Origin of the sequence: Pollutibacter soli (genome assembly GCA_029269725.1) — a bacterium.
GTDB classification, from domain to species: Bacteria; Bacteroidota; Bacteroidia; order Chitinophagales; family Chitinophagaceae; genus Pollutibacter; species Pollutibacter soli.
Map to the genome: position 1 here is coordinate 1 of JARJHS010000007.1, position 57,671 is coordinate 57,671.

Genomic DNA, 57,671 nt, shown 5'->3' on the forward strand with positions numbered 1-57,671 from the left:
TTCCTAACCTCCTTTTTATACAGCTCAATTGTGTATAAACCTATATCCAAAACTGAAAATAAAAAAAGCTGCCTCATTTTACTTTTGAGACAGCCTCATATCAAAAAACCAACTATCAGAACTAACAACGATACCAGATCAAAAGCCGCATTCGTTCTGACAACCTGCCTCACGCCTGCCTTTCCGTTAGGCAGGGCAGGCGGGTTGAGAACACACCTGCCCTGCCACCAACCATACGCTTGCTTTTCCCCATCACCTAAATCTCCTGCCTCCCATCTCCTCACTCCTGCCTGCTCATTCTACTAACCACATTAGGGTATTGTCAAAGACTTGACAATTGTCAATCTTTACAACACTGAAATCTTATATCACTAAGATGCCTCTGAAAAAAACATCAAAGAAAGCGTCGACCAGGACAAAGAAGAAGGCTGTGAAAAAATCGGCCAGGAGTGTTTCTGTAAGCACCGGTGCAAGATCGATACAGGTGAGACAGACTGTGGTTGATGATTTTGTGGTTATTCCCAAAACAAACGATGATATTTCTTTGACTGTAATCATCGGAGACATCGATCAGACCGGCTCTTCGCGCATAGAAGTAGCCGACGTTTTTCCTCCGGAACACAGGGATGGTTCTTTTTATAATTTGTCCATCGGGAAATGTAAACAACTCGATGGACAAACTCTTTTATTGATCACCAGTGTTACAGATACCAATAACAATACAAATAATAACAGGACTGAAGCGACAGTGAAACTGCATGTGGCAGAAAATGTGATTTATGTGCGCAAGATGCAATCCGACGTTGCTTCAGAAGGAGATACAGAGACGTATATTTTCAATATAAAACTGTATGCGTTTTAATCTTGCATGTACAGGATTGTTGCTCGCATGTACCATTTGTTCGTACATCGCAAAAGCGCAGAATGCAAGTGCAGATACATCGGTTAAAATCGATTTGCTCCGGGGATCCCCATCGCCTTCTTCAGTGTTGTTGAATATGTCGCCATCGGATATTGAGAAGCCTACCGATATCACCGCATTTATGTTTTCGGTAAGAACGGCCACGAATACTTTTACTGCAATCCCGAGCAACTATGCAATTGAACTCGCTCCATTCCAGTTGCTGAATAAAACAAGGCCACTGGATTCCAGGACGCTGGTAGAGAACAGGGAAAATTTCAGAAGGACGTTTGCGGTTTCCCTGGGGATTAAGCAGGTGAGCAGTAATGACAGTATTCCTAATTCAGTAGGAAAGACTCAGTTTGGATTCGGGATTGGTTTTGCAATAAAGCGTGGTGAGATTGACGCGGAATCAAAACAGGCGTTCAATAATATCTGGCAGATGCAACAGGCGCTGAATAATAATTATGCAGATATTAAGAAAGTAATTGTTGATCGTGATCCCGAATATATGGCGCTGACGCTCGCAATGACTGAGGTGGAGAAACGGAAATCAGGTTTAAGTGTATCTGAATTTGGTGAACTGATGCGACCACTTTTCCTGAAACGCCAGGAGAGAATGCAACAGATTATAAACGCTGTGAATTCCGGACAGATAGATACAGCCAGCGCGAAATCTGCCTATCTCATCATGGCCGTGGATTCGATAAAGAAAGGGATTGCTGCCGAGGTAAAAAAGATCCGGATGGAGAGAACGGGATTCAATCTTGATTTTAATGCAGGAGGCGTAGTTGATTTTTTGGATAGCCGGTTTAACAACTCGTATTTTTTTAAATCTGGTGCATGGTTAACTGGTGGTTATCATATGCCGGAGAAAAACCTTGCTGCATTATTTATCGTACGTTATTTATATACGCCGAAAACATCGCCATATAACCCCGAACATAGCCTAACGGAAATGCATAACCTGGATTTTGGTGGTCGGTTTGTTGTGACAGCGATGCAGAGGAAACTGATGGTGAGCGGCGAAGGAATATATCGTGCTGTATTAAATGAATCGGGAGCAGGTTCATGGCGTCTGATGGTCAATGCAGCATACGATATTGGAATCAATCAGAAGCTGACATTTTCCTTCGGAAGAAATTTTGATGGGACGACTTATAAGGGAGGGAATGTGATCGGCGCCATCAACCTGATTTTTGGTTTGGGCAACCAATTGATCGGTGGTGGTCGATCTGCAAAGAGCTAAATGGTTCCGGACCAATCTGTTATCGGAGGATACTCGTCCGGACTTTGAAAACAGGAATGTGTTATTTCGCTTATTTCGACAAATGGTCGTTTTCCTTCGACGAGTGAGTTGCAGGATCGTAAAAACCCGGTTAGTTTTACATCATCAAACGGAAAAATACGAGGGGCGGTTACGAGAAAGTTTGATACACGAAACACAGAAGTCTAACAGACAAACATATTAACACGGATGGTTTTAGGATAAATTCCGGCAGGCAACTGCCGGTTTTTTCATTTATAGACGATTGATAATCCGGCGGTTTGGCGTAACAAACGAAATCCAACAGATTATCTTCCAGGACGACCAGTTGGCTGATTTGAGCATGAAGGGTTGTTGGTCGGATACAGCAGTGGTGATCGTAATTTTCCCATAGCGCATTTCATTGTTTTCTATAAGGTCAACTTCGATTTTGAAGAGCCTGTCGCTGAAATCAAAAGTGCAGTTCCGCAGAAAGCCAGGGCATCGAAAGAACTGGCAAATTCATTTCCACGTTGGCCGAGCGGATCGTCAATGGCACGGGGAAGATGCAGAATCACAAACCAGATAAAAAGCATCAGGCTTAAAAGGCTTGCAACTTCCCTCACCTTTATTTTTAAAATAATAGCCATCCCTGAACCTATTAATGCAACAGCGGCGAAATAGGTCCAGAACAAGGGAGCGGGTATCCATTCGGGCACGAGTTTCATAACAAATTCTCCGTAGAGAAGATGTGTAATACCAAAGGTGATCATGGTGATGCTGAAAAATATCCTGCCAGCAGGAATGATCTTTTCGCCCCAGCTTGCTGTAGCGGAAGAGTATTTCATTTCCGTGGCCAGGAACGATCCTGCGACAACAAATGCACCTCCTGCAATCGCCAGATCTTTAAATGCACTCGTCCACATCGCCAGGTGTTTACTGTCTGGATCGGCGATTAGTTCAAATGGAATATGAATAAAGAAGAACAATACCAGCAATAACACGCCAAACATAGCAGAGATTGTTCGTGCATACTTTTCTGTTAGTATCAGGATTGCAGTCACGATCATCAGTAGCCCGAATATATAGGCCCAAATAGAAAGACCAGGAAGGTGATTTTGCCAGGCTGGAACAAATACGGGTCTGAAATCTCCAAAAACAAATTGCTGAACGCCATAAATAATGAGGGCAATAGCATAAAAAGTTCGACCGGTTGATGTTCTGAAATGCATGGCGGGCAGTGTGTTTAAATTTATGGTGACCAATCACGCTGAATTGTAAAGACTTCGTCGATGGCGTTTTTACAATTTATATAATTATTTGTTGGTGTTTCCCGGAAAACCGATGACTTTTTAATTAGTATATACAAAGGGAGAGCACGGACAAGACATTGTGGTCTGCCATAGTTGTTGGTGTTCCCTTAAGTAACTTAAATTTTGATATTCCTGGGAACTTCGGAAAACACCAGCAACGGATGATTCACACGCCTTTCCTTTAATGGTGTTTCGCCGGCAATGAAATATTCTCAACATTTGCAGAGATTGGTGAGCACCAGTAAAGCTTCGTAATCAACAAAAGATGTTGGTGTTCCGTCGAGTCGTTTACATTTTAGTGGCCTTGAGAATTCCGGAAACACCAACAACGGATGAGCATACACAAAGGCGGGCATGTATAAAACATGGTGGTCTGCAACAGTCGTTGGTGTTCCCTTAAGTAGCTTAAATTTTTATATTCCTGGGAACTTCGGAAAACACCAACAACGGATGAGTCACACGCCTTTCCTTTAATGGTGTTTCGCCGGCAATGAAATATTCTCAACATTTGCAGAGATTGGTAGTCATCAATAAAGCTTCGTAATCAACAAAAGATGTTGGTGTTCCGTCGAGTCGTTTACATTTTAGTGGCCTTGAAAATTCCGGGAAACACCAACAACGGATGGGCATACACAAAGGCGGGCATGTATAAAACATGGTGATCTGCAACAGTCGTTGATGTTCCCTTAAGTAGCTTAAATTTTGGTATTCCTGGGAACTTCGGAAAACACCAACAACGGATGAGTCACCCGCCTTTCCTTTAATGGTGTTTCGCCGGCAATGAAATATTCTCAACATTTGCAGAGATTGGTGAGCACCAGTAAAGCTTCGTAACCAACAAACGATGTTGGTGTTCCGTCGAGTCGTTTACATTTTAGTGGCCTTGAGAATTCCGGGAAACACCAACAACGGACTACAATTTTATTTCTGCGAGTTCCAACCCGACTGCCGGAAGGCAAGATCATTCACACGGCTTGATATCTCTGGCGAGAAAAGTATTCTTATCGAGTACACCAGTCGCTGTTACTTCTTTGCCCTTGAATTCATGCAGCAAATCATCATGAAACGGATTTGCATTGATTCTCCGGAGCACATATTCATGTTCGCGCGTCTGGATATACAATGCTTCATGTTGTGATTTTGTTCCGCGGGCGTAGGTTTTTTCGATTACTATTCCGCGAATGGTTTGTACGGCTGCAGGTTTATTTTTTTTCTTATCTGCTGACATAAATTTTCCAACCCAAAAGGTCTGCATCTGTTTCTTTAATGATCAGGATGCGGATGCGTTTTATTTTATCACCGGGACCGGAAGCCTCCTTGATAAATGTACGGAATTTCGCCCCGGTTTGCACGAGTGCTTTGCCTGAGCGGGAAGCTGCTTTAGCCTTGTATTGCTTTTCCTCCACTTTGTACAAACCTTTTCTATCAGGCTTTGTAAAGTCTGTCGACCGAAGCAGGAGCCTGATCTTATTTGCATTTTTTGAAGGCGTAACTCTTTGCATTTTTACAGATGACGCAATCGTATCCTCCAGCTTGATGCCTTTGTTGAAAAGATTGATACGATTATTCTGAATGGTGTTTTGTTTGATTGCTGCGCGTTTGATTTCCGGCTTAAAAACAGGAAGAACTGACGGATCTCCCATTAGATTGAACTGTGCCAGTGTCTTCAATTCATATGGATCAAGCGAAGGGCCGCTTTCAGAAAGAAACTGCTGCCGGGCCTGCAGCATCGCTCTGCCCGTCGAGGCGCCGTTTAGAATTTCCTTGACAAAATACTGCGTGACCAGGTCTGCTAACCCCTGTGAATCGACCGGACCATAAGCAATGGTACTGCTTCCCATAAATGCCAGTGCTCCCTGCAAGAGGTATTGGTTGGCGATGGCAATCTGATCTTTAATGCCCAGCCAGAGATTGTTTACCAGTTCGGCACCGTAACAACATTCCGCAGCGACGATGGTTCCAAAGCTGATTTTTCCCGGAAGCTGGTTCGTATGCAGCGCCTGTGGGTAACTGTTACCTTTCTGACCGTAAAAAGAAAAATCGTTTGAAGCACCATGACAATTATAAAAATGAGTCATCGTTTTCAGCTGAGCAGGCTTGTATGATTTTCCAGCTGGCGGAGATACTACAAGCTTATCATCATTGCCAAAAATATTGGTGACGGTTTGTTTTGTTGACTCTTTCCAGCTATCGCAGGTCACAGCAAAATAATTGCTGTATTTTTTCGCATCAACCGGTTTTGACCTGATCACATTATCAATCAGTTTGATGATATACTGCGGATCACTATCGCCCGCAATATCAGGCAGTCTTCCCACTACCCTGGATGGCCCTGTAAAGTCCTTTATGTTGGTGCTATACGGCTTATGACATGCATAGGGCAGATCTGAAGGAACTGTTACATCTTCATCGTCTGCCGGATTTTTTATTTCTATAAACGGAATAATATCCTGTGCACCGAGGATCACGATATACGCAGGAACCAGTTTACTGTACAACAGATCGATACTTTCCTTGCAGGTTTTTGCAGTAATGGTTTTTATGGGTTTGATGCCTGCTTTTTTGCAGGATGCAGCATCATCGATATAAACCAGCATCGTGTCGATTTCCAGCTTTTTATCAGCTTTGATCAATGCGGAAATTTTCTGTTCGATTTTCGTCAGGGCTTTTGCGTATTTACTGACGAGATTTTGTTTGCTGGAGATGATCAGCTTGCGGGATTTCATAATGATGGTTTTAGCAGTAATTAATATATGCTACTTTCCGCAAAGCCCTGGGTGAATTCAACGCCTCGTTGATTCTCAATTGAAGTTACGATTGTTCAAATATTTTCACCCAAACATAGTCATCACCAACAATTCCATTTTTCACGATCGCATTTTTTCTGATGGATTCAAGTGTGAAGCCATTTTTTTCCAGCGTACGCATCGACGCCTTATTTGAAGCAAATACTTCTGCATAAATGCGGATAATTTCCGGATGGCTCTGCCTGCAGATTTCCAGTATCAGTTCAATTGCCTTAGTGGTTATTCCTTTTCCCCAGAACGGTTCGCCCAGCCAGTATCCGATTTCGGCAGTATACCGGTAAATATCTTCCTTCGGTAAAATACTTATCGCGCCGGCAAACATTCCGTCGACTTCAATCACATAATGAAGATCGTCGTTATCGCTGAGGCGGGCTTTGACCCAGTTGTTTGCATCTGATTTAGTATATGGATGCGGAAAAAAATCGCGAACGGAATTCCAGATATTGATATTGTTCGCCAGCAATACCAAAGGCTTTACGTCTGATTTTGACCATTTACGCAATATTACTTCCGGCATCATCTATTTGGGTTTAACGTAAAACGTATAACGTGTAACGCAGGCTTTCGCGGATGTGATAACCTACGTAGGTGCCAGATTAAAGTAGGTTAGCTCTACATTCATAGGACGCGTTTAACGTTTAACGTAAAACGTATAACGTATAACGCAAGCTTTCGCGGAAGTGATAACCTGAATGTGTGCCAGCTTATCCAGATGTTAGTTGAACTCTCTTAGGCTTACGTTCAACGTTTAACGTTCAGCGTTAAACCTCAATATCGCCAGCTTTTCAAATCCGCTCCTTTCGGTGCCCGTTTCTGAATCTCGCTAGTCCACTTTTTAATGAACATGGAATGATAACGCAATCTTGAAATATAGTTGGGATTATCATGATCTCCGTTCCAGCAATGTTCTGCACGATCACCATAATCCACCTTGCCATCAAAAGAAGGATTTTTTAATTTTTTCAGACGCTCCTCTGTAAAATATACTGCGTTGTTGAGATAGAAATTATCCATGTCGCCACAGTAAATATGAATTTTTCCGCTGAGCTTTTTGCCAAGTGTTGACCAGTCACGCTCGAGTATGTACGACAGATCATAATGTTCTTTCCAGTATTGAGCGACAGTAGAATCGATTGCGCCGGTGAGTTTGTCGAAAATCGGTTTGGGGTAACCGTCAGTACCAACAGGAGAGTACACGGCCTGCCAGATATCCCATTGTTCGCCACTTCTCCCATTGGATCCCAGGGCCAGTTCACGATAATTCATATCCTGCACCGTAGCACTGACTTTGCCCAGGTAATCGCGCATTCCGGGACGATAAGTTTTCCGGAAATCGCTCTCCAGAAAATAAGCATTTTTATCCTTATAAAGATTGATCTGGCAATAGGCACGGAAGTCAATTGGATCGGGACAAGCGGCATAACTACCGTTGTATTCGTCAGGATAGAACACCTGAACGGCGAGGGCCTCCCATCCACCCGTGCTGCCACCATACACAAACCTCGCCCATCCCTTTCCGATGCCGCGAAACCTCTTTTCGATTTCAGGAATGAGTTCATAAGTAATTGCATCGCCGTACGGGCCATTGTTTGCTGAATTCACAGCATAGCTGTCATCGTAATACGGAGTCGGATGCTGAATTTCGATGGCAATCACTCTCGGAAAATCCGGGCCTGTCCATTGCTTGTAAAAAGCATAATTCTCTTGTTGTATAATGCTGTTATAACCGGAGATGCCAAATCTTTCACTGTAATCGGGTTTCAGACTTGTATCTGGCGGGGTCGTTCTCCAATCACCAAAATCCGACGGAAAATGTCCATGAAATATCGCGAGTGGATATTTCACATTGGGGTGTGTATCCCAGCCTTCAGGCAACAAAACGTGCGCGCCAAGGTATATCGGTCTTCCCCAGAATTCTGTCAATTTTTTACTCAATACCTTGATATGCTTGACATATTTCGAATCCTCAGGTTCTTTGATGGCAGGAATAGAATCATTGAGGTCGATAGAGATAATATTATTTCCCGATTTGCTGAAACTGATCTTTACCGGTTTTGAAAGCAGGTTACCAGGTGCCATGTTCCAGTGCTGACCTTCGCCTCTGTCCATAGGCAATTTAACGGTATGACCATCACTTCGTTTGAATGTTTCATAACGATGAAAAACTGCCTGAACAAAATAGTCACCTTCCGGCACCCCGCTCAATGACTGCAGCGGATAACCGAAATCCTTGTCATCAAAATATATTGCAAGGCCATCCGTCCATGCTGAAACATCTTTACCAAATACCAGCTGTGTTTTCGGGCCATCCTGTATCTGAAACCTGGGTTCTGGTTGATCGGTTAAGGAAAGAAGTAACAATAGTCGGCCGTCAGGATGATGTAACCCCATTGACTTATTCATACTCACTGAAAATCTTGTTTGCGCGAAAGAGGCGTAACAAATAAAACAAAACAGGAAAATCAATAAGGTTCTGTTCATGTCGAAGAATTAAATCTGTGAGTGGAAATGGCTAAGATCAAATGGTCCTTTTGATATAATTCGAATAGTCAGGGATTGCGCAGGCGTATTCATGGTACATCAATGGGGACGTCAGCAGGAAATCTGCTGTGGCCCGGTCACAAGCGAAGGGTATATTCCATGTGACAGCCAAACGCAAAAGAGCTTTTACATCAGGATCGTGCGGTTGTGCTTCCATGGGGTCCCAGAAGAAAATGAGTACGTCGATTTTTCCTTCGGCAATCAGCGCTCCTATCTGCTGATCACCACCCAATGGGCCACTCAGGAATTTTCGCACCGGCTGGCCCAGTGCATCTTCAACAAGTGTTCCTGTCGTTCCCGTTGCCAGCAGATCATGCTGGGCAAGTGCGGCTTTGTTGTATTCCGCCCAATCGATCAGGTCGCGTTTTTTATGATCGTGCGCAACAAGTGCAATGTTCTTTCGGCTGCTGATGTTTCTTACACTATCCATAAACGTGAGTATTTTGTCCGTTTCGGAAAAGGTAATAAAAAAACCGTATCCTACGGAGACACGGTTTTTTATCAAACAAAACCAACTATTTTAGGCAGAAGCCATCTCTTTAATTTTCTCGCGGATCTTTACTTCGATTTCATTTGCCAGCTCAGGATTGTCGATCAGCAATTGCTTCACCGTATCCCTTCCCTGGCCGAGCTTATCGCTGTTATAACTGAACCATGAACCGCTTTTCTGCACAATACCCAACTCAACCCCGAGATCAAGAATCTCACCTGTTTTGGAAATGCCTTCGCCGAAGATGATGTCGAATTCGGCAGAGCGGAAAGGAGGAGCTACCTTGTTTTTCACCACTTTCACTTTTACACGGTTTCCAATGGCCTCTTCTCCGTCTTTAATCTGTGCCTGGCGACGAATATCCAATCTTACAGATGAATAGAACTTCAGGGCATTACCACCCGTGGTGGTTTCCGGGTTTCCAAACATCACCCCGATTTTTTCACGAAGCTGGTTGATGAAAATACAAACGGTGTTTGTCTTGCTGATGGTCGCCGTAAGCTTACGAAGCGCCTGGCTCATCAATCTTGCCTGGAGACCCATCTTGCTGTCTCCCATTTCACCTTCCAGTTCCGCTTTTGGAACAAGAGCGGCCACAGAGTCGATGACTACTACATCCAACGCGCCCGAAAGGATCAGGCGATCGGCAATTTCCAAAGCCTGCTCACCATAATCCGGCTGAGATATTAAAAGATTATCGACATCAACACCCAGTTTCCTGGCGTAGCTGCTGTCAAAAGCATGTTCTGCATCTATAATGGCGCAGATTCCACCTTTTTTCTGAGCTTCTGCAATCACATGAGTTGCGATCGTCGTTTTACCGGAGCTTTCAGGCCCGTATATTTCAACCACACGTCCCTTAGGCAAACCGCCTATGCCTAAAGCAATGTCCAGACCAATGGAACCAGTGGAGACTACCTCTTGCTGGGTCTCACCTTTTTCGTTCATCATCATCACACTTCCCTTGCCATAGTCCTTATCGATTTTATCTAATGTAAGCTTGAGTGCCTTTAATTTTTCACTGTTGGACATGTGTATTTTTTTAGATTTTCAAAGTTATTTATTCAATAAAGGTAGGGGAATTTAATTATGCACACTAATAATTTTAGCAGTTTTTACACTAAAAATATTAGTGTTTTTCACCAAAAAAAAACCCTGTTATTGGAAAATAACAGGGTTGACATGAGAAAAACTTAAAAAATACATTCGGCTGCAACCGAAAAAAACATGCACGTAAAGTAAACACATTCTATCCAATTAAACAATAGTTTATGTATTGTATATTAAAATGGCAATTCCGTTGAGATTTTTTAAATTTGCACAAACAATATGATCATGAAACACCTGTTTATATTAGCTATATGTTTTTTGACGGGTTTGGCTATTTACGCACAGGAACCCGTACCTGCCGCAAAAGGAATTACTTATGGTGCAACGATAACGCCGGACAGTGCGATTTCGGTTAATGATATCAGTTCGAAACTGGAGAATAATGCATATACCGGGAAAGTGCAGGGAAAGGTTGTTGAAGTATGCCAGGAGAAGGGTTGCTGGATGAAAGTGGAAAAAGCGGATGGTGAAAAAATGATGGTGAAGTTTAAGGACTATGCCTATTTTATGCCGAAGAATATTGTTGGTCAGGAGGTAGTCCTTGACGGGGAAGCGAAAATCAAAGAGACTTCCGTTAAACAACTAAAACACTATGCAAAAGACGCGGGCAAGAGTGATGAAGAAATTGCAAAAATCAAAGAACCAAAGAAGGAATTGATTTTTGTTGCGAAAGGAGTGGTGGTACTTTAAGATATTTTATCAACTACAACGCCCGTGAAGGAGTGATCTTTCGCGGGTTTTTTATTTAGGGTCTGCTGATTGTTTATGTCCGTGCATGGTTTAACGTAGAACGTAGAACGTAAAACAGCCAGCCTCTGCGATATAAAGGGCCCGGGAAAACGAAATTTGTTATGACAATTTTGAAATTTTAATATTCTGGTCCAGGGATTTATCCATCATATTCGTGATAAGCATACAGGCGTCAGACCCAACATTCTTTTGTAATTCAATACAGGGATGAATTTTCATAAAAATAAGCAGGTCTTGTTTATTATCCGGAATGAAGCTCGGTTTCTTCGGATTCGATTTCGTGTACAATTTCGCGGAGCTTAGCGATGTGTCGGCCATACAATTTTCTAACATACCACTTGTTCAGAATGCCCAATACGAAAGTGCCGATTACAATCAGTATACCCCATATTAAAACTACTTTCCACCAGGGATTTTCAGGTGAGGGAAACAGGATATTTCCAGGATTGATGTATCGTGCATTCCAATAAAAGATCCATCCAAAGAATACCATGCTTATGGGAACGAGTATGGTCCCTGCAAGAAGATAGAAACCTACAAATTTTTCAAGTGTATGAATCTGGTTCCGGAGATTCTGCAAAACTTGTCCTTCGGGTGAAACCATTCTATTGAGCAAACGGTTTTTTCTATAATAATAAATTACAAAGACCAGCGCGATGACGAGCATAAACCATCCTACCTCACTCATGCGGCCTTTCCATGCGGTGAAATAAAACAGGATAGAGGCGCCATAAGTAAAGACGACCAGCCAAAGCTCGATCAGCAGGTTGCGTTTCATGATTGCTACCGGGCTTTTTGATTTGGCCGACAGCATGTTTTTCAACTGCTGCTCATCCGACAGTTCCTTTTTATGATCCTGTTGCCAGAGATCTTTCCACTCCTCAAGTTCCATATGTGGACTGTTTTAATAGTTTACGTAGTTTCTCTCTGATGCGGTTCATTTTTACCCGTAGGTTGTTCTGATTGATGCCGAGGATGTCCTCGATCTCTTCATAGTTTTTATCTTCCAGATAAAGCATAATGATTGCTCTTTCCAATTCTGATAACTGCCTGATCGCGGCATACAATTGTTGTAATCTTTCTTCTTTTTCAGAAGCATCTGACTCATCTTTTATCTCTGCAGGAAGTTCATCCGGTCCCATGTAAATCATGTGGTTTTTCTTTCTTCTTAAACCGGAGATAGCAGTATTGATGGCGATGCGATACATCCAGGTGCTGAACTTCGATTCACCACGGAAACCGGGCCAGGCTTTCCATAGCTGAATGACAATCTCCTGAAACAGATCTTCTTTGTCGCGGTTATTCAGGCAGTAGACATTACACACTTTATGGATGAGTCCTTTATGACTCTCCAGGAGCTGAAGAAATTCGGATTGTGTGTCTGATGAGCTCAAGTGTGCGAATGACCCTTTAGTCGCAGGATGAACTAAATTATTACAGAGTTACTAATTTTTAAGGTGGAACGTAAAACGTATAACGTTTAACGTAAAACTTTCAACCTTTAACTTTACACCTTAAACTGGAAATTACCTGATGAAGAAAATTTACTGGTTGCCCTATTGTACCACAAGTATTGCGATTGTAAAAGAATATGCCCTCGATCAAAAGGATTTCGTTTTCCAGGATATCAAAACCGAAAAGATAACAGAAGAGCAGATCGATGAAATGAAAGAACTCGCGGGCAGCTATGAAAAATTATTCAGCAGGCGCGCACTGAAGTTCAGGGGCTGGGGTTTACATGAAAAAGAACTTTCAGAAGAACACTACCGGCGTTATATACTCGAAGAATATACCTTTCTGAGAAGGCCGGTAATTATCTATAACGACCAGGTATATATTGGAATGGATAAGAGACTGAAAAAAGTAAAATGGTGAACTGCCAGGCAATAGACTCTAGTGATTTGAACCACATAGATAACATAGATTGCATAGGCACATAGAAATTAAACTATGTGCCTATGTTCCTAATGTGGTCTATGTGGTTCAAAAAATATTGAAAGTAACGGGAAGGAAGAACAGCATCTGATGATTGAACCACATAGGTAACATAGATTGCATAGGCATATAGAAATTAAACTATGTGCCTATGTTCCTAATGTGGTCTATGTGGTTCAAAAAATAGCGAACGTACAACATCTACTGTCTGCTGTCTACTGTCTATTGCTTGGCTACACTATCCTCAGCTTCGCATAATTCAACATGATCTTCTTCTCTCCATTCAGATCAAACCTGATGGTAGCGATCGGATTATGTGCAGCGCCTTCGAGTTTTAGTATTTCTCCAAACCCGAATTTCTGATGTTCGATGCGCTGACCTTCCTGCAGATCGCCAGTTGCACTTGCAGTAAAATTGGCTGATGGAGTATGCTCGACAGGTTTAGGATTGGGTTTCAATCCAAGTCCGGATACGCTTTTTCCTGAACTGCCGGCATTTCCCTTTTTCCAATTGTTTTCACTATAGGAATTGCCAAAACCATCAGAGCCATTGCCCCATCCTCTCATTCTTTCTGCAGCTGAACTGGCGCCGAAACCCTGGTTTTTTACACCACCTCCGGCAAAGCTCCGGTCAAGGTATTCTGAAGGCAACTCTTCAATAAAACGACTGGGTTCATTCTGCACCACCTGCCCGAATTTATAGCGTGTATTAGCATAGGTTATCCATAAACGCTTACGTGCCCTTGTAATAACGACATAGAATAACCGACGTTCTTCTTCCAGTTCTTCCCTGGTATTTATGCTTAGTGCACTGGGGAAAAGCATTTCTTCCAGACCAGCAGCAAATACGCAGGAGAATTCCAGGCCTTTGGCTGCGTGAATGGTCATCAGTTTTACCGTGTCTGCATTCGCATCTTTTTCATCTGCATCGGTCAGCAACGTGATCTGTTGCAGATAAGCAGCGAGCGTTGTAGTGGATGATACTGCGGGATTTGCCGGCACATCAGGGGTACCTTGCTGAAACTGGATTTCACCAGCATTGGTTACAGGAACAAGGTTGATCTCAGGTGTATCCAGCAACACACCATCTTCATCGATCTGTGCACGGTTCTGCTGATCATCCACCCACATTTTGATTGAGTTCAACAGCTCCTGGATATTCTCATATCGCTGAACACCTTCGGTACTCTTATCATTAAATAATTCCTTAACAAGACCAGTTTGCTTTCCCACATGAAATGCAACATCATATGCATTTTTTGTTTTCAGCATACTTGCGAAACTTTTGATCATCGTTACAAAAGCCTCGAGTGCTTCAGCAGTGGACGATTTAAATCCGTTATTTCTCGCGTTCACCATCACTTCCCACATGCTGATATCCTGCTCATTGGCATGCAGAATGATTTTATCAATCGTGGTTTTTCCAATACCTCTTACAGGATAATTGATGATGCGTTTTAAAGCTTCTTCATCTTTTGGATTGACAAGTATGCGCAGGTATGCAACAAGGTCTTTTATTTCTTTTCGCTGGTAGAAGCTGATGCCGCCATACATCGTGTATGGGATATTCATTCTTCTTAACGCTTCCTCAAAAGCACGGCTCTGTGCATTGGTGCGATATAAAATTGCGAAGTCTCTGTTGAAATAATGATTCCTGAGCTTTTGTTCCTGGATGGTATCCGCAACAAATTTTCCCTCATCATTATCCGTCATCGTACGTACCAGCCGGATGTTTTCACCGGAACCATTTTCCGTCCAGAGTGATTTTGGTATCTGGTTTTTATTATTGCTGATTACCTTATTCGCGACCTGCAGGATCTGTTCGGTACTGCGGTAATTCTGTTCCAGCTTTACCACTTTCACTTCTTCATAATCCTTTTGAAACTGGAGAATATTTTCAATGGTGGCACCTCTGAAGGAATAGATTGACTGTGCATCATCTCCCACCACACAAACATTTTCGTGAGCGGCGCCGAGTAATTTGATGATCTCATACTGGGCGGGATTCGTATCCTGGTACTCATCAATCAGAATGTATCTGAATTTGTGCTGGTACTTATGAAGACTGTCGGGAAAGTTTTTCAGCAATTCATAGAATTTCAGGAGCAGGTCATCAAAATCCATTGCGCCATTTTTAAAACAGCGCTTCACATAGGCCTCATAAATTTTTGCAATGGCTGGTCTGTTTGATCGTTGATCTTCCTGCTGCAGGTAGGTATCTGCTGCATATTCCTGCGGTCCGATCAATGCATTTTTTGCAGAAGAAATTCTATTGTATACTGTCGCCGGTTTGTAATGTTTATCATCCAAACCCAACTCATTGATCACTGTCTTCACAACGCTTTTTGCGTCTTCAGTATCATAAATCGTAAAATGATTCGGAAATCCGAGACGATGAGCTTCAGCTCTGAGTATCCTCGCGAATACCGAGTGAAAAGTGCCTATATACAGGTTGCGTGCTTCCTGGTTGCCAAGAATTTTTTCGACCCTTTCTTTCATTTCTCTCGCCGCCTTATTGGTAAAGGTCAAAGCGAGTATCCGGAATGAATCTACTCCATTCGCCATCAGGTGTGCGATGCGCGTGGTAAGTACTTTGGTTTTACCACTGCCGGCGCCGGCAATAATCATCAATGGCCCCTCTAAGTGCAATACTGCTTCACGCTGCCTCTCATTCAACTCTGCCAGGTAATTATTCATCCGTGCAAGTTAAGCCCTATTCCTGAGCGGGAAAAAATCTGCCATAGCTAAGGGTAATTATCAGAGAAATAAAATTTCGTTTTTCCCCATTTTTTATGTGGGAGTTAACCGTGTATTTAGGAATTATGATGTATTAAAACAGTTAGTTTAGCATTTCAATCCAGATAAATGAAAAAAATTACATTGATATTCACACTGCTTGTTGCAGGCCTTGGTGTTGCTGCACAACAAAAAGCGGACGGGCCATATATAAGTTCGCAGATTGAGAAGGGAGCGCCTTATACATTGGTTTTGCTTACGGCGTCAGGTGGTCAGCCGCCAAAAGATTCTGCTATGACCTGGCATACCCAACACCTGCAAAATCTTTTTCAGCTGCATCTCGATAAAAAAATATCGGTTTTTGGGCCGGTAACTGCCGAGAACCCGGATGGTTTAAGTGGTATTATCATTTTCAACAGCTCAGACGAAAACGAAATCAAGAAATGGCTGGGCAACGATCCGATGATTTCTAAAGGAATTATGCTGATGAAATTTTACAAATGGTTCAGTATCCCCGGGCAGACGCTTCTGAATACAAAGTAAGAAGTGGGTAAGGAAGTAAAACGTTCAACGTAAAACGTAAGTACCCGCGGTTACGGAGCCAATCCGGGGTGATAATTATTTTATTTTAGATCAGAAGTACATGGCTGGCAATTTTCGTTAAAGACAAAATTCAACACAATTAAAATCGGTATTGAAATCAAATGACTTTCGTTTGTTAGTAAAAATGTAGGGACGCCATACATGGCGTCCCTACATTTTTGCAGGATGATTTATTTCATCTAAAAAATATAAACTAACAACCCGGCCTGCAGGCGGCCACAAACAGGATGCTCCTACCGGAGCATCAATGAACCTGCTATCGCAATCAGAGATGGATTTGGCGTTCGCGGAGATTAACCTATAACCTAACACGTAAAACCTCTCACCTGTTATATTTATTTCGTATACAAAGGCGTTCTCTTCAGCAAATACTCCATCGCATTTCTATATGCATTCTGGCCATCCCAGAAAGATTTTCTTTGCTGATTGAAAACACTATTGCCTTTATCATCGTAAATACTCAGGTTAAACCGCGTAGAATAATTCTGTTCGGTGGTTGAGGTGGAAGTTTTAGTGGTATTATAATCAGTATTGTTTTTCTTCGGATCGTTTTTGGTAGTGGTATTGTATTGTGTGTTGGAAGTGCTGGTCTGGTTTTCCTGATCCAACGTAACCAATCCTTCTACAAGGTATTCTGCACCTACAATATCACCGAGCTCATCCATAGTATAATTTCTGACTGTTTCCCGATTGATGCCCGCTTTGGCCAATATGGCATTTGTTGTCCGCGGATCCAGTATCGTTTTACCAGCCGTATGAGATGACATATAATTATATACCTCGTTCTGAATTTTAAACGTGATCTCTTCAGAAGTGTTTTGTCCATCGCGGATCATAATAATGGGAAGTATAGCGACCTTATTTTTTCTTTCTGCTGCCGTTGTTGTAGTGAGTGAAGCTGCTGACGCGGGTGCTGCTGCGGTAGCAGGAGCAGGAGAAGAAGAAGCTGAACCTGGTTTAGTGATCACTTCTATTCTGCCGCTTCCAAATTTTATCTTGAAAATTTCTGATTTTTTCAGCGTGTAGGTAACTGTTTCCCCCGGGTAGGAAAATTTAATCACGTCATCGCCTACTTCCAATATTTTTACTGTCAGTTCATCGCCGTTCAGTTTTTCTATAATGTCATTCTTCGTTTCCGTCTGAGAAAATACAAACGGCACCGCACACAAAAACATCAGAGTAAAAAACATCTTTTTCATATACCTGAATTGAGAACCGAAATTTATATCATTTAAATCACTTATGTGAAATCGTTAAACCCTTTCATTACTTTTTATTAAAACAACCAACAGTGATTAACAGGGCATCACTATAATATTTTCATCAGTCGTTCCATTTTATCGACATCGTTTTTCAAAAACTTTGGTGCATTCAACCGGTAGCCAATAAAAAACTGAAATGCAAGACGTGATTCATCAGTAACTACAACGGAACGCTGCTGCTTATAGCTTGTGACAAAACCCTGGGAATAAAATCCCGCAAAAAAGCGCTCAGCATTGTATCCCATACCGATAAGACCATCGATCCTGAAAATGCCGTTGGTTTGATGACTAACCTGTTTTTCAGTTTCGGTTTCACTGGTGATTCTCGAGAAAAGAACACCTCCACCGGGCGTAGCGCCGATGCCAATATAAAAGGTCTTTTTAAGAACAAAGGTGTAGTAGTACCCTGCAGACAATGTCAGCTCCAGGTTGGAAGATTTTTGCCGGATGTCCGATGGACGATTCCGTGGTGTTTTATCTTTTCCCATATAGTACCTGTAATTCAATGGAACGACAAAAGTGCCTGCACTTTTTAACTGCCTTTCAGACTGTGTAGCCAGCGCGTTGACGGAATAGTTTTCATTCGCTTTATACGCTGTTACTCCCTCAAAGTTTAATATCGAAAGATCAGGGAACTGGATAAAAGGCTGACCATCCTTCCAATTCGGAACATACTCATTGGTATTGTTCAGGTAATACCCCTTTGTTTTTTGCCAGGCAAAATGTTGCGACCAGTTAGAGAAATTGAATCCAAATCCAAATCCATTACTTTTTGACTTTCCACGGATAGTATCATTGTCGTTACCAGGTAAAAACTTGAGGGTAAAGGACAGACTGATCGTAATAAATTTATAGTTGAAGGCCAGTCGGCTAATGCTTTTCGTGTTGGGTTCCAATTCAATCTTTGAATTGGGACTATGCACTGTAAAGGCGTCCACATCGGAGCTCTGCGTGAACTTCAGCGTTACATACTTATTCATCGGCTCGATGAATTCCAGACTACGTTTTTTTTCGAGAGAATCTTTTTCCTGCCCGGTGACACACAGGTGAATGAGCGAGAAACTGAAAATTGTCAACAGCAGTTTTTCCAGAAATACAGTTTTTTGTAAATATATAGGCTTTAACGTAAAACGTTTAACGTAGAACGTAAAACGTAAGACGGCGGCACGCTACGAATACAACGAACAACGAAGAACGAACAACGATCAAAAAAAGAATAGGAAAATACCTGCCGATTGCTTAAATTAAGAAAGCTAAATCCCCTTTTATGCAACACCTTTTTATCACCGGGGCAACCGGTGTGCTTGGCCGGGCTACAGCCCTCCATTTTCTCCGGAAGGGTTGTAAAGTAACAGGACTGGTACGCAATCCTGATAAAGCAGTCGATCTTATCAGTGAAGGCATGAAACCTTTTGTTGGGGATTTATCGACGCTGGTCCCCGACAGATTGATGTTCGACGATATTGAAGTGGTAATGATTGCATCTCATTCCTTAATCGGAAGGGGGAAAAATGCATCTGTGATTATTGATGATAAAGCCGTGCGAATGCTCGTTGATGTCGCAAAGCAGGCTGGTGTAAAACAATTTATTTATACCTCGATTCATGGTGTTTCACATGATCATCCGGTGGATTTTTTCAGAACAAAATTTCATATTGAAGAGTATCTCAGGATAAGCGGAATAAATTATACCATTCTTCGCCTTTCTGCATTTATGGAATGGCATGCCTACAATCTGCTGGGTAAACAGATTCTTGAAAAAGGAAAAGCGATCATCCTGGGTAATGGTGAAAACAAAAATAATTTTATTGCTGTCCGCGATGTTGTAACCGCATTGAACCAGATTACCGGCAATGCGTGGTATTTCAATAAAACTATTTCTATTTCAGGTCCGGAAAATCTATCTAAGAATGAAGTGGCGGAAGAGTTCGGTCGTTCGATAGGGATAGTACCGAGGGTGTCGCATGTTCCTGAAACTGCATTAAAAATTCTTTCTGCTGTTTTTAAACCATTTCATCCAGGTATATCGCGTGTGATGAAACTGAGTCTCCAAAACGAACATTCCAATCAAAGTCGTGATGAAAACGAAACCATCACGCAGTTCGGAATGCCACCTACCTATCTAAAAACATTTGTTCAATCTCTTCTCGATGAGCGGGACCCGGAGTATAGGAAAAAGCAGATGCCGATGAAGGTTTTTTCGTAGTACGCTATTGAAATGTTCCATAACGCTAGATGTCACAGAAAAGGTTCCCGCAGATTTGCGCTGATTGAATACCCGCAAATTTGCGCAGAAAATTGGAACTGCGGAAATCTGGCGAAAGACCAGTAAAGGAAATCCCCAAATCAAATTACAACAACACGTTTCATCTTCTACGAAAGAATAAAGACAGAATAATCCGGGTTTTTGCTTTCTATTTGTCCAGCTTTAAAGAACAAAAGACCTCAAGCAACAAGTTTTCAATTAATTTGTCTCTATTACATATATGCCGGTCGTGAACTGGCATCAATCGTCATATATGTTCCGGAACTACATCAAAATCGCCTGGCGAAATATTATCCGCCAGAAAGGCTATGCATCCATCAACATCATCGGATTGGCCATCGGCGTTGCTGCCTGTTTATTGATCCTTCAATATGTATCATTTGAACTCAGCTATGAAAGTTTCCATGAAAACAAGGATCGTATTTATCGTGTACAACAGGACAGATACGACAACGGAAAGATAAGCACACAATGGGCCGCAGGCGCTTATGCTGTCGGAAACTCATTTAAAGAAGCCATTCCGGAGATTGAAGATTACGTAAAGCTGATTGCCAATGACAAAGTGATTACAGAAGTCGATAATCAGCCTTTAAAAATTGATAAGGTATTTTTTGCGACCAACAGTTTTTTTAAAGTCTTTACTTATCCCTTGCTGAAGGGCGACAAATCCGCAGCATTGAAGGAACCCAATACTGCTGCCATTTCTGAAACAACAGCCAGACGCATTTATGGAACAACAGATGTGGTGGGGAAAAAACTGGAGCTGAACCGGAACAGCAACTATACAATTACCGCGGTGTACAAGGACGCGCCGGCAAACACACAACTGAAGCCGGATATTCTGCTTTCCTATCCAACATTTCAAAAGTTTTTCAAAGATAATTTTCCGGAAACTGCCTGGCTGGCGGACGGCTGTTTAACCTACCTGCTTTTGCGAAAGGGAGCTGATCCTAAAAAGGTAGAAGCAAAATTCAAACCGGTAGTGGATAAGTATACCGCTGCCGACATGAAAAAATACAATGCCGCGGTAATTTATCTTCTGCAGCCGTTAAAGGATATCCATCTCTATTCTCATCTGATGTTTGAACCCGGGGAGAATGGTGATGGTAATACTGTGTACCTGCTGCTGGGCATTGCATTTTTTATCGTCATTATTGCCTGGGTGAATTATGTGAATCTCGCAACAGCCAGGGCGATTAACCGTGCCCGTGAGGTGGGCATCAGGAAGGCCATCGGTTCGCAACGCAGACAATTGGTTATACAATTTCTTTCAGAAGCCGGGGTGCTTAATCTTATTGCACTAGTTGTTGCATTCGGACTTGTATTGCTGGCAATTCCGGGATTCAACAAACTCTCCGGCCAGGATATGTCCTTCTCTTTATTGAAAGATCAACAGTTCTGGATCGGATTGATCTCCTTATTTCTGTTTGGTGTTTTCTTTTCAGGTTTATATCCCGCATTGGTATTGTCCGGGTTCAGACCGATAGAAGTATTGAAAGGAAAACTGGCATCCACCAGCCAGGGCGCGATCTTAAGAAAATCGCTCGTTGTATTTCAGTTTGCTGCATCATTGTTTTTGCTGATCGGCACAGTGATCGTTTACCAGCAGATACAGTTTATGCGAAAACAGCATCTTGGTCAGAATATCGATCAGACGCTGGTGATCCGGCCAGGAACTGTGGGCATTGATTCAACTTTTGTACAACGCACGGATGCTTTCAGAAACGACCTGCTGAAAGCCCCATTCATTTCCAGCGTTACGAAATCAACAACTGTTCCCGGCCAGCCGGTGAGCTGGAATGCAGGCGCCATCAAGCTCGTCGGCGCTGATGAAACAACGCAGAAACAGTATCGTGTAATTGGTGTTGACTACGATTATCTCACTTCATATAAAATCAAACTCATCGCCGGAAGAGGATTCGACAGATCATTTGGTTCGGATGAGAAATCGGTAGTATACAATATGAAAGGTTTTGAACAACTAGGTCTTGCAAAACCGGAAGATGCAATCGGAAAGAAAATTGATTTCTGGGGTAATCAATATACCATCATCGGGATCACGGAGAATTTTCATCAGCAATCGCTGAGAGAAACATACGAGCCTTTGATATTCCGGCTCACCGAGGGATATAATGGTTTCATGTCCATAAAGACTTCGGGCCAGCATGCTGCCGAGACAATTGAACTTGCGAGAGAAAACTGGAAAACTCATTTTCCCGGAAATACGTTCGAATATTTTTTCCTTGATGATCATTTCGGAGAGCAGTACAACGCCGATCGTCGCTTCGGAAATGTATTTACCATATTTACAACGCTGGCTATTCTTGTAGCTTGTCTTGGTTTGTTTGGCCTCGCATCATTCACCACTTTACAAAGAACAAAAGAGATTGGTATCCGTAAAGTGCTGGGAGCTTCTGTAGCAACAATATTACGTTTACTCTATCGCGAATTTGCATTTTTATTGATGATTGCTTTCATCGTCGCAGCACCAATCGCTTGGTTTGCGGGCTCCAGTTGGTTGCAGGGGTATGCGTTCCGCACGAACATGCATTGGACTTATTTTTTACTGCCGCTGTTATCAATTATTGCGATCGCATTTCTGACTGTCAGCTTTCAGTCGATAAAAGCGGCATTGGCGAATCCGGTGAAAAGTTTGAGGACGGAATGAGAACAGGGAGGTAATGAGTAATACAGAAATTGGTGTTGGTACGTAGCATGATATGATTGTGTATTCGCCTGATGGGAAATATTTTTTCACGGCCAGTGAAGGTGAGCCCGAAACCGATAACTACAATGATCCTGTAGGTAGCGTGAGCATTATCGCTGTACATAAAAACTACGCTGTGGTAACAACAGATTTCAGCGGTTTCGCCGGAACAGCCGGCGGTTGAGAAGCAAAGAGATAGATTAATGGCTTGGTGAAATTCATTTTTTAGAATGTCTCCAGGTCGTGGTAAGAATTATAATAAGTAATATGCTAAAATAGCCGGAGGAAATTCCGGCTATTTTCTATTTAAAATGATAGACTTTCAAAATTTTAGAAGTTGGCATGGTGGCTTCTGGGATGTCTCTCCTGCCTGCTCACTCCTGCCTGGCTTCTTACTTCCCTAACTTCCTCTGTTCGTTCCGCCAGTCAGCTTCGTATTGCGGGTAGCAGGTTTGGTATTTGATTTTCCCTTCAGTGGTGGTCCGCCCGGTTTGCCTGCAGCTTTGCCGCCTTTCTTTTTATCGTTCTGTTTGCTTTTGTCGAATAGTCCCATAAGAAAATGATTTGTAAGGCAATTTAAGAAATTATGGATTGGTGAAAAAACCGGCTACTTGGCCCATAGTTAAAATTAACCTTTACAGTCAAAAACTAGCAGAATTTCGGATTGAACCGAAAAAATAATATTAAATTTACGGATTGAACCGAAAAAATGGTAAAACGGCAGATTTCCGGTTAATTCAGGCGCGCCTTGGAGATAATAAAATAATCATCCTTTCAGGCCCAAGACAAGCGGGTAAAACTACCATACTTGAAGAGATGACTGAATTGTTTACACAGCCTGTCGCCTGGTGGAACGGTGATGAAACAGACATCCGTGCTATGCTGGAAAAACCAACATCTACACGGCTTAAATCCTTGATCGGAAAGAACCGGACGATCATTATTGACGAGGCACAAAGAATTGAAAACATCGGAATCTGCCTCAAATTAATTTATGATAAGGTAAAAGATGTAAAGCTGATCGCCACGGGCTCCTCATCATTTGAATTGGCAAATAAAATTAATGAGCCATTGACCGGCCGTAAATGGGAGTTTCATCTTTATCCGTTTTCTTTCGGTGAAATGGTAAATAACAGTTCCCTGCTGGAAGAAAAACGTTTGCTGAAACATCGTCTCATCTATGGCTATTATCCGGATATTGTAAATGCTGCTGGTGATGAAGAAGCCCGGATTAAACAACTGGCGAATAGTTATCTGTATAAAGACATTTTAACCTGGGAGCGCATTCAAAAACCGGACAAACTAGAAAAGCTCGTGCAGGCACTTTCTTTTCAGGTAGCTCAGCTGATCAGTTATCATGAGTTGGGACAGGTTTGTGGTTTGAATTCGGAAACAGTGGAGAAGTACATCAACCTCCTGGAGAAGGCTTTTATTGTTTATCGTTTGTACTCGTTTAGTCGCAATCCGCGTAATGAACTCAAAAAAAGCATGAAAATTTTCTTCTATGATAACGGTTTGCGAAATGCGGTAATTAATCAGTTCGCTCATGCAGAATTACGTTCAGATATCGGACAATTATGGGAGAATTGGTTTGTGACCGAAAGGTTGAAGAAAATCAGTAACGATGGAAAAACGATGAGCAGGTATTTCTGGCGTACAGTAAATCAACAGGAGGTTGATTATATTGAAACTTCCGGTAAAAAAATTTCTGCCTTTGAATGCAAGTGGAATCCGAATGCGAAAGGACAAGTCAGCAGAGCTTTCGTGAATGCATATCCGGATGCCCAAGCGCATGTGGTTACACCGGAGAACGTGGAAGAGTATTTGCTTTAAAACTTTATCCGTAATTTTTGCTTATCTACAACGGGATATAGGAAAGCTAACTTATAACCTACCACCTAAAACCTGTCTTTGCCGGTAGGCAGGCCTTTCACTTTCAACGATCATTTACTCGTTCAATCCCCTCCGCAACCCGAACTGCATGAACTGCAACTACCGCTGTCACCTCCTCCATCTGTAGCATCTGCGTCGCTTCCACCCCAGGAAGAACCGGCTCCACCGCCGCCAAAGTCGCCTCCATTAAATTCCGGATATTCAACCGCAGGCACGGAAATCAGTTCTGAATTAAATAGACCGATCAGAGGAGTACTGTCATGCAGTGCAGGATTAACATCCACCTCTTTTTTGAGATTCACGGAACGTACCAGCTGACGATCCACCAGGCGTATATCAAACTTGGGTTTCCCCCAGATGATTTCGGGTGGATCAATTCCAAACTCCGCTTTATACAAATGCAGTGTTTCCTGGTACTGTGCATGAAATGTATCGGTCTGGTCAGCAAGCGGTACCAATTCCGGGTGGTGATCAAACGGGTGTTGAATGATATCGGTGCAGAATTCACGGTAAGACTTCGTAAAGAGCAGGTGCTCATGCCATACGATATCAATGATTTCCGAAGGTGTCACCTGGAAGTCGCTCACTATTCCCAGGAAAATGAATTTTTTGTACTCCCTGATAGCAAGTACCGAAAACTTTTGTTTCCAGCCGTGTTTTCGTGAGAGCTTTGTGGCGAAGGCTAAGTTCGGACCATTAACGCCACTGAATTGAATTTGTAATTGCTGCCAGAGATTCGGAGAAACGAGGTGAGAGAAATTGTAAGACTTTAAGTTGAGCCAGAGTTGTTTTTTGGTCATAGAGACACTTTTGCAAAAATAAATAGGACTTACCTGTGTGTCAAGATTGCAAGATTTCCTTTTTATTAAATTCTTAAATGCGATAGCCAATTATTTTAGTAACTATTTGCTAATTAATTTGGCTAATTGTTTTTCCCTGGTATATTTGGCTTCCACCTAAAGGAATTGAATCATGTATAAACCGACAGCCAAGGGCTATTTTTCAGGATGTGGAGGAATGGAAATTGGAATGATGAAGGCCGGAGTAAATGTTATTCAGTCTCTCGACTTAGATCCTGAAGCCACTACTTGCATGGGAGCCAATAAACATTATTTTGCACACAGTGTATTGAATGCTGACATAAAAGATAAAACGGTACTCGATCAGCCAAAATCGGATATAATAATTGGTACATATCCATGCACAAAATATTCTCCTATCGCTGACATTCACGGGACTCGAACAGGCGACGATCTCTTCTTACATTTTTTTAGACATATCGCCATAGAACAACCAGAGATGTATGTTGTCGAAAATGTCCGGGTATGAGAAAATTTAAAGTAGTCATGGAGGCCATGACTAAACTTCCGAATTATTATGTGAATGTATTTTGCCCGATCGACGCTTCGAATTGGTTACCGCAAATGAGAAAGAGATTGATACTGATTGGGACCAAAAAAAATTATGCAATACAAGAGCCCAAAGCTGTCAGAAACAAACCGCATTTAAAAGACATCTTAGAAAAAAATCCTGAAGTCGAGATGCCGGAATATGTTGTGAATCGCATTTTAGGGAAGTACAGAGATTTGCCAATAATTGTCGACCCTGACTTACCGAATTCACATGCGCCAACATGTGTTGCACATTATGCAAAAGATTTAGGAACTCGTCTTGTCAAAGATCCCAGATCAAAATATGGACTCCGGCCATTTTCGATACGTGAGTATGCGCGTTTGCAGGGTTTCCCGGATGATTTCAAATTTGAAAATAAACGGAGCTCGTATAAGTTGATTGGAAATGCTGTTCCCGTGCACATGGGGCAATGGGTGGGAGAAGTGGCGATGAGGTATTTTAATTGATAAACCGCAATGAATATAAAAATGTACCTTTTTGCTCCAAAAGCGAAAATTGGAAAGATTATTCGAAGTCGGACAATACTACATGCGGTCAGATATTCATGCCAAATATGGAGGAAACTCGCAAACCGGCATTTCATATCCGGCAAGTAAATTTCCTTACATTTTTCTTTTTGATGTTCAATACAAAGGAAGGCATGTTTATGAGGACGGTTGGGTAAATAGTAATGTTTTTTCCTACACCGGCGAAGGTAGAATTGGTGATATGAGATTTGAACGTGGCAATTTAGTGTTACGAGATCAACTGAAAACTGGAAAAAGAATATTCTTATTTAGCCAGAAAGCAAAGGGAGCTCCTGTGAGATTCGAAAGTGAATTGGAGTTTTTGGAATTTGGTTTTGTTTCCTTACCAGATGAAAAGGGAAACCTGAGGCAAGCCATTAAATTTTTTCTGAAACGTAAAAGTGCGGTTATCGAATACAATTTTGATTTCGATAGAACGACTCAAGAATCTATTCCCGAGTATAAAAATTCTGAAGTTCCGAACGAAACAGAAAGAAAAGGATTGGTTATATCTCGTGTTGGTCAAGGCGCTTACCGTAAAAGTATTTTATATCGTTGGGAATTTAAATGCGCTGTAACAAAATACACAAAACCAGAAATACTGATTGCTTCTCACATAATGCCTTGGAAAATTGCAAATAACGAAGAGCGCTTAGATGTTGAAAACGGTATTTTACTCAGTCCAACCTATGATGCACTATTTGACCAACATCTAATTAGTTTCGATAATAAAGGTAAAATAGTTCTTTCAAAGTTGTTAAATAGCCACAAGAATGATGTTATCGGATTAACAGGAAAAGAACGAATTGACAATTTATCTGGCGGAAATATAAAATACTTGGAACGGCATCAAAACATGCTATCGCAACTCGAATCTAGGAATAGTATTTAAACTCAGGAATAACTGCCCGCTGCCCACTCCCCCTACATCGGCTGCTTCCGAAAATGCAACACCCCCATCACAGTCTTATAATGCTTCCCGTCAAACTCAGGCATTTTTTTATTCGTTATTACCAGGTGTTGAAATTGCGTATTGTCAATCACCTTCTCAAGATTTTGTGAAGCGTCTTTATTTTCCTGAGGAATCCCGGTGGTATAATGCAGACTTTTCAATGCAAAAGAATCCAGATCATCAAACCGTGCATTTAAAAGATCCGGCGGCGGATTAAAGCTGAATGCCGGTGTATGTATTTTGGAGCTATCTGTTTCTGATTTATTGTAACTGATCATCGGCGATAACACCACAACGGTGTCGGTACTGTTTTCAGGCACGACCAGAAACTGCGAGTAGTAGATCTTATTACCCTTATTTTCCTGTCCACCGGAATAGGCCAGCAATTTCACACGCGTACCTGACGCAAGTTTGCCTTCGGTGTAAGTATATTTTTCCAGTGGCACAAAGTCAAAATAATCTTCCTGGCTTCCGCAGGAAAAACAAATCAGCCCTATCACTAACGCTAATATTTTCATCCTTCTCATCATCATCATTGCCTTCTTTTTGGCATAAACTTTTTAATAAAATTGGTGAAGTACAATTTTCGCAACTTTAATTCAAAAAACTTCAAACTTCCATTCTTATGAGCTTTCGAAAAGCGACCCCGAATTTCTTTTTTCCGCTACCATAATTAATTCAAAATCACGGCTTGTCCAATTTATTGCCTTTCCTCTATTAGTTGCATTTGATCATTCTCAAACATTAATCCCTGCCAAACCGTATAATTACTACTTTATCACGTAGTTTTTATATTGACAAAAAATGATACACATTGTATTTTGTTTTCAAATCCAATACTATGAAATTAATGATGTACCTCGGCAACGACCTCATTGAGTCCGTGGATGTAGAAAAAAGCAGTCTTTCCAAACCAGGCTTCCTGGGCCGCTATAAAAGAGCTTTAAAAGAAAAGTATAAGGAAATGATTACGGCCAATGCAGAACCACCTGAATTTTTTGTCATTCAGCCTGAGCAGACACAGGCGCTGAATGCCTGATACGCACCAGGCATCACATGCCGTCAGTATATAGCCTTACTAATTTATCTTCTAAAAGTTCAATGAATAACGGGTACTGGAATCTTTTTGTGAATTCAGTTTCTTCCCTGTTAAATATTTCATCAGGATCGATACGATTCAAATCTACTCTGTCCTCTTCTAATGCCAGCCGGTATATACCTGAAAACCGGTTGGCATCCAGAAGACTGCTCTGATCAATAAATTCAGTTAAGAGCTTTCGATGACGATCAGTAAAACTATTGAACGGAACTTCAAGCAGCTCCTTCATCCTGCGCTCAAAAATATCCAGTACCTCCGGTCTCTTTTGCGGTATATGCCATGCGATACCCGCCAGAGAAATCAATATCGAAAAGTTGGCCTGGAAAGTCTTATTGCTGAAATCGAAAATAGCATCAATCAACGATGGATCTTCTGCACCCGCAACATATCCGACATAAAACATTTCATCAGCCAGATCGTCGCCCAGCCAGAAATCAAGAAATACTTCGTCCTTTTCTAAAACCATTGACCATACTTCCAGCAGGTGTTCGTCATTAATGCCCGCCATCATGATCAGGGAAAGCATCAGCTGAAAACCTGCTGTCTGATTTTCATAATCATGGTATTTAAAAGGATCAAAGCAGTCATGAACGATAACGAAAAGGTCAGCACCCAGGGTAAGCGGTTCAAGCCTTAATAGGTTACGCACTTTCGGAAGATCCTTTTCCGATAAAACAGGAGTAAAAAGAACGGATAATTCGGGGTACAGCAAATTAGGCAATGCAAATCCGTTAACGGCTTGCAAAAGCTCATCTATAAAGTCATTCAGTTCGGGAGTGTATTCGTCTTCAGGAATATAGTCTTCAAACAACTCTGCCATCTGCATCATATAATCATTGTACTCATCAACGCTTTCCAGCTTTTTTGATAATGATGTTGCTCTCGCAATTGCTGCATTTGTATCCATGTTAACGAGGAGCCAGCGGATTCCATGATATTCGTACCGGAAATACTCTTCTACCGATACAATTTTTCTTTGCGGGAATTGCTCCGGATAAGTTTTCTCGAGATCGATCAGTTTTTCTATCGCATCAAAATCATCTTTGCCGAATAAAAGTTCCAGCCTGAAATTATAAACAGAAGCACTTTCCGGATAACGGGCGACGAGTTTTTTGATCCACTCCTGAGATTTTTTTTCTTCTTTTTTTATATGGTATAGTGCAGCAAGAGTGGCACCAGCTTCGATCAGACTTTCCGGGTACTCATCAATAAAAGTCTTCAGCATATGAACTAAAGGTCTGCCCTGATTTTCTTCTATCCGCCTTTTTAATTCTTCTTCTGCTTGTTGTGAAACACGGTCAGGACAGTCGGAGTCGTAATAATGCGCTACCAGTTGTACATCATACATAACCCAAATTTAAAAGTCCTTAGCGGGCATAAAGCATTTTATGACGGTATTTTCCTCCGATATTTGGGTGAAATAACCCTCTTATACCTGCGAGGTCTTACACCTGGCAGGTGTTTGCATGCAAGGTTAATTAAAAGCATTTTATGCGTATTTTATTAATACTCGAACAGCTGGCACAGTTTGCCCTTGGGATATTCCTTATCTATTTATCGGAAGTTCATTTGCCATGGTGGCTCTGGCTGATCCTGTTTTTTTCTCCGGACATAGGAATGATCGGCTATCTCATCAATACCAGGGTCGGGGCGTTCACTTATAACCTGCTTCACCATAAAGCCGTTGCCATTGCCGTTCTGGCCTTTGGTTATTTTACCGGTGATGATCGGGTAATGTTGGCTGGCCTTTTACTTTTTGCACACAGCAGTTTCGACCGGGTGTTCGGTTACGGGTTAAAGTATCCCGATGCTTTCAAACATACACACCTGGGATGGATGAAGTAGTCAACGATTTTCATGTTCTTACGCGATTTGTTATTTTGACACGCGGGCATTTTTATTTCTATTTCCTGGTTTCTTACCTTTTTAAATACACAAACGAAAACCCTATGCAAATAGCTTCCCTTGTTGTAAATTAAAGGGAGTTTCCATTGTTTAAATGAAGCCATTGACGATGTTTACTAGGCTTTTGAAAAAAGTCGTTGGTCTTTTTTTTATTTTTCCCTGCTCGCAATTACCAGCGCAGAGAGCCCCTGTTTTTGATCTCATATCCCTTCAGCAAGGCCTTCCTTCAGTTTTTGTGTTTGCTGTGATGCAGGATCGTCATGGCTTTATCTGGCTAGGTACGGGAAACGGTCTCGTAAAATACGACGGTTACCAATTCAAAACATTTAAGTCTGTACCCGATGACACCACTTCTATTTCCAAAAACCAGGTGATTGCTCTTTACGAAGATAGCAGGGGTTATATATGGGTTGGTACCAGTGAATGGGCGTGTCGGTTCGATCCAGGAACGGAGAAATTTTTGCGGTTGCACAATAGTCCGCACAATCCCTATGCATTCAAGTATGTACAGAACATAGCTGAAGACAAAGACGGCTTTATATGGGTAGGCGGAGCATTCAAAGGAGAGTTAAGAAAAGTCGATCCTGAAACAGGACAGTTTTTAGCTAAAAATTATTCGGCTGAGTTGGGGTTGAAAACCGACAAAAGCACGTCCTTCTATACTGGTATCAGAGCGCTTTATTCAGACAAGGAGAAAAATGTGTGGGTCGCAACAGACAACGGACTTTTTCTATCCGAGCCGACTGTCAAAAAAAATTCGCGAGATACGGAAAGAAACTTTAAACAATTCGTACATATTGACGGGGATTCTAACAGCATTGCGAGTGGCCGGGTTCACACAATCTATACCTCAAACGATGAAGACTTCTGGATACTGACGGGCGACCAGGGACTTGATCATCTGAATAAAAAAACAGGCAAATTCACACACTATGGCCATCCGCCTTCAAAAAGAATTGTTACGAATACGGTAATGTCGAAACAATGTTTTGCTGAAGATGAATCAGGAAATTTATGGATAGTAACGCTGGATGGTATTCATATTTTCAATAAGAATCAAAAAGCTTTTCTAAATGAAGCCTCGCTCCAAAAAATGTTTACCGGGTTTCCGGAGGCGATCGCTTTTTCTGTTATCAATGATCGCGCCGGATCAATCTGGGTGGGAAGTTCAGCGGGACTGATACAAGCTGATCTGCAAAAAAATAATTTTGGTAAAAAACGTTTCAGTTCAGGGTTTACTGAAAAAGACATTGGCCTGGGAGTCATCGGGCTGGAGGAAGATAACCAGGGCAGGATATGGATTGGAACAATGAAAGGTGGTTTGCATATCTGGGACAAGAAAGCTGATAAAATCATTCACTTCGCCGCTGATCCAACAAATCCGAAGTCACTGCGCAGTGATATTGTCAGCGCTATCCATAAAGATCGAAAAGGAAGGATGTGGGTGGCGAACGGTGAAACGATCTCCCGGTATGATGAAGCCGGTAAAAAATTTATCCATACAGAACTTGATCATGATTTCCTGGACAATTCCGCGATCAGTTCCATTTTTACGATTGCAGAAGATCATAATGGTTTGCTATGGCTTGGCACATCGAATGGGCATATCGTTTTCAACCCTGAAAACAGTACATATGTAAGTTATCCTTTTGATCCGATAACCAGGGAGAAAACGGTCAGCGACTGGTGGGTATTAAATATCCTCGAAGATCACAACGGAACGATCTGGATGGGACTGGGAAGCCAGGCCTGGAGCAGGTTTGATCCTGTTTCGAAGACCATGTCCCATTTTGAATATGATCAAACCAACAACAACACGATCAGTTCGAATACAGGCACAGCAATTCTTGAAGATTCAAAACAAAATCTCTGGTTAGGTACACTGGATGGCGGATTAGTGAAATACGATTTCAAAGCAGACAGTTTTTCAAGGTTCACAACAAAACAGGGGCTTCCGGGAAATAGTATTTACTCCATTATCGAAGATGACAAAGGATATCTATGGCTATCAACAGACAATGGCATCTGCAGATTTTCCTATCCTGATTTACACGTCATGAACTTTAATGCCAACGATGGTTTACAGAGCAATATGTTTAGTGGTAATTATTCTGAGAGTGTGGGTATGAAAGGGTCTGATGGTATGATCTATTTTGGAGGAGGCTATGGATTAAATGCATTTTTCCCGGACCAGATAAAAGCAAATCCGTACCTGCCTCCGGTCGTGTTAACAGAGTTTAGTATTGCAAATCGTCCTGTACCGGGAATTACCGGTGAAGAGGAAATCGTTCTGAAACCGAATGAAAACTTTTTCTCCATCCGTTTTGCCGCTTTAAATTATACCAATCCTTCCGGTAACAGGTATGCCTATCAGTTAGCAGGCTTTGATAATCGCTGGATTGAGAGCGGAACAGGGCGGGAAGCCGTTTATACAAAAGTGCCGCCGGGTACCTATACATTTCGAGTAAAAGCATCAAACAACTCCGGACTCTGGAATGAGAAAGGGCTTGAGTTTCCCATTACAGTATTACCACCATGGTGGAAAACCAATACCGCGTATATTTTCTATGGGCTCGCCGCTATTGCATTAATCGCATTCCTTTTCCAAATGCAAAGACAAAGAATCGTTCGAAAACAGGAAGAGAAAAGCAGGAAGCTCGAACTGGAACATGCACGGGAAATTGAAAAAGCATATGATGAGTTGAAATCAACCCAGGCGCAGTTGATACAGTCGGAAAAAATGGCCTCCCTGGGTGTGCTCACTGCTGGTATTGCGCATGAAATTCAGAACCCGCTGAACTTTGTAAACAATTTCTCAGAGGTTTCTGTTGAGTTGATCGACGAGATGCAAGATGCTATTAAAAAGAATGAAATTGACGAAGCCACCGGGATAGCATCAGATATAAAAATTAATCTCGAAAAAATCAGTCAGCATGGCCGAAGAGCAGATACCATTGTAAAATCGATGATGGAGCATTCCAGGAGTAGTACCGGCGCGAAAGAACCGACAGATATTAACGCGCTTACCGATGAATATTTTCGTATTGCATACCATGGGTGGAAAGCCAGGAAAAACGATATAACTATTAAGATTGCAACTTCATTTGATAGCGCTGCGGGAATGATCAATATGGTAGCAGGAGATATTGGAAGGGTTTTATTGAATTTGTTCAATAACGCTTTTTATGCAGTGGAAGAAAGGACTAAGAAAAATGAATCCGGTTATGTCCCTGAAGTGTCGGTAGGAACTGAAAAAATAGGAGGAACGTTGCTGGTCAGTGTAAAAGATAACGGAACAGGCATCGCAGAATCACAGCTTGAAAAAATATTTCAACCTTTCTTTACAACAAAACCGACTGGTGAGGGTACTGGTCTCGGACTCAGTTTAAGTTATGATATTGTAAAGGCACATAATGGTGAACTCAAAGTAAGCAGTGTGCCCGGAAAAGGTGCCGAATTTGTGTTAAAGCTGTACTATTAAGTATTTGAATACGCAGTCCTGAGCAATTGTATATCTTCTGTGCCTCTGTAATGCAGATTCACAAGTCTCCGGAACTCAAATGAACAAAGGAAACAATTGAATGGCAGCAAAAAAATAAATAAATAAGTTCACTCTCCAGTGTGCTTTCCTGAAATACGAAATTTGTCGATAGTATATCAATCAGTTGTTAATTCTCAGTTTCTGATTACTTTAATTTATAAATAGGGTAATGCGCGCATTTCTAACGTTGGTATTTTTTCTTTGGTTTGCAAACAGCGGTTTTTCGCAGAAAAATTCCATAAACAACGATGGAAGCATAAAAGAAACCATCGTCGCTTTTTTTGAAACACTTTCTTCGAGAGATTCCATTGCCATAAAGAAGTATTGCACGGATGATATTATTCTGTACGAATATGGAATGACCTGGAACCTGGATTCTTTGATCAGAAGAGCGATAAGAACCAATATGGCAAAAGATTTTAAACGAATCAATACGATCGGGATGGTGGACACTGGTTTTTCAGGCGAATTGGCCTGGGCAACGTATAATAATACGGCGGATATCACGGCTAATGGACAAAACCGTTCTGTGCATTGGCTTGAAACTGTTGTATTGAAAAAACAGGATAATGTGTGGAAGATTCATCGCTTGCATTCCACATTGATTAAATCACGGTGATGCATTTTTTCAATACAAGGATGATGTGTTGTATCGGGACAATTCCAATAATCTCTAAGGAAATAAAAAAGTTCATCAGCAGCGATTGCAGTACGAATACTCGAGAAGGTGCACTGAATAAAGCAGCGCAAGCTGAAAAAGATGCGGAAAAATGAACAGTAATGGGAATTTCAGTTATTAAGTTTTTACTACCGTCACTTCGCTGTTAAAGCTGGCGTTCTTCCCGATTTTCGAAGACGTTAATTGACAGACACATTAATGAATGTTTTATGAGCACTAATAATTAACTCAAATTGAACAGGAACATCATTTCGATACTTATAGTTTCGCTTCAAATTTTTTCAGCTGAGAAAGCCAATGCACAAATCAATGTAAACGAACAACGCATTCAAACCCGCATCGATGAATTGGCTCGTTTTGGAAAAGACAGCCTGGGTCGAAACAACAGGATTGCATTTACAAAAGGGGATGTCGAAGCAAGATCCTGGTACATGGACCTCATGAAGAAAGCAGGTCTTGAAGTTTCTATCGATTACGCCGGAAATATCATCGGAAAGCGCAAGGGAAAAAACGCGTTACTGAAGCCGATTGCTTTTGGTTCGCATATCGACATGGTTCCGCTGGGTGGAAATTATGATGGATGTGTCGGATCGATAGGGGCACTGGAGCTGATCACTGTATTGAATGAAAATAACATCACGACCGTACATCCGCTGGAGCTGATCATATTTGCAAATGAAGAAGGCGGTACGGTGGGCAGCCTGGCGCTCGCCGGAGAACTGACGTCAGCAGCCCTGGCACAAAATACAAACAGCGGCAGTACAATTGGTCAAGGTATTAAAAGGATTGGTGGAGATCCTGATCGTGTAAAAGAAGTGAAGTTGAATCGAGGCGACCTCGCGGCATTCCTGGAGCTGCATATTGAGCAAGGCGGAATTCTTGAAAAAGAAAAGATTCAGATTGGTATTGTCGAAGGAATTGTCGGCATCAAATGGTGGGAAATAACCGTGCAGGGCTTTGCAAATCATGCTGGTACAACGCCCATGGATATGCGAAAAGATGCATTGCTCGCAGCCTCACGCCTGGTGATCGCAGTTAATGAAGCGGCCAACAGTTTCGAAGGTAAACAGGTAGCTACCGTGGGAAAAATCAGTACAGAACCTGGTGCACCGAATGTGATACCGGGCATTGTGAAGATGATCCTTGAAGTACGCGATCTTTCCTCAGAGAAAATAGAATCAGTTTTTAAACGGATCCAACAAAAATCAGACAGTATTGCACGCAGCTCCGGTACTACTATTAGTTTCCAGGAACAGAATGTAAATACAAAACCGGCACTTACAGACAAAACTGTCCAGGATGCAATAATGCGTGTAACAACCAAACTGGGGTATTCCGTCAGATATATGCAGAGTGGCGCGGGACATGATGCGCAGGAAATGGCGCTGATCTGTCCTGTAGGAATGATTTTCATTCCCAGCATCGGAGGTATCAGTCACTCTCCGAAAGAATTTTCGACATCAGCAGATATGGCAAGAGGGGCAACTGTGCTGTTGAATACAGTGCTGACTTTGGACAGGGAATTAAAGTAGAAAGGACTTCGATGCAGGATTGATTTTATTCCTGTTTGAAACATTACCTTAATAGCTGAATATTCAAAATCAGCAAATAATGGCTACGCATATCAAAAAGTCATTTTCGTTTTCAGTACTCCTTTTTTTCTCATTATTGATTTCTACATTCTGTAAAGCACAATCCGGTTCGATTGTGTTGAAAGATCTGGAATGGGATCCTGACTCACCGGCAGGGGCAACCGAATTGTTTGTTCCCTCAGACAATTCTTTGCTGGCAGGATTTATCTACAGGGCTAATGGCGCCCAAAAACATCCGACATTATTGTTATTGCATGGCTATCCTGGTAACGAACGCAACCTGGACCTGGCGCAGGTGGTACGGTCCCACGGCTGGAACGTGATCTATTTTGATTATCGTGGCTCCTGGGGCAGCCAGGGCCGGTTCAGTTTTGAAAACTGTGTTGAAGACGTTGTCAATACTGTTGCATTCTGCAAAAAATACAGTGACTCGTTGAAGATAGATACAACCAATATTGTTTTATTCGGACATAGCATGGGCGCCTGGGTAGCCTTAAAGGCATTGTCTGCTCTACCCGGTGTGAAAAAAGGTTTTGCGTTGTCGACCTGGGATATTTACAGGGAAATGAAAAATATCCCCGAGAAACAATTGAAGGCAATGGTAAGTAACCCCAGGAGCGGGATGAGTTATTTTGTGTTGAATACGCCGGTGGAAGAAATTTTCACGCCGGTAATAGCAAACCCTTCACGGTACAATCTTATTCATCCGGCACTTGCTGAAAAACAAATCATTATGCTGGACGAACATCAGGAAAACAAAATTCTCGCCGACCAAATGCGAAGTGCCAACCATATTTATTTCGATTATAAAGTCTGGCCAACTGATCATTCTTTCACCAACAAAAGGGTGTCTCTCATGAACCTTGTGCTGCAATTCCTGGATCGATAGCATGGCGGCAGAAATCAAATGGGATCTTTCTCAGCGGATTTTAATATCACCGAAGCTGCTTACTTATGATTTTGGATTATTCATTGGCCTGAGAAGCAGATTTACTAAATTCAATCATGGAAAGTCCGGTAAAGATTCTGATTGTAGAAGATGAGATGATCATCGCTGCAAAAATTTCCATGCAGCTGACGGGTCTTGGCTATGAGGTTACCGGTATTTTACCCAGGGGCGAAGAAGCACTGGTACATATTGCGGAGAACAAACCCGATATAGTGCTACTGGACATTCAGCTGAAAGGGAAAATGGATGGAATAGAAACAGCCAGCCAGATCCGTCAGAAATATAATATCGCTGTAATCTACCTGACGGCCAACGCTGATGATGCTACTTTCAACCGGGCAAAATCAACCAGGCCTGCAGCCTTCATTACCAAACCCTTTAAGCAACTGGACCTGCAGCGGGCTATCGAACTGGCGATCAGTCACATGGCTGAAGAGCAAATGAAACAGGAAACCGTATCAACTCCCGGTGACGAACAACCGTATATTCTCAAGGACCGGATTTTTATCCGGAATAAAGACCGGATGATCAAGATCATGACTTCTGATATTTTGTATCTCGAAGCTGACCGGAATTATTCGCGCATTTTTACGCGGCAGAAGGAATATGTATTATCCATAACACTTAAGATCATCGAAGAAAAATTATCACCGCAGTATTTTTTGCGCATACACCGATCCTATCTTGTAAATATTTTACATGTCGATGAAATAGCTGAAAACTACCTAACTGTCAACCAGGTGCAATTGCCATTCGGTGCAGGTACCAAAGAGCAACTGATGCAAAGAATGCAAACACTATAATTTCTGGCTTTTATTGATCAGCAATATTTTCCCATGAAATTCTTTGTTCTACTTATCGCATTAATGATTCAGCTGGTACATAGTTCACCGGCGCAGGTTAGTGACAGGCAGCGACTCGATTCAATAAAGATGGCGATAAATGTGGCGGAGAATGATGAGAAAAAACTTGACCTGATGTTAGATGCCATCATGATCCACAGCTGGTATGATCTTCCGGATGCGTTTGTGTTTGAACAGGAAGCTTTTTCACTCGCCGATAAAACAGGGAATCAGAAAAAAATCGCGGAGCTCCATTATCGCATAGGGCGGGTTCACTGGCGGCGTGGAAATTTTAAGGTAGCGCTGGACAATCATTTCAAATCATTGAAAATTTTCAGATCACTGGGAGAATCAAAAATGATTTCCAACGTGATGATTTCTATTGCACAGGACTACCTGGATTCCGGCAGTTACCAGGAGGCTAAGAAGTATCTTGCCGATGCCCTGCAATATGCCCGGGAAATTGGCGAAAAGCGAAATGTCTGTGCAGTATATGACATACAGGCTTACCTGTATGAAATGGAAGGAAATACAACGGAATCTGCAAAGGCACTCTTTGAGTATCTGAAGATTACAGAAGAACTGGGCGATAAAGTAGGAATAGCGCACGGGGCCATCGGTCTTGGATTGAACATGTATAAAATGGAGAACGAGATCGATGCTTTAAAATATTTCCGTATGGCCATCAAGGCTTTTCGTGAAACCGGTGAACACGACGAGATTCCGTATGTCGAAAGTCTGATTGGTGATATCTATAAAAAAAACGGCAATCCGGCAGAAGCGCTAAAGCATTACCAGCAAGGGCTTAAGGTTGCGGAAGAGCAGGCAAGTGCGCAGTCCATTGCACATGCATATAACAGTCTAGGCGGCTTTTATCTGCAACAGCAAAATTTTGCTGAGTCGCGGAAGAATTTTCTGATTGCTCTGGAGCGTTACCGATCAGTTTCGAACAGAGGCGCAATAGCGAATGTATTTGTTGCGCTTGGCGGTGTTTATACGGGATTGAAAGAGTATCGTCTTGCAAAAATTTCATTTGACAGTGCGAGGAGTTACAGCAAAGATCTGAAAAGCAGTCTTTTTGATCGCGATTATTATCATGGTGTTCAGTTGCTCGATAGTGCAACGGGCAACTGGAAGAATGCCTATCTCAATTACCGTCAGTTTACTGTTGCGCGCGACAGTACATTCAATAGCGAAACGCTGAAAAAACTGGTCGCTTCACAAATGCAATATGAGAGTGATAAGAAAACAGCGGAGGCGAAAGCTGAACAGGAGAAAAAGGATGTACTTGCTGCTGCAAAACTAAGGCGACAAAGGAACATTCGTAATTTCAGCATTGCAGGGCTCGCGCTGGCCATAGCATTTACGGTTGTGGTTTACCGTCAGCGAAATAAACTGGCCGTGGAGAAAAAGAGAACGGATGACCTGCTGAAGGATAAAGAATTGCTTTTGCGGGAAATTCATCATCGCGTAAAAAACAATCTCGAAGTTGTGAGTAGTCTGCTTGCATTGCAGAGCGCACAGATCGACGATCCTAATACGAAAGACGCTATGCTGGCCGGGCAGAACAGGGTTCAATCCATCGGCATCGTACATCAGAAATTATACCAGGGAGATGCGCTGGGTACAATTGAAATGAAAGACTATTTCATCAATCTGAGCGAAAGCATTCTTGATTCTTTTGGAGCAGAAGGCCGCGTACAGGTGGAGTGTGCGATGGAGCGGCTGAATGTCGATATTGATACAGCGGTCCCGCTGGGATTGATTGTAAATGAACTACTCACCAATACGCTCAAATATGCATTTCCCAATGGGCGTGATGGAAAGGTGCAGATCAGTTTACAGAAAAAGGAAAAAGGCATTCTTCAGTTGGTGGTTTCTGATAATGGGGTCGGTAAAAATGGCGATACCAAAGGAACCGGCTTCGGAGGTCAGCTCGTTGCGTTGTTAACTACACAGCTCAACGGAACGATGAAGGAGGTATCTGCTAACGGAACGCATTTGTATTTTGAGTTTAAAGTCGACCGGGCAGCTTAGGGAAGGCAGGAGGCAGGCGTTGATTGTAGAAACGCGATGCATCGCGTCTCTACAATCAACCAGTTTCTGACTTTGCCAATTTTCTCTTCATTCCAGTTTTCAGTTTCGCCTTTCTTCACTGTTGCTGTTTTCTGTTTCTGTTTCTCTCCATGTATTCTCCGAAAATTTTTCTTCCCTCTCCGGACAACATTTCCCCGGCTTCGTCCAATCGCCAGTATCGCTGCTTAAAATAAGGTGTAGGTTTAAAATGCGATTATCTCCGGATTAGCAGCCGTAACATTGAGGATTTCACTTATATCCATTTTCAAACAGCTGCAGAGTCCGGCTAATCGTTTTGATGCCATTCCCCATCCCCTGAAAATGTCCATTTCTCTTACTGGTTAAATTATTTCAAATGAAAAGAGAATACAGGTCTGTTTTGGTGTGGATTTTCACTGGCGCTTTACTCATTGCGGGTTGTGAATCCGAAAAGAATGATGGCATGGTGGAAGAGAATATCCGCATATACAGCAATGCCTGGGATGAAATTGCCAACAAAGGAAATCTGCTTGTTTTTGATTCCGCATTCGCGCCTGCAGTTGTGTACGACAATGTTACCACTCATCTGCAGGGGGTTGACGCAGTTCGGAAATATTTCAGCGAATATGTAACCGGATTTTCAAACCGTGATTTCAAAGTGCTGGAAATTTACGGGCAGGGCGACCATGTAATCAAGCGCTGGTCATTTACAGGTACGCATACCGGTGACTTTGCCGGAATTAAACCCACAGGAAAACGAATTACTGTTGAAGGAGTTACTATCGCCAGAATGGTGAATGGGAAAATTACTGAAGAAAGGGATTACGCTGATGACCTGGGACTGATGCAAAAACTTGGGGTAATTCCACCGATGTGATGTTGGCCCCTCACATTTCCAGGTGGTTTTATAAAAACGGTGTATGAAGTAAAAAACTGTTTCGTTATGGCTGTTGCTCTGCGCGATCATTCCTTACTTTTCTGCGGAGATGGTCAGTTAAAAACGATGGAACTAAAACCTGTTGCTTATCTTCATACAACTGAATCGGACTCTATCGCAGTTAAAAAAATTGTTGAGGTTTTTTTGTTGCATTCGATGAAAAAGATACGGCGTCACTCCGCAGAATATTGATTCCGGAAACACGCATCACCCATCAGAATGGCGCAATGACAAATACGCAGGAAATGATCGCGGTAATCAACGAAACCCGAAACTGGTGGCCAGGACAAAGGCAATTGTCGGATTTTGAATTCCTGTCTGCCGGTGATCTTTTTGTGCTTCAACTTTCAAATGAAGTTTTTTTTCGTTTACCTGAAAACAGATCAGTAACAGAGCCATACCGGGAAACCTGGATTTTTAAAAGATCGGGCCCCGGCTGGCAACCCATCCGGGTGCACTACTCAAAAGTGACGGTAGAAAAACACGCTGAAGAAGTGAATTAATTAAGACCTCAATTTGCTGAAATCAGAATAAATCAAAACAAGGCGGCCGGTTAACTATTAAAAAAATTCTTTTGGAAGTTCATGCAAATACGTAAGATATTTTTTTATGATGATGATACCACTCGTTTCATTGCATTCTATCCAACTTGTATTGTAAAGTTTTTTTGAAGTGAACTACGATTCATTCAATAATCATGACAATATCGACAAATAAACGAATCGGTTCCATCGATCTGCTGAAAGGATTGGTGATGGTCATCATGGCGCTTGATCATGTCCGTGATTATTTCCATAAGGATGCATTTTATTTCGATCCTTCCGATCCTGCATTTACTACACTTCCGCTGTTCTTCACCCGCTGGATCACTAATTTCTGCGCACCAGCATTTTCATTTCTTGCTGGACTTTCAGCATTTTTTGTAGGTCGTCGGAAAAACAAAAAAGAGCTTTCTGTCTTTTTAGCAAAGCGCGGACTCTGGCTCGTGATTATTGAATGGACGATTGTGAACTTTGCCTGGTATTTTGATTTGAAATTCAGAACGCCGGGTTTGCTGGTGATCTGGGCCCTGGGTATAAGCATGCTCGTTCTTGCACTGCTGGTGCATCTTCCCTACAGAGCCATCCTGATCTTCAGCCTGGTTTTGATTTTTGGTCATAACCTGCTGGATCCGGTTCAGTTCGAAAACAATATGCTCTGGTCGGCTTTACACCAGGCGCACATTTTTGAATTTGGAAACGGCATTAAATTTTACATCGATTATCCGGTGATTCCCTGGATGGCGGTGATGTCATTAGGATACTGTTTCGGCAGATTTTATGCACCGAATGTGGACCCTATGCGAAGGAGAAAAACACTCAACCTGCTGGGGCTTTTTTCAATATTGACTTTTATCATCATTCGTGGAATAAATCAGTATGGCGACCCGGTTCACTGGAAAGAATATGATACATTTATACAGACAGGTATGTCGTTCCTGGCAGCTACCAAGTACCCGCCTTCACTTTGTTATTTATTGATGACGCTCGGTCCTGCTTTTATATTTCTTGCAAACAGTGAAAGCTGGAAAGGACGCATGGTAAGTTTCTTCAGTGTTTTCGGGCGCGTGCCTTTCTTTTACTATATACTTCATCTTTACCTCATCCATGTATTGGCAGTAATTACGGGGCTGCTGACCGGTTATGGATGGAAACTACTGGTGCTCACCGACTGGGTCATAATGATACCTGACCTTAAAGGATATGGCGTTAACCTCTGGATGGTTTATCTGGTGTGGATCTTCGTAATCGCAATCCTCTATCCTTTTTGCAAAAAATTCGACAACTATAAATTGAATCATAAGGAAAAATGGTGGATGAGTTATTTATAGGGTGGAGAATACAGAATACGGGAAACAGGGAGAACAGGCAATAGTGAGAACAGGCAATAGTGAAATGGCAATAGGCAGGAGGGAAAGAAGAAAACGAGGAATACAGAATACGGAATACAGTGAGCAGAAATATTGGCGTACAGGCAGAAGAAGATAGCCTTTGGAGGTTTATGGTAGAGACAACGCAGGGTTGTTTCGGTGGAAAAACAAAATCATCACTAGAAAATGAGAACGGGAACAGTGAAGAAGGCAATAGTGAGCAGGCAAGAGGTGGAACCTGGCAACAGAAAACCGGAAAGAAATGAAGATTGACAATATATGAAGTTGGTTAATCGTAGAGACACGATGCATCGCGTCTCTACGATTAACGATTGAAAACATTTGCAGAAGGAGAAAAATATTATTGACAACGGAAAACCGGAAAACTGGAAGATGTGAAACAGAAACAACAAAGGAAAAGGACTGGTATATGAAACTGGTTACTACCAACTATCTACTAAGTCTCCTGCCCTGCCGGCAGGCTTCGGCCTTCTGCCTAATGAATAATAATGAACAACCTTACTAAAGAAATTGAAACTGAAATACTGCAGGTCTATAAGGCCGGCTGGGATCACTATTATCGTGGTGATCTGGATGCCTATGCGGATATACTGAGCGATGACTACCACGTTGTTGGGTCATCAGAAGGGGAAAATTTCGATAGTAAAAAAGAATGGTTGGATTATTGCCGGGCTACTATTGACCAGTTTGCTGGTATTATCAAACAGGAAAACCGGCAGTTCCAGATTTTACCGGCAGGAGATTTTGTAATGGTCGTTGAAAGAAGCGATGCTTATGTAAAGATTGAAGACGAATGGCGATTTTATTCCAAAGCAAGAATTACCACTTTACTTTCTAATGAAAAAGGGTGTTGGAAATTTTATCATCAGCATGGATCGTTCCCAGACTCACGTGCAGGCGAAGGCGAAGTAATTGCCACACAACAAATCCGAGAAGAAAATAAGCTGTTAAAAGATGCGGTGAAACGCCGTACGATAGAACTTGAGTTTAAAAACCGCGAGCTGGCTATCGAAGCATCTTTAGAAAAGTTGCGGGCTGTGGCATTGGCCATGAGGATTCCGGATGATCTGCTGAATGTATGCAAAGTGTTGTTTAAAGAGTTAATTGAACTCGGCATCAGCCAGTTGCGTAATGCAATAATTCAATCTTATGTTGACGAAAAAAGGTTTTTCACCGATTACGATTATTCCGATTTCTCGGGAGGTGTAGTAAGTCAGATCCCTTATAAAGGAAACAAAACAATTGAAAGTTTCATTCAGAGGATGCGGGAATCAAAAGAAGAATTACTGGAAATTGTAATTGAAGGCAAAGAACTGGAAGAGTGGAAACATTTCAGGATTGCAAATAATGAAGATCCCGATTCGCGGCTGGACAATATCTCTGCCCTGTACTATTACAACTATTCCGTTGGAGCTGCTTCTATGGGGATTTCTACTTTTTCAATGATTACCCGGGAACAGCTTGAACTATTGAAGCGGTTCCGCAATGTTTTCGATCTTGCCTATAGCCGTTACGTTGATATCTCCAATGCAGAAGCACAGGCACGCGAAGTGGAAATTGAACTTGCGCTTGAACGTATTCGTGCACGCACGATGGCCATGCAGCAAAGTATTGAACTTCCGGAGTCTGCCTTGTTGCTTTTTCAACAGATCCAATCCCTGGGTATGCCAGCCTGGAGTGCAGGGTATTGCATTTGGGATGAAGATAAACAGGCGATCACTCTTTCCATGAGCAGTGAAGGGGTTTTACAAAAGCCATTCCGCTTGCCATTGAACGTTGACCCTTCGCTGATACATATCCGCGAAGCACATGAACGCGGTGAAATGTTTCATGTGGAAGCAGTTGGTGGCGATGAGCTTGCGGCACACTATCAATACATGCGCACGTTACCGGTTGTTGGTGAAGTATTGGATTCTATAGTCAATGCAGGACATCAGCTTCCGACATTCCAGATTTTTCATTGCGTATTCTTCTCAAAAGGGTTTCTTCTTTTTATCACCTATGAACCTGTGCCTGAAGCGCACGGTATTTTCAAGAGGTTTGGAAATGTATTTGAGCAGACGTACACGCGTTTTATCGATTTGCAAAAAGCAGAAGCGCAGGCGAGGGAAGCCCAGATTGAACTGGCGCTGGAACGTGTCCGGGCCAGGACGATGGCTATGCAACGAAGCGATGAACTTGGCGATGCATCCACCTTGCTGGATCAGCAGGTCCGTTCCCTGGGTATTGAAACCTGGGGATGCGCATTCAATATTTACAATGAAAATGATTCCAGCGAATGGTTTAGCTCCGGGGATTCAAAAGAATTCAAACCTTATAAAGTCCCACGGGAAAATATTTTCCTTACCTACTACGAAATAGGCCGGCAAGGAGCTGAGTTTCACATAGAAGAATTTTCCGGTAAGAAATGTGAGAGGCATTATGAATATCTGTGTACCATTCCTATAATGGGGGAAGGCCTGAGGAAAGCCCGGGAAGCGGGCATTCCGTTCCCAGTCAGGCAGATCGATCATGTGGTTTACTTCAGGTATGGGTACCTGTTATTCATCACACTGGATCATGTTCCGGAAGCGCATGATATTTTCAAACGTTTTGTAAAAGTATTTGAACAGACATATACCAGATTTCTTGATCTGCAGAAAGCAGAGGCGCAGGTTCGTGAAGCAACGGTTGAAGCGGCGCTGGAACGTATACGCACACGCGCAATGGTCATGCGCACGTCGAAAGACCTTCAGCAGGTAGCCGACACGATGCATTTGCAGTTATCTGGTCTGGGTAATTCTGAACTGGAATCAACATTGATCCATTTATATCCCGATGACAGTGATAAGTTTGATGCCTGGTACACATATAAGTCTAACCACACAGGCAAAACAGTTAAAGGAAATGCTTCTGTCAGCAAAGATGGGAGTGAGTTTTCGAGAAAGGTTCTTCAACTGTATAATAGTGGTGCTTCAACTTATGTGATCGAATCACGCGGAAGTATGTTGGAAGAATGGTACCGGCAACTGGAGGTTCTCGCACCCGCGACAATCGATTATACGGAAGAAGGAGAATTGATTATTCCCCCGGTACTTTATTATAATTTTTCAAGATTTTCCGGTGGAGCACTTTTGATAATAACAGAGTGCCCCGCCAGCAGGGAAGCACGTGATCTTCAGAGGCGGGCAGCAAAAGTTTTCGACCTTGCCTTTAAGCGATTCGAAGATCTGCAAAAGGCCGAACAGCAGGCAAGGGAAGCACAGATCGAAGCCGCCCTGGAACGTGTTCGTTCTATCGCTATGAGTATGATGAAGTCTGAAGATCTGCCACAGATCTGTCAATCGGTATTTACACAACTTTTGCAACTGGGTTTTAATGATCTTCGTTCCTCACAGATATATCTGCGAAACGATGCAGAAGAGAAGTTTATCAATTACGATTATTCAAACGAACTCGGCGCAACAAGAAATGAAATAAAATACAACAGCCATCCGAACTCACGGCGCGCATTTGATACAGCAAATACAGCAGGCGAATTAATAGTAACAGAAATTAAAAAAGAAGAGCTGGAATCCTGGCAGGCTTATCTCGTTAACTCTATCGGACAACAACCGGAGAAGGCACTTGCTGAAGCAGATGAGTTGAATTACTATCTCTACTCTTTTGGAACCGGCGTTTTCGGTATTTCCATGTTCAGGAAAATCAATGAAGATGAATTGCAGATTCTGAAACGATTCCGGAATGTATTCAGTCTTTCTTATCAACGGTATGCGGATATAGCTCAGGCTGAAATGCAGGCCAGAGAAGCAAAAATTGAACTTTCACTGGAACGGGTACGTGCAAAAGCAATGGCCATGCATAACTCCCGGGATCTTGCTGATACTATTGGTGTTTTTTACACGGAATTAAAACTATTCAGTATCACTCCGATTCGTTGTGGTGTTGGTTTGCTTGATGGAGAAGAAAAAATCGGCGAACTGTATACCTGGAACACGACAGAAAAAGGCGAAAGTCTTGAACTCCTGGGAAAACTTCGTTTAGAAGGGCACCCTGTACTGGAAGGAGTATACAATGGATGGTTAGCCCAGAAAGAGTTTTTCCCAGTACTTAGAGGAAACGAAATTAAATCCTATTACAGTGTCATAAGGCCGCAGATATCATTTCCCGACTATGCTGATGATGTTGTTCAGTATGGAAATTTCTTTTTTTTCAAAGAGGGTGGCGTGTATGCATGGACACGTTACGAAATGAAGGAAGATGAATTGCAGATTTACCGGAGGTTTACAACAGTACTAAGTCTTACTTATAAAAGATACAAAGATCTTCAGCAGGCAGAAGCCAATGCCCGCGAAGCACAGATCGAAGCTGCATTGGAAAAAGTACGTAGCCGCACATTAGCCATGCAGAAATCCGAAGAGCTTGCAGAAACGGCCGCTGTTTTGTTTCAGCAACTGATCGGTCTCGGGATAGAGCCCAACCGGCTTTACATTTCCACGATTAAAGATGACATTGGCACTTCTGAATTCTGGATTACCGACGAAGACGGGAGTAAAGTAAGCACCGCTTACACCACTAACCTTAACGACAATCCCACTTTCAGAAAAATGTATGAAGGCTGGAAGAAGCAATTGAAATCGTTGGTGATTGACATGCATGGGGAAGAATTGGAAGATTATTTTAATCACCTCACTGGTCTTGGTGTTCCCTTTAAAGGAGGTCTGTTTCAGAAAAGGCGCGTTCAGGATATTGCTTATTTCAGCAATGGGTTTATAGGTATTGCCTCTAAGGAGGAGCAACCCCTTGAGTCCCTGCAACTGCTCGAGCGTTTTGCTTATGTATTCAATCTTACCTATACGCGTTTCAATGACCTGAAAATTGCTGAAGCTCACGCGCAGCAGGCCGAACTGGATCTGATCGAAATCAAGGAGGCGAGGAAAAAAGCCGAAGAGGCATTGACTGAATTGCAACTTACCCAGGGGCAATTGATACAGAAAGAAAAAATGGCTTCGCTTGGTGAACTTACTGCAGGTATTGCGCATGAAATCCAAAACCCATTGAATTTTGTAAACAATTTCAGTGAAGTGAGTTCGGAGTTGATTGGAGAAATTGAAGATGCCGTGCTACAGGCATCAGCCTGCCTACCGGACACGCAGGGCGGCAGTAATCGGGCAGAAGAGAACAACCCACTGATAGTAGAGTTGCTTTCTGAAATCAAACAGAATTTAAGCAAGATTAATCATCACGGGAAACGTGCCGACGCTATCGTCAAAGGAATGCTGCAGCATTCGCGGCAGTCGGGTGGAGAAAAAGTGGAAACCAGTCTGAATGCATTTTGCGATGAATGGGTTCGGCTTGCTTATCATGGATTCCGCGCAAAGGATCATTTATTCAATGTCGATATACAAACTGATTTTGATGATAACATCCATCGAGTCAAAATAATACCGCAGGATATGGGACGTGTGATTTTGAATCTGCTGAATAATGCCTTTTACGCCGTGAGAGAAAAGGAAAAACAAAATACAGAATACGGAATGCAGGATAAAGGGACTGGACGAATTTCTGCTGACAGAAATTATCAACCCGGGGTATTCGTATCAACAAAACAAGCCGGTAGAAATGTTTTAATAACGGTAAAGGATAACGGCAAGGGAATTCCAAAGACGATAGTCGATAAAATATTTCAACCTTTTTTTACAACAAAACCACCGGGCCAGGGAACAGGGCTGGGCTTAAGCCTTAGTTATGACATCATCACAAAAGGCCATGGAGGAGAATTGAAAGTAGAAACAAAAGAAAATGAGTCGACTTCATTCATCATTCGATTGCCTGCTTAGCAGGTAGTCGGGTACAGAAAATTTAAAACTGTTATAATGATCTCAAAATCGATAAGTGGAAGAAACCCGGAAGAAATTAAATCAGCGCTGGATAAAATCCGGAGTGATGAAGGTTTTGTGCCCACGCTTGCAGTGGTGTTTATTTCTGTCAAACAGGATCGGGAGGCGATCATCCGAATATTAAAAGCTGAAAATATCGATGTCATCGGGGCTACTTCCTCCGGTGAATTTATAAATGATCACCAGAGCGAAGGTGAAATTGCAATGTTACTGATGGATATTAAACCCGAATACTATTCCATACTGTTTTGTGATACGAAGAATAAGGACCTTGTTCAGGCAGCTAAGGAGGCCACTGATTTTGCATTTTCGAAATTTAAAAATCCGGCTTTTATTTTATGTAGTTCATGCATCTCAATTAGCGGGGTTGTCTTGGATGGGCAGGCACTGATTCATACTATACATAAACGGGCAGGTAAGAGAGTTCCGATTTTTGGAGGTATGGCTGGCGACGACGGAACGATGGCGGGAACATTCGTTTTCAGTAACAATGAATCCTCTGACATGGGATTTGTAATGCTGATTATCGATAATCATAAAATTGAACTACATGGAACAGCCATTTCGGGATGGAAGCCGGCAGGAAAAGTAAGGACAGTAACGAAAGCGAAAGATGCCTGGATATATTCGATCGATGATCAGCCCGCACTGGATATGTATCTCCGTTATCTGGGCCAGTCACTTAATACCGGCGAGGATAGAAGCATTTTCAGGGAAGACATATCATTCTTCTACCCGTTCTTATCATTTGGTGCAGGAGAACCCCAACTACGCACACCGCTTGAAGTGAACCACGAAAATAATTCCATTAAACTGGACTTTGCAATTCCTGAGGGGAAGCAACTCCAGTTTACTTTGCCACCGGACTTTGATATTGTTGAAACTGTTCTGGAATCTGCAGATAATCTAAAGAAAAATCAACAGGCAGGCGCAGATGCGTTATTGATTTTTTCGTGCCTTGGCCGCCGCTGGGCACTCGGACCAATGGTGGAAGAAGAAAACAATGGACTTCATAAAATATGGAAAGCGCCAATGGCGGGTTTTTTTTCCTACGGTGAGTTTGGGAAGGGCGTGAACAGTGATGATACTTTTCATTCTACTACGTGTAGCTGGGTAGCGTTGAAAGAAAAGTGAACAGACAGGAGTGAACAGGCAGGAGAATACCGCCGGCTTTTGAAATTTTTAAATTATCCCCTATGGACGACGGGCTTATAACAGGGGATTGAAATCTCCGGGAAAAAACAAAAGATGATAGCCAAATCAATAAAAGGAAAATCAGCGCAGGAAATCAGCAACGCATTACGCGAAAGTATAGACGATGGATTTGCACCAACGCTTGCAATCGTCTTTCTATCCATTAGCCAAAACAGGACTGCAATTGCTGAATTGCTGGAGCAGGAAAACATAACGTTGTTCGGCGTTACTACGAACGGTGAGTTTATTGATGAAGCTACCGAAAAAGGCTCTGTTGTTATTTTACTGCTGGACATCGACAGAAATTATTTCCGGATATATTTTGAAAATTATCCCGAACGAAATTATCGTGAGACAGCAACATTGGCGGCTACCAAAGCCAAAGAAGCGTTTGCACATCCTGCATTTCTGATTGCAGCCACACACCTGGAGACGGATGCCGAGGCTTTGTTACTGGGATTTGAAGATGTAGCGGGTAAAGATGTGAATGTATTTGGCTGTATGGCCGGCGATGATTACACATTTTCAGAGCAGTTTGTTTTTACGAATGGAGTTGAAAGTAATAAGGGGCTGCTTTGTCTCGCTTTGGATGAAGAGAGGGTGATGATAAACGGAGTAGCTACCTGTGGATGGAAGGCTGTAGGTACGCCGAAGACAGTAACAAAAAGTACAGGCAATCATGTATTTACTGTCGATGATGTACCCGTGCTCGATCTTACGTCAAAGTACGGCGGATTGGAAAATGTAAATCCGGAAAATGAAGGTCTGTTACTGGAAATAGCGGCAAATTTTCCATTGCAGCTGCAGAGACAAAAGGGAGATCCGGTGATGCGTCCGGGACTGGTAGTCGACTGGACAGACCGGTCTTTTTATTGCAGCGGCACAGTCCCTCAGGGTTCGAAAGTACGGTTCTCCCTGCCGCCTGATTTTGATGTTATGGAAAAGGTAATCCGGGGCGTGGAAAATCTAAGAGATACAAAAATGCCCGAGGCTGATGCCCTTGTTGTTTTCAGTTGCGCAGGAAGGATTCTTTCTTTGGGGCCTTTGATGACGAATGAAATAGAAGGAGTAAAAAATGTTTGGGGAATTCCGATGGCCGGTATGTTCAGCAATGCGGAACTGGCAAGAGCGACAGGAGGAAATCTGGAAATGCATAACCTGACAACGTGCGTGGTAGCCCTGAAGGGAAAATAGAATACAGGATACAGAATACAGAATAGGGAACACAGGACAAAAGATGAATGAAAACCGAAAACCTGCCTGCCGGCTGCCTGTCCGGTAGGCAGTGCTGCCCGGCTGTTCAACGAACAACGAACAACGAACAACGAATAACGAACAACGAATAACCACCTGCTCCTGACCACCGACAACTGACAACCGACAACTGCCAAATGAATCAATACCTGGAAGCGATAAAAAAACTAGTGGAAGAAAACAGTTTGCTGACAGCAGCAGAAAGGGAGGCTTTTGTCAAAGCCATTTTATCTGCAGACAAACAGTGGAGCATAACCGATTTTAAACTTGACAGAACAGAAAAAGTAAAACGAACCACTGCAATTCTCCTTGAAGAAACAATAGAAGAGTTGGAACAAAAGAGAAAAGCAGTGGAAGAGACAAATGCTGCCTTGAAAAAAACGCTTGATGACCTGAAAGCGGCACAACAGCAATTGATCCAATCTGAGAAGATGGCTTCGCTGGGAGAACTCACAGCGGGAATTGCGCATGAGATCCAGAACCCATTGAATTTTGTAAACAATTTCAGTGAGGTGAGTGCTGAAATGATTGATGAGGTTGCAGAGGCAGCAGGCAACAGCCCTGTTGCTCTGGAGTTACTGCGGGATATCAAAGAGAATCTTGCAAAAATAAATCACCACGGCAAACGCGCTGATGCAATTGTGAAAGCGATGTTGCAGCATTCAAGACCAACGTTTGGAGAAAGGCGTGATACAGATCTGAATGCATTGTGTGAAGAGTACGTACGACTTTCCTATCACAATTACCGCAGCCGCGACCAGATGTTCCAGGCAGAAATTGACATCATCCTTGATCCTGCTGTTGAAACCGTCAACCTGATTCCGCAGGATATCGGGCGTGTAATTATTAACCTGATGAACAATGCGTTCTATTTTGCTGGAAATATGGGTAGAGACAAGGCAGGACCTGTTTCCGGGGATGTAAATAAAATTATTGTAACGACACGTCGTAATGCCGGCACTATTGAGATAACGGTAACGGATAACGGAACCGGAATAGCGGCGAAAAACATCAGCAAAATATTTCAACCATTTTTTACAACAAAGCCTACGGGCCAGGGAACCGGTTTAGGACTAAGCCTGGCTTACGATATAATTAAAGCTCATAGCGGTGAGCTTGCTGTCAGATCAACCGAAGGTGCCGGTTCGACATTTACCATCACTTTACCTGCGTAACAATGAGAAAGCTTCAATTGGTTAATTGCTTTTTACTCCGATTCACATCAGTCCACTTGCTGATCGCTTCTTTTTTGTTATCCTGCAATCAGAATACATCAGTGCCGTTTCCTGATACTGCTTTACCACAACCTAAAACAGTACCACTGAGATTCAGTGAAGAAAAACAAATTCAGTGGACTGAAATTCCGGGCGACAGTATTGAGAATCCGGTAAAACAGACCCTGGATTTATCCAGACTTCCTGAAAACAAATTCGTGATCAATGATTTCAAGCCTTTTACATCTGCTCCGCAACAGAAAAAATTAAACTGGAATCAGATTCCGGAGAGCATCATCAATCTCGATACCATTACAACAGAATCTATTCCGGATATCAAAAAGAATGTATTGCCAAAGCCGGTAATCACGAGGGCAGCTATGCCTAAACTGATGGCGAACTCTTCTTCCGGTATCATGCAGTTTTCAGAAGAAGAAGGACTGCCTGGAACAAGTGTAAATGCTTCATTGATCGATAAGCAGGGAGTCATCTGGCTGGCGGTGGGGAGAAAACTGGTACGCTACACCGGCGATCAATTATATACCTGGAGCTTTATGCCGAGGAATACAATTGCAGATGCGGCAGTGATTACCCACCTGGCGCTGGATTCCATGGGCAGAATGTGGGTGGGCACGCTCTCGGACGGAGCTTATATTCTTGATATTGATCACGACTCATTCTGGTTTTTCCCTTCCAGCGATAGGGTGGCCGATATGCTTTGCGATCACCAGGGCATGATGTGGGTTGCATCGGTAAACCGTTCTCTGCTTCTTATCGATCCGGTAACTATGAAATTCAGATCTGTTTTCGCGACTGATTCCCTCTTAAATGATCACCGGCCGTTAACGCTGATAGAAGATGCTGCTCATAATATCTGGCTGGGTCAGAACAATAAGATTTCCGTTATCGATTCCACACGAAAGAGGATAAAAATAATTGGGAATGATAAACTTGCCGGTCTGAATGCGGTGCTTGAATTGTACCAGGATTTAAAAGGGAATGTATGGGTGGGATCATTCAACAGGGAGTTTTATTCGGTTTCTTTAAATGAAGATCTGATCACAACCTATAGTAAAAAGAACGGAACAAATACCAACCTTTTTGATATCACCGAAGACCGGATTGGCCGGATGTGGATCAGTGCGCGCGATACCATTTATATCATCAACAAGGACAAATCTGCTTTTAAAATCATTCCGCTCAATGCCAGAATATTCCAGAGATATAAGTCCACATTATTCACGGATCCGTCAGGAAACATCTGGGCGGGTACGCTGAACAACGGTTTGCTGGTATTCGATGCTGACAATGTATTGCCACAGCATTTTGATAAACGAAATGGCCTTGTTGATGGAAATGTTTGGGGCACATTTGAAGAAAATGATGGCACGATCTGGATCGGCACCAACAGCGGTTTGAATATTTACAATCCGGTGACTTCTTCGATCCGGACATTGAGTAAAACCCAGGGATTGCATGGCAATGATGTTAAAGTCATCGGCAGCCTTGGTAATGATGAATTGTATGCAGGTAATATTCCGGGCTTTACCATCTTCAACAAAAAGAAAAAAACCTTTGAGAATTATGGAAAGGACCAGGGCTTTCCCCGGGCGGTATTCAGCATTACTGCAGATAGTTCCGGTAATTGGTGGGTGGCCAGTGTACCTGAGTTGATGGTCTACAACAGGGAAAAGAAAAATCTGAAAAAACTGGATTACCATGGTGGATTGATCGGTACCGCCTGCTATGGTCTCATCACGGATAAAAAAGGTCTGTTATGGGTCGCTACGGATAGCGGATTAATGATCATCGATCAGCATAAAAATTCAATCAGGTATCTGAGGGAGAAAGAAGGTATGCCCAGTGATTTCATATTAAAAGTAATGGAAAGTGGATCCGGGGATATATGGGTGGCTGGTATGGGTGGTATTTCCATCATCAGCACAGATAAAAACACCATCACGAATATCACCGCGAAAGAAGGTCTCCTGCCTGCTGACATTTATGACCTGCTGGAAAAAGATGGTATTATGTATGCGGGATCAAGCAGTGGATTATTTCAGATTTTTTTGCCGGATTCTTCGAAGGGTCCAAACAGCCATGATAAAAAATTCCGGCTCAGGAATTTCAACAAAAAGGAAGGCTTTCCTTTTAATGATCATAACCAGATGGCGGGAATGGTCCGTCGCAATGGCGAAATCTGGTTAGGCGTTACTCCCGTTTTGACCATACTCACGGAAACCACTAACCGAATTGACTCTGCTCCGGCGCAGGTAATGGTTACCGGTATCAGCGCATTGGATCATCCGCTGTCATTCGACACCAAAACCCAGCCACTACCAGAACTGCCGCTTACAGATTCATTAAAAAATGCGGCAGAAAAAATCCCGGCCGTTCCAATATCTGAACAGGCTGCATTTCTAACACAAAATCGTATCCGGTACGATAGTGCAACTGCTGTTTTCCATATACCTTCGGGACTGTCATTACCGCATAACCAGAACTCTTTAAATTTCAGTTATTCAAATCCATCTATCACCGGTCGGGATAAAATAGTATATCGCTATATACTGGAAGGCGAAGATGAGGAGTGGTCTGCTGAAACACCCCGACCTTTTACACGCAATTATTATAACCTGAAGCCTGGACATTACACATTCAAAGTCGCGTCGAAAGGTTTTAACGGTGTCTGGAGCGAACCAGCATCACTGCAATTCCCCATCAGGCCACCATGGTGGCTGACCTGGTGGGCATATATCCTGTACGCCGGTGTTTTCGCTGGTACAGCCTGGCTGGTTGCAGGCTATCGTTCACGGCGTTTGAAAAGAGAGAATCAGATTCTCGAGGAAAAAGTTACGCATCGAACAGCACAGTTGAATAAATCACTTGAAGATCTGAAGCTGACCCAATCACAATTGGTTCAATCGGAAAAAATGGCTTCGCTCGGAGAACTGACCGCTGGGATTGCGCATGAAATTCAGAACCCACTAAACTTCATCAATAATTTTTCTGATGTCAGTATGGAATTGTTGGGTGAAATGGAAAACGAACTGGACAATGGCAATAGCAATGAAGCCAAATTGATTGCAAATGATGTCAAATCTAATCTTGAAAAAGTTATTCATCATGGCAAGCGTGCAGACTCGATAGTAAAGGGAATGCTGCAGCACAGTCGTGGAAACAGTGGTGTTAAGGAACCTGTCGATCTCAACGCAATGGCCGATGAATATCTGCGACTATCTTACCAGGGGTTGCGTGCAAAGGACAAATCTTTCAACACCCATTTTGAAACTCATTTCGATCCGGCAGTAGGCACAGTGCAGGTGGTTCCCCAGGATATCGGTCGTGTTTTGCTGAATATTTATAACAATGCATTCTATGCGGTGTATGAAAAAAAGCGAACATCGTTGAATGGGTACTCGCCTCTGGTAAAGGTCAGCACGCGCAAAAAAAATAATGTTATAGAGATATCGGTGAAGGATAATGGAAATGGGATACCGGATAAGGTAGCCGATAAAATATTTCAGCCCTTCTTTACCACAAAGCCAACAGGACAGGGTACGGGTTTGGGTCTTTCTCTTTCCTATGATATAGTAAAAGCACATGGTGGAGAAATCATTGTGAAAAGTGATGAGAAAGAGGGAACGGAATTCATCATCACTTTATCAAACCATATTTGAAAAATGCAAGAGATAGAATTGTTGCCAAAATGCTTTTGATGATTTTAAAATGCATCAGCTGATATGAAATAAACCATCTGTTAACGCTCGTATGAATCAAGCTTTAAAAAATACCAACATCGGAAAACGGTTGACAGGAAGCAATCCCGGGGGGATAACATCATTGAATGATAAAACAGTTCGGAATGACTTTTTTCGCGGGTCATGTTCGCTCTTTCATCTTTTAACTTTCTACTTTATTGTTCTTTCGTTTCAATCTGCCAATGCCCAGTTGAATCCTGTTTTTCTCAAACAATACACTGAACAGAACGGTGTACCAGGGGCACAGGTAAACAGCATACTTCCCGACCATTTCGGCTTTATTTGGTTAGGAACAATCAACGGATTGGCTGTTTATGATGGTTATGAATTCAAAAGATTTTTCAATGACCCGAACGATACGGCATCAATGGAAGGATTGGTGATCTGGTCGGTTTATGAGGATAGCAAAAAAAGAATCTGGGTAAGTACCGGACAAAGTCACCTCAATAGATACAATCCTGTAACGAAAAAGTTTAAGCGATACAATATTGATAATCTCATTGACCAGCCGTCAACAATTGAGGTTGATGTCGCTGTAATGAGTGAACATAGTAGTGGAAGGATTTATCTGGGCGTCTCTACCCAGTATGGTCAGGAGATTGATGGCGCCCTTCTGTATTATGATGAATCCGATGATACGATAAAAAGGTTCGGGACAAAAAGCGACCCTCAGATACAGAATATAATCAGACTGGAAAATGATGCTGAGGGGAATACCTGGATCCTCAGCTACAGTGGATTTTTTAAAATTGATCGTTCAAATACGCTTACCCGTGTCAACACCTTTGATAAATACTTCACCGCAGGTGAGTATCCCACCGATTTTGCGTTCGGAGAATCTTCGAATTTATGGATAATTTCAAGCAGAGGCAAACTGCTCGAGATTAATCTCGCCGATAGCACCGCAACAGCCCGGCTGTCGCTGAAATTGTTGAAAAATAACGGCAGGAATTGTATAAAGATCGATAGTCAGCAAAGAATATGGATAGGCACGAATTCCGGGATTGTCAGATTTCATATACCCAGCTCCACAACTGAAAGCTTTGCCCATGGATTGGGGAATCCGCTTGAAAATACTGTCATCAACAAAATCGTTGTTGACTCTTTTGGCACAGCCTGGATTGGTACAGACGATAAGGGACTATTTAAGTATGAGGAAAGAACGCTATTCAAATCCATAAAACATGCGAACAAAGAAAAAGATTCGCTTGCTCCGGGATGGGTAAGCCTTATCAGCGGCTTTACCGGTAATAAAGCCAGCATTGCTTCGGGCGATGGCCGGACTTCCGGCGTGAAAATCCTCGATCCTGAAACGGGAAAGCTTGTATCCATTTCTTCAACTCCTTTTTTTCGCGGAACTGCTTTTGTAACCAGTTTATACTTTGATCCATCAGGTGAATTATTGATCGC

General features: G+C 42.5%; 47 protein-coding genes (1 of these 47 running past the window's edge). 31 read left to right on the plus strand and 16 right to left on the minus strand.

Features of this window, described 5'->3' with window-relative positions; genetic code table 11:
* Positions 1–376 precede the first annotated feature (376 nt).
* Positions 377–862, plus strand: coding sequence for a hypothetical protein (locus tag P2W82_RS16780; protein WP_336517071.1), 486 nt, complete (start codon positions 377–379; stop codon positions 860–862).
* Positions 852–2,150, plus strand: coding sequence for a hypothetical protein (locus P2W82_RS16785; protein ID WP_336517072.1), 1,299 nt, complete (start codon positions 852–854; stop codon positions 2,148–2,150). The genes P2W82_RS16780 and P2W82_RS16785 overlap by 11 nt, the downstream gene beginning before the upstream one ends.
* 428 nt (positions 2,151–2,578) lie before the next feature.
* On the opposite strand, the gene P2W82_RS16790 is transcribed toward P2W82_RS16785, so the two are convergent.
* The 7 genes from P2W82_RS16790 to recA form a co-directional block, all read right to left on the minus strand.
* Positions 2,579–3,379, minus strand: a complete 801-nt coding sequence (locus tag P2W82_RS16790) for a DoxX family protein (protein WP_336517073.1) — start codon at positions 3,377–3,379, stop codon at positions 2,579–2,581.
* Positions 3,380–4,421: 1,042 nt separating this feature from the next.
* Positions 4,422–4,688 carry a hypothetical protein gene (locus tag P2W82_RS16795; RefSeq protein ID WP_336517074.1) on the minus strand — a complete coding sequence of 89 codons (267 nt, stop codon included), beginning with the start codon at positions 4,686–4,688 and terminating at the stop codon, positions 4,422–4,424.
* Entirely contained in the window at positions 4,675–6,186 is a 1,512-nt protein-coding gene (locus P2W82_RS16800; RefSeq protein WP_336517075.1) for a hypothetical protein, read from the minus strand. The genes P2W82_RS16795 and P2W82_RS16800 overlap by 14 nt, the downstream gene beginning before the upstream one ends.
* Positions 6,187–6,271: 85 nt before the next feature.
* Complete coding sequence (locus P2W82_RS16805) at positions 6,272–6,787, minus strand: GNAT family N-acetyltransferase (RefSeq protein WP_336517076.1); 516 nt, start codon at positions 6,785–6,787, stop codon at positions 6,272–6,274.
* A 248-nt stretch (positions 6,788–7,035) separates the two neighbouring features.
* Positions 7,036–8,748, minus strand: a complete 1,713-nt coding sequence (locus P2W82_RS16810; protein WP_336517077.1) for an alpha/beta hydrolase — start codon at positions 8,746–8,748, stop codon at positions 7,036–7,038.
* A 37-nt stretch (positions 8,749–8,785) separates the two neighbouring features.
* A complete protein-coding gene (locus P2W82_RS16815) occupies positions 8,786–9,238 on the minus strand; it encodes a methylglyoxal synthase (protein ID WP_336517078.1) in 453 nt (150 codons plus the stop codon).
* A 90-nt stretch (positions 9,239–9,328) separates the two neighbouring features.
* A complete protein-coding gene (gene recA, locus P2W82_RS16820) occupies positions 9,329–10,330 on the minus strand; it encodes a recombinase RecA (protein ID WP_336517079.1) in 1,002 nt (333 codons plus the stop codon).
* A gap of 303 nt (positions 10,331–10,633) precedes the next feature.
* Here recA and P2W82_RS16825 point away from each other — a divergent pair, with 303 nt between their 5' ends.
* Positions 10,634–11,098 carry a DUF4920 domain-containing protein gene (locus P2W82_RS16825; RefSeq protein WP_336517080.1) on the plus strand — a complete coding sequence of 155 codons (465 nt, stop codon included), beginning with the start codon at positions 10,634–10,636 and terminating at the stop codon, positions 11,096–11,098.
* A gap of 301 nt (positions 11,099–11,399) precedes the next feature.
* On the opposite strand, the gene P2W82_RS16830 is transcribed toward P2W82_RS16825, so the two are convergent.
* Positions 11,400–12,050 (minus strand): hypothetical protein, encoded by a 651-nt coding sequence (locus P2W82_RS16830; RefSeq protein ID WP_336517081.1) that lies wholly within the window; start codon positions 12,048–12,050, stop codon positions 11,400–11,402.
* Complete coding sequence (locus tag P2W82_RS16835; RefSeq protein ID WP_336517082.1) at positions 12,040–12,552, minus strand: RNA polymerase sigma factor; 513 nt, start codon at positions 12,550–12,552, stop codon at positions 12,040–12,042. The genes P2W82_RS16830 and P2W82_RS16835 overlap by 11 nt, the downstream gene beginning before the upstream one ends.
* Before the next feature lie 139 nt (positions 12,553–12,691).
* Between P2W82_RS16835 and P2W82_RS16840 the strand changes: the two genes are divergently transcribed.
* Positions 12,692–13,033 carry an arsenate reductase family protein gene (locus P2W82_RS16840; protein ID WP_336517083.1) on the plus strand — a complete coding sequence of 114 codons (342 nt, stop codon included), beginning with the start codon at positions 12,692–12,694 and terminating at the stop codon, positions 13,031–13,033.
* A 293-nt stretch (positions 13,034–13,326) separates the two neighbouring features.
* Here P2W82_RS16840 and P2W82_RS16845 read toward each other — a convergent pair whose 3' ends face one another.
* Positions 13,327–15,789 (minus strand): ATP-dependent helicase, encoded by a 2,463-nt coding sequence (locus P2W82_RS16845; protein WP_336517084.1) that lies wholly within the window; start codon positions 15,787–15,789, stop codon positions 13,327–13,329.
* A 168-nt stretch (positions 15,790–15,957) separates the two neighbouring features.
* On the opposite strand from P2W82_RS16845, the gene P2W82_RS16850 reads away from it, so the two are divergent.
* Entirely contained in the window at positions 15,958–16,371 is a 414-nt protein-coding gene (locus tag P2W82_RS16850; RefSeq protein WP_336517085.1) for a YciI family protein, read from the plus strand.
* Between the two features lie 395 nt (positions 16,372–16,766).
* On the opposite strand, the gene P2W82_RS16855 is transcribed toward P2W82_RS16850, so the two are convergent.
* Positions 16,767–17,630, minus strand: a complete 864-nt coding sequence (locus P2W82_RS16855; RefSeq protein ID WP_336517086.1) for a hypothetical protein — start codon at positions 17,628–17,630, stop codon at positions 16,767–16,769.
* 110 nt (positions 17,631–17,740) lie between these two features.
* Positions 17,741–18,769 carry a DUF4421 family protein gene (locus tag P2W82_RS16860; protein ID WP_336517087.1) on the minus strand — a complete coding sequence of 343 codons (1,029 nt, stop codon included), beginning with the start codon at positions 18,767–18,769 and terminating at the stop codon, positions 17,741–17,743.
* Between the two features lie 191 nt (positions 18,770–18,960).
* On the opposite strand from P2W82_RS16860, the gene P2W82_RS16865 reads away from it, so the two are divergent.
* The 3 genes from P2W82_RS16865 to P2W82_RS16875 all read left to right on the plus strand — a co-directional run bounded on the left by P2W82_RS16865 (position 18,961) and on the right by P2W82_RS16875 (position 22,850).
* Positions 18,961–19,899 (plus strand): SDR family oxidoreductase, encoded by a 939-nt coding sequence (locus P2W82_RS16865; protein WP_336517088.1) that lies wholly within the window; start codon positions 18,961–18,963, stop codon positions 19,897–19,899.
* 313 nt (positions 19,900–20,212) lie between these two features.
* The gene (locus tag P2W82_RS16870; protein WP_336517089.1) at positions 20,213–22,627 is read left to right on the plus strand and encodes an ABC transporter permease; all 2,415 of its coding nucleotides are present in this window, start codon (positions 20,213–20,215) and stop codon (positions 22,625–22,627) included.
* Positions 22,628–22,679: 52 nt separating this feature from the next.
* Positions 22,680–22,850, plus strand: coding sequence for a hypothetical protein (locus P2W82_RS16875; RefSeq protein ID WP_336517090.1), 171 nt, complete (start codon positions 22,680–22,682; stop codon positions 22,848–22,850).
* 216 nt (positions 22,851–23,066) lie between these two features.
* Here P2W82_RS16875 and P2W82_RS16880 read toward each other — a convergent pair whose 3' ends face one another.
* A complete protein-coding gene (locus tag P2W82_RS16880) occupies positions 23,067–23,219 on the minus strand; it encodes a hypothetical protein (protein ID WP_336517091.1) in 153 nt (50 codons plus the stop codon).
* Between the two features lie 143 nt (positions 23,220–23,362).
* Between P2W82_RS16880 and P2W82_RS16885 the strand changes: the two genes are divergently transcribed.
* Positions 23,363–24,499 carry an ATP-binding protein gene (locus P2W82_RS16885; protein WP_336517092.1) on the plus strand — a complete coding sequence of 379 codons (1,137 nt, stop codon included), beginning with the start codon at positions 23,363–23,365 and terminating at the stop codon, positions 24,497–24,499.
* A gap of 122 nt (positions 24,500–24,621) precedes the next feature.
* On the opposite strand, the gene P2W82_RS16890 is transcribed toward P2W82_RS16885, so the two are convergent.
* Positions 24,622–25,359, minus strand: a complete 738-nt coding sequence (locus P2W82_RS16890) for a glycine-rich domain-containing protein (protein WP_336517093.1) — start codon at positions 25,357–25,359, stop codon at positions 24,622–24,624.
* A 172-nt stretch (positions 25,360–25,531) separates the two neighbouring features.
* Here P2W82_RS16890 and P2W82_RS16895 point away from each other — a divergent pair, with 172 nt between their 5' ends.
* Genes P2W82_RS16895 through P2W82_RS16905 form a run of 3 tightly spaced genes read left to right on the plus strand, consistent with a single transcriptional unit; the run spans position 25,532 to position 27,370 of the window.
* Positions 25,532–25,888: a DNA cytosine methyltransferase gene (locus P2W82_RS16895; RefSeq protein WP_336517094.1), complete on the plus strand. Its 357-nt coding sequence runs from the start codon at positions 25,532–25,534 to the stop codon at positions 25,886–25,888.
* Entirely contained in the window at positions 25,885–26,418 is a 534-nt protein-coding gene (locus P2W82_RS16900; RefSeq protein ID WP_336517095.1) for a DNA cytosine methyltransferase, read from the plus strand. Before P2W82_RS16895 ends, P2W82_RS16900 begins: the two co-directional genes overlap by 4 nt.
* A gap of 49 nt (positions 26,419–26,467) precedes the next feature.
* Positions 26,468–27,370 carry an HNH endonuclease gene (locus P2W82_RS16905; RefSeq protein WP_336517096.1) on the plus strand — a complete coding sequence of 301 codons (903 nt, stop codon included), beginning with the start codon at positions 26,468–26,470 and terminating at the stop codon, positions 27,368–27,370.
* Positions 27,371–27,402: 32 nt separating this feature from the next.
* Here P2W82_RS16905 and P2W82_RS16910 read toward each other — a convergent pair whose 3' ends face one another.
* Entirely contained in the window at positions 27,403–27,966 is a 564-nt protein-coding gene (locus tag P2W82_RS16910) for a hypothetical protein (protein WP_336517097.1), read from the minus strand.
* Positions 27,967–28,271: 305 nt separating this feature from the next.
* Between P2W82_RS16910 and P2W82_RS16915 the strand changes: the two genes are divergently transcribed.
* Positions 28,272–28,469, plus strand: a complete 198-nt coding sequence (locus tag P2W82_RS16915) for a hypothetical protein (RefSeq protein ID WP_336517098.1) — start codon at positions 28,272–28,274, stop codon at positions 28,467–28,469.
* A 13-nt stretch (positions 28,470–28,482) separates the two neighbouring features.
* On the opposite strand, the gene P2W82_RS16920 is transcribed toward P2W82_RS16915, so the two are convergent.
* Positions 28,483–29,877, minus strand: coding sequence for a hypothetical protein (locus P2W82_RS16920; protein WP_336517099.1), 1,395 nt, complete (start codon positions 29,875–29,877; stop codon positions 28,483–28,485).
* Positions 29,878–30,020: 143 nt separating this feature from the next.
* On the opposite strand from P2W82_RS16920, the gene P2W82_RS16925 reads away from it, so the two are divergent.
* From P2W82_RS16925 to P2W82_RS17010, 18 genes are all read left to right on the plus strand, one after another.
* Positions 30,021–30,374, plus strand: coding sequence for a DUF4260 domain-containing protein (locus P2W82_RS16925; protein WP_336517100.1), 354 nt, complete (start codon positions 30,021–30,023; stop codon positions 30,372–30,374).
* Positions 30,375–30,543: 169 nt separating this feature from the next.
* Positions 30,544–33,915 carry a two-component regulator propeller domain-containing protein gene (locus tag P2W82_RS16930; RefSeq protein WP_336517101.1) on the plus strand — a complete coding sequence of 1,124 codons (3,372 nt, stop codon included), beginning with the start codon at positions 30,544–30,546 and terminating at the stop codon, positions 33,913–33,915.
* A 229-nt stretch (positions 33,916–34,144) separates the two neighbouring features.
* Positions 34,145–34,594, plus strand: a complete 450-nt coding sequence (locus tag P2W82_RS16935) for a YybH family protein (RefSeq protein WP_336517102.1) — start codon at positions 34,145–34,147, stop codon at positions 34,592–34,594.
* 293 nt (positions 34,595–34,887) lie between these two features.
* A complete protein-coding gene (locus P2W82_RS16940; RefSeq protein ID WP_336517103.1) occupies positions 34,888–36,186 on the plus strand; it encodes a Zn-dependent hydrolase in 1,299 nt (432 codons plus the stop codon).
* 79 nt (positions 36,187–36,265) lie between these two features.
* Positions 36,266–37,135: an alpha/beta hydrolase family protein gene (locus P2W82_RS16945; protein WP_336517104.1), complete on the plus strand. Its 870-nt coding sequence runs from the start codon at positions 36,266–36,268 to the stop codon at positions 37,133–37,135.
* Between the two features lie 116 nt (positions 37,136–37,251).
* Positions 37,252–37,998: a LytR/AlgR family response regulator transcription factor gene (locus P2W82_RS16950; protein ID WP_336517105.1), complete on the plus strand. Its 747-nt coding sequence runs from the start codon at positions 37,252–37,254 to the stop codon at positions 37,996–37,998.
* Positions 37,999–38,031: 33 nt separating this feature from the next.
* On the plus strand, positions 38,032–40,074 hold the full coding sequence (locus tag P2W82_RS16955; protein WP_336517106.1) for a tetratricopeptide repeat-containing sensor histidine kinase: 2,043 nt from the start codon (positions 38,032–38,034) through the stop codon (positions 40,072–40,074).
* A gap of 394 nt (positions 40,075–40,468) precedes the next feature.
* Positions 40,469–40,969, plus strand: coding sequence for an ester cyclase (locus tag P2W82_RS16960; RefSeq protein ID WP_336517107.1), 501 nt, complete (start codon positions 40,469–40,471; stop codon positions 40,967–40,969).
* Positions 40,970–41,035: 66 nt separating this feature from the next.
* On the plus strand, positions 41,036–41,221 hold the full coding sequence (locus P2W82_RS16965; protein ID WP_336517108.1) for a hypothetical protein: 186 nt from the start codon (positions 41,036–41,038) through the stop codon (positions 41,219–41,221).
* Positions 41,218–41,532, plus strand: a complete 315-nt coding sequence (locus tag P2W82_RS16970) for a hypothetical protein (protein ID WP_336517109.1) — start codon at positions 41,218–41,220, stop codon at positions 41,530–41,532. Before P2W82_RS16965 ends, P2W82_RS16970 begins: the two co-directional genes overlap by 4 nt.
* Before the next feature lie 194 nt (positions 41,533–41,726).
* On the plus strand, positions 41,727–42,899 hold the full coding sequence (locus P2W82_RS16975; RefSeq protein WP_336517110.1) for an acetyltransferase domain-containing protein: 1,173 nt from the start codon (positions 41,727–41,729) through the stop codon (positions 42,897–42,899).
* Positions 42,900–43,018: 119 nt separating this feature from the next.
* The gene (locus tag P2W82_RS16980) at positions 43,019–43,204 is read left to right on the plus strand and encodes a hypothetical protein (RefSeq protein WP_336517111.1); all 186 of its coding nucleotides are present in this window, start codon (positions 43,019–43,021) and stop codon (positions 43,202–43,204) included.
* Between the two features lie 243 nt (positions 43,205–43,447).
* On the plus strand, positions 43,448–48,778 hold the full coding sequence (locus tag P2W82_RS16985; RefSeq protein ID WP_336517112.1) for an ATP-binding protein: 5,331 nt from the start codon (positions 43,448–43,450) through the stop codon (positions 48,776–48,778).
* A gap of 36 nt (positions 48,779–48,814) precedes the next feature.
* Complete coding sequence (locus P2W82_RS16990; protein ID WP_336517113.1) at positions 48,815–49,972, plus strand: FIST signal transduction protein; 1,158 nt, start codon at positions 48,815–48,817, stop codon at positions 49,970–49,972.
* 114 nt (positions 49,973–50,086) lie between these two features.
* Positions 50,087–51,226 carry an FIST signal transduction protein gene (locus P2W82_RS16995; protein WP_336517114.1) on the plus strand — a complete coding sequence of 380 codons (1,140 nt, stop codon included), beginning with the start codon at positions 50,087–50,089 and terminating at the stop codon, positions 51,224–51,226.
* A 197-nt stretch (positions 51,227–51,423) separates the two neighbouring features.
* Entirely contained in the window at positions 51,424–52,461 is a 1,038-nt protein-coding gene (locus tag P2W82_RS17000; protein ID WP_336517115.1) for a sensor histidine kinase, read from the plus strand.
* Positions 52,462–52,463: 2 nt separating this feature from the next.
* Positions 52,464–56,180, plus strand: coding sequence for an ATP-binding protein (locus tag P2W82_RS17005; RefSeq protein WP_336517116.1), 3,717 nt, complete (start codon positions 52,464–52,466; stop codon positions 56,178–56,180).
* A 91-nt stretch (positions 56,181–56,271) separates the two neighbouring features.
* Positions 56,272–57,671, plus strand: partial view of a sensor histidine kinase gene (locus tag P2W82_RS17010; protein ID WP_336517117.1) — the 5' portion only. 2,053 nt of this gene lie beyond the right edge of the window; 1,400 of the gene's 3,453 nt are visible here — the first part of the coding sequence; the start codon lies at positions 56,272–56,274; its stop codon lies beyond the right edge, outside the window.

Excerpts from the sequence above, each read along its gene's own strand:
- P2W82_RS16875 (WP_336517090.1), top strand. The coding sequence starts at position 22,680 with ATGATTGTGTATTCGCCTGATGGGAAATATTTTTTCACGGCCAGTGAA.
- P2W82_RS16855 (WP_336517086.1), bottom strand. The coding sequence starts at position 17,630 with ATGAAAAAGATGTTTTTTACTCTGATGTTTTTGTGTGCGGTGCCGTTT.
- P2W82_RS17005 (WP_336517116.1), top strand. The coding sequence starts at position 52,464 with ATGAGAAAGCTTCAATTGGTTAATTGCTTTTTACTCCGATTCACATCA.
- P2W82_RS16815 (WP_336517078.1), bottom strand. The coding sequence starts at position 9,238 with ATGGATAGTGTAAGAAACATCAGCAGCCGAAAGAACATTGCACTTGTT.
- P2W82_RS16870 (WP_336517089.1), top strand. The coding sequence starts at position 20,213 with ATGTTCCGGAACTACATCAAAATCGCCTGGCGAAATATTATCCGCCAG.
- P2W82_RS16845 (WP_336517084.1), bottom strand. The coding sequence starts at position 15,789 with ATGAATAATTACCTGGCAGAGTTGAATGAGAGGCAGCGTGAAGCAGTA.
- P2W82_RS16825 (WP_336517080.1), top strand. The coding sequence starts at position 10,634 with ATGAAACACCTGTTTATATTAGCTATATGTTTTTTGACGGGTTTGGCT.
- P2W82_RS16945 (WP_336517104.1), top strand. The coding sequence starts at position 36,266 with ATGGCTACGCATATCAAAAAGTCATTTTCGTTTTCAGTACTCCTTTTT.
- P2W82_RS16800 (WP_336517075.1), bottom strand. The coding sequence starts at position 6,186 with ATGAAATCCCGCAAGCTGATCATCTCCAGCAAACAAAATCTCGTCAGT.
- P2W82_RS16785 (WP_336517072.1), top strand. The coding sequence starts at position 852 with ATGCGTTTTAATCTTGCATGTACAGGATTGTTGCTCGCATGTACCATT.
- P2W82_RS16950 (WP_336517105.1), top strand. The coding sequence starts at position 37,252 with ATGGAAAGTCCGGTAAAGATTCTGATTGTAGAAGATGAGATGATCATC.
- P2W82_RS16930 (WP_336517101.1), top strand. The coding sequence starts at position 30,544 with ATGTTTACTAGGCTTTTGAAAAAAGTCGTTGGTCTTTTTTTTATTTTT.
- P2W82_RS16975 (WP_336517110.1), top strand. The coding sequence starts at position 41,727 with ATGACAATATCGACAAATAAACGAATCGGTTCCATCGATCTGCTGAAA.
- P2W82_RS16865 (WP_336517088.1), top strand. The coding sequence starts at position 18,961 with ATGCAACACCTTTTTATCACCGGGGCAACCGGTGTGCTTGGCCGGGCT.
- P2W82_RS16955 (WP_336517106.1), top strand. The coding sequence starts at position 38,032 with ATGAAATTCTTTGTTCTACTTATCGCATTAATGATTCAGCTGGTACAT.
- P2W82_RS16915 (WP_336517098.1), top strand. The coding sequence starts at position 28,272 with ATGAAATTAATGATGTACCTCGGCAACGACCTCATTGAGTCCGTGGAT.
- P2W82_RS16925 (WP_336517100.1), top strand. The coding sequence starts at position 30,021 with ATGCGTATTTTATTAATACTCGAACAGCTGGCACAGTTTGCCCTTGGG.
- P2W82_RS16890 (WP_336517093.1), bottom strand. The coding sequence starts at position 25,359 with ATGACCAAAAAACAACTCTGGCTCAACTTAAAGTCTTACAATTTCTCT.
- P2W82_RS16985 (WP_336517112.1), top strand. The coding sequence starts at position 43,448 with ATGAACAACCTTACTAAAGAAATTGAAACTGAAATACTGCAGGTCTAT.
- P2W82_RS16810 (WP_336517077.1), bottom strand. The coding sequence starts at position 8,748 with ATGAACAGAACCTTATTGATTTTCCTGTTTTGTTTTATTTGTTACGCC.
- P2W82_RS16920 (WP_336517099.1), bottom strand. The coding sequence starts at position 29,877 with ATGTATGATGTACAACTGGTAGCGCATTATTACGACTCCGACTGTCCT.
- P2W82_RS16840 (WP_336517083.1), top strand. The coding sequence starts at position 12,692 with ATGAAGAAAATTTACTGGTTGCCCTATTGTACCACAAGTATTGCGATT.
- P2W82_RS16910 (WP_336517097.1), bottom strand. The coding sequence starts at position 27,966 with ATGATGATGATGAGAAGGATGAAAATATTAGCGTTAGTGATAGGGCTG.
- P2W82_RS16960 (WP_336517107.1), top strand. The coding sequence starts at position 40,469 with ATGAAAAGAGAATACAGGTCTGTTTTGGTGTGGATTTTCACTGGCGCT.
- P2W82_RS16780 (WP_336517071.1), top strand. The coding sequence starts at position 377 with ATGCCTCTGAAAAAAACATCAAAGAAAGCGTCGACCAGGACAAAGAAG.
- P2W82_RS16995 (WP_336517114.1), top strand. The coding sequence starts at position 50,087 with ATGATAGCCAAATCAATAAAAGGAAAATCAGCGCAGGAAATCAGCAAC.
- P2W82_RS16990 (WP_336517113.1), top strand. The coding sequence starts at position 48,815 with ATGATCTCAAAATCGATAAGTGGAAGAAACCCGGAAGAAATTAAATCA.
- P2W82_RS16830 (WP_336517081.1), bottom strand. The coding sequence starts at position 12,050 with ATGGAACTTGAGGAGTGGAAAGATCTCTGGCAACAGGATCATAAAAAG.
- recA (WP_336517079.1), bottom strand. The coding sequence starts at position 10,330 with ATGTCCAACAGTGAAAAATTAAAGGCACTCAAGCTTACATTAGATAAA.
- P2W82_RS16805 (WP_336517076.1), bottom strand. The coding sequence starts at position 6,787 with ATGATGCCGGAAGTAATATTGCGTAAATGGTCAAAATCAGACGTAAAG.
- P2W82_RS16790 (WP_336517073.1), bottom strand. The coding sequence starts at position 3,379 with ATGCATTTCAGAACATCAACCGGTCGAACTTTTTATGCTATTGCCCTC.
- P2W82_RS16795 (WP_336517074.1), bottom strand. The coding sequence starts at position 4,688 with ATGTCAGCAGATAAGAAAAAAAATAAACCTGCAGCCGTACAAACCATT.
- P2W82_RS16900 (WP_336517095.1), top strand. The coding sequence starts at position 25,885 with ATGAGAAAATTTAAAGTAGTCATGGAGGCCATGACTAAACTTCCGAAT.
- P2W82_RS17000 (WP_336517115.1), top strand. The coding sequence starts at position 51,424 with ATGAATCAATACCTGGAAGCGATAAAAAAACTAGTGGAAGAAAACAGT.
- P2W82_RS16880 (WP_336517091.1), bottom strand. The coding sequence starts at position 23,219 with ATGGGACTATTCGACAAAAGCAAACAGAACGATAAAAAGAAAGGCGGC.
- P2W82_RS16895 (WP_336517094.1), top strand. The coding sequence starts at position 25,532 with ATGTATAAACCGACAGCCAAGGGCTATTTTTCAGGATGTGGAGGAATG.
- P2W82_RS16965 (WP_336517108.1), top strand. The coding sequence starts at position 41,036 with ATGGCTGTTGCTCTGCGCGATCATTCCTTACTTTTCTGCGGAGATGGT.
- P2W82_RS16935 (WP_336517102.1), top strand. The coding sequence starts at position 34,145 with ATGCGCGCATTTCTAACGTTGGTATTTTTTCTTTGGTTTGCAAACAGC.
- P2W82_RS16850 (WP_336517085.1), top strand. The coding sequence starts at position 15,958 with ATGAAAAAAATTACATTGATATTCACACTGCTTGTTGCAGGCCTTGGT.